Source organism: Mitsuaria chitosanitabida ATCC BAA-476 = NBRC 102408 (genome assembly GCF_001598255.1).
GTDB classification, from domain to species: Bacteria; Pseudomonadota; Gammaproteobacteria; order Burkholderiales; family Burkholderiaceae_C; genus Roseateles; species Roseateles chitosanitabidus.
The window spans coordinates 112,782-169,450 of sequence record NZ_BCYP01000018.1 but is presented as its reverse complement, the minus strand read 5'-3'; the positions used below and the strand labels follow the sequence as shown (position 1 = coordinate 169,450).

Here is a 56,669-nt window from a genome sequence, read left to right as displayed (position 1 = left end):
AAGCTGAACAGCATCAGCAGGTCGTCCTCGCCGAAGAGCGCGGCGTCGATGAACAGCTGGCCGGGGGCCTTGGCCGGCGGCGCGTTGTTGTCGAGGACGGGGGCTTCCTTGTGCAGGATGGGCAGCGCGAACGGCGTCTCGGTGAAGCCGTTGATGATCTTGCCGACGATGTAGGCGCCCTTGTTCCGGAAGAACAGCGAGGACAGCACCTGCACCTGGAAGTTGGTGCGCCAGCGGAAAGAACCCAGCTCCGCGCCGATGGCTTCCAGCACCTTGTCCACGTCGCGCTGCAGGTCCTCGAACTCCAGCGCCAGCTGGAAGTTCCAGACGATGCGCATCAGCGTGTCGCGCAGCGTGTCCTGCGAGGGGTAGTAGCAGCGGTAGGTGGGCTGGGCGGCGGGCTCGTCGTTCTCGATGAACTCGGTCGAGATGGCCGGCCGCACGAAGATGAAATCGTTGTGGAAGTAGCTGTGGTGCAGGATGCGCGTCGTGACCGAATTGAAGAAGGTCTCGGCGAGCTCCGGCCGCAGGTGCCGGGTCAGCAGCCCGATGTAGTGCAGCTTGACCTGCTGCCAGACCTCGGTCGGCAGTTCGCTGGTCTTGTAGCGCTGCTCCAGCAGCGCGACCGCCTCGTCCACGCGCAGGTCGTAGAACTCGATGCGCTCGCGCTGGGCGCGCTGCTGGCCGTGCCAGTCGGCGCGCTCGAAGCGCTGCTTGGCGGTGGCCGAGGCGGCGCGGAACAGGCGGTAATGCTTGTCGAAACCCTCCAGCATGGCCTGCGCGATCTCGAACGCGCGGGGATCGTTGAGCTCGTGGGGGAACATCGCGGCCGCCGTTCCGGTGCGGGGGCTCAGCCGCCCTTGGCCGCCTCGTAGCGGCGGTGCAGCGCCTCCAGGGCGCGGCGGTAGGCGGGGCCCACGTCGTCATGACCGGAGGCGGTGACGCTCAGGTCCTTCAGCAGGCCGTTGTGCAGGCCGTAGACCCAGCCGTGCACGGCGACCGACTGGCCGCGCGCCCAGGCGTCCTGGACCACCGTCGTCTGGCAGGCGTTGCGGGCCTGCTCCAGCACGTTGAGCTCGCACAGCGCGTTGACGCGCTGGTCCGCCGGGAGCTGGTCCAGCCAGTCCTGATGGTGGTTGCGCACGTCCTGGACGTGGCGCAGCCAGTTGTCGACCAGCCCGACCCGCGAGTCCTCCAGCGCGGCGCGCACGCCGCCGCAGTTGCTGTGGCCCACGATGATGATGTGGCGCACCTGCAGCTGGTCCACCGCGAACTGCATGACGGACAGGCAGTTCAGGTCGGAATGGACGACGACGTTGGCGACGTTGCGGTGGACGAAGAGCTCACCCGGGAGCAGGTCCACCAGCTCGTTGGCGGGAACCCGGCTGTCGGCGCAGCCGATCCACAGGTATTGCGGGGTCTGCTGCTTCAGCAGGCGCGAGAAGAAACCGGGGGACTCTTGCTCAGTCTCCGCGGCCCAGCGCTTGTTGTTGTCCAGCAGGTCTTGCAGTTCGTTCGTGCTCATGGGGTGGCATTGTCGCGGCTGACGGGCGACACGTGCAGGTCGCCGGTCTTTCCCAGGGACGAAAGGATCACATCGTCTCGGCGAAGAGCTCCCGGCCGATCAGCATGCGGCGGATTTCCGACGTGCCCGCGCCGATTTCGTAGAGCTTCGCGTCACGCCACAGGCGACCCAGCGGGTACTCGTTGATGTAGCCGTTGCCGCCGAAGATCTGGATGCCTTCGCCGGCCATCCAGGTGGCCTTCTCGGCGCACCACAGGATCACCGAGGCGCAGTCCTTGCGCACCTGGCGCACGTGCGCGCCGTCCATCGCGTCCAGGTTCTTGCCCACCGTGTAGCAGAAGGCCCGGGCGGCCTGCAGCACCGTGTACATGTCGGCGACCTTGCCCTGGATCAGCTGGAATTCGCCGATGGACTGGCCGAACTGCTTGCGGTCGTGGATGTAGGGGACGACGTTGTCCATCACCGACTGCATGATCCCGATCGGACCGGCGGCCAGCACGGCGCGCTCGTAGTCCAGGCCCGACATCAGCACCTTCGTGCCGCCGCCGACGGTGCCGAGAATGTTCTCGGCCGGGACCTCGACGTCCTGGAACACCAGCTCGCCGGTGTGGCTGCCGCGCATGCCCAGCTTGTCCAGCTTCTGCGCGATCGAGAAGCCCTTCATGCCCTTCTCGATCAGGAAGGCGGTCATGCCGCGGGCGCCGAGCTCGGGTTCGGTCTTGGCGTAGACGACCAGCGTGTCCGCGTCGGGACCGTTGGTGATCCACATCTTGTTGCCGTTGAGGACGTAGTAGCCGCCCTTGTCCTCGGCCCGCAGCTTCATCGAGACCACGTCCGAGCCGGCGCCCGGCTCGCTCATGGCCAGCGCGCCGACGTGCTCGCCGCTGATCAGCTTGGGCAGGTACTTCTGCTTCTGCGCGGCGGAGCCGTTGCGCTTGATCTGGTTGACGCACAGGTTGCTGTGGGCGCCGTAGCTCAGGCCCACGGAGGCGCTGGCGCGGCTGATCTCTTCCATGGCCACCATGTGGGCCAGGTAGCCCATGTTGGCGCCGCCGTACTCCTCGGGCACGGTGATGCCCAGCACGCCCAGGTCGCCCATCTTGCGCCACAGGTCCATGGGGAACTGGTCGCTGCGGTCGATCTCCGCGGCTCGGGGGGCGATCTCGGCTTGGGCGAACTCGCGCACCGCGTCACGCAGCGCGTCGATGTCCTCGCCGAGGTGGAAGTTCAGACCGGGCAGGCTCATGGGATGTCTCCTCGACCACCTCCTCGGCGCGTCTGCGCGCGCCGTCGGGATGATTCGTCTTACGTTTACGTAAACGTCAACTACAGGTCGCGGACTATACCGCGTCAACTGCCGGGGCGGGCCCTTGCAGAAGTACGTAAGCACAGTCCCGCAAGCGCGGGACGCCCGGTGGGGCGTCCTTTGGATTGCGGATGACCGGCTCGGGCCGGACTCCTATGGTCCCGACCCGATGGCCGCGCCCGCGCGCCACGAGGAGGAAGCCATGCCCCCTGGCAGCGATGTCCCGCCCGCCCCGTCGATCGTCTGGCGGCTGTTCCTGTTTCTTCTTCAGTTCATCCCCGTGGTGGGCAAGCCGACGGTGGATCTGCTGACCAAGGACGCGGACCTGCGTTCGCGTCTTGGCGCCATCGTGGCGACGGTGGTGTTCCTGGCCGTGATCTATCCCTTCGCCCTGCTGCTGGCGGTGACGACGGCGATGCAGTCCGACTGGATGCCGGAGCGGCTGCGCCAGCGCGTGGCGCTCGAGGTGCGGCACGCCTTCGGCACGGACGAGCTGGCGCGCTCGCTGAACAAGAGCCTGGACTACTACCAGGTGGTGCAGTTCCATGGCGACATCGAGAAGTCCACCAACGTCCACATCAGCGTCAAGCCGTACCAGGAGATCTCGATCCAGCCGCTCGCGGTGCGGCTGTCGGCCGCCGATCCCCGCTCCTGCGACTACCCCGACCCGGAGATCCTTCGCAAGCACGACGTGCTGGAGGTGCTGGCCAACAACGTGGTGGTGCGGGGGATGCGGCAGCGCGACGACCCGCAATCGCGGCAGAAGGTCACCGCGGAACAGTGGGGAAAGATCGTCGCCGCGGGCCAGCAGGAGGAGGACGTCGAGCTGAGCATCGGGCTCGCGAACCGGATCGCCGACAAGGGCAATCCGCTGCACGCGCTGCACGACTGCGAGGGGCTGGTGGCCGACGTGGTCCTGGGGGTCGTGGTGCTGAAGGATTCGACGACTCCGATGCCGGCACCGGGCGCCACCACGACGGTGGCGGCGGCGGGAGCGCAGCCATGAGGCGCGCGACGCCCGGGGGCGCGCGGTCGATGCGCCTGCTCGCGGTGATCGGATGGGCGATGCTGGGCGGTGGCGCGCATGCGCAGGTCGTGCAGCACCGCGACGCGCCGACCCTGCCCGTCGAGCTGTTCGAGTTCCCCGGCAACCGCGTCAAGGTCTGGGTGGAGGCGACCGGCTCCCTCAAGACCACCGACATGCGGCCCGACGAAGGGGTGTCGATCCAGGACGCGCTCAAGCAGCTGCCCGCGATCGCGGATCTGGGCCGCAGGGAGCTGCTGCTGGTGAGCGGGGGCCGGGCGGGCAGCCGCACCGATCTGCCGGACGGTCTGCTGAAGTCCAACGGCCGGCTGTCGTCGTCCACCAACCTGACGAAGCTCCGCGGCAGCCCGGCGGAGGACTGCGCGTTGCGCCGGGCCGACCGCTATCGGCTGTCGGGCCTGCTGTGCGTGCGCAAGGACAGCGGGGCGGTCTCCATCGGGAAGGTGACGGCCGACATCGCCGGTCTGGCCGCCTGCGAGCACGCCATCCAGTCCGGCCCGCTGCTGGTGGAGGAAGGCAAGCCCGCGGTCTGCGATCGCGACCCCAGCGAGGTCCGCTCCACCTACAGCGTCTTCTGCACCCGGGCGGACGGCACGCTGGCCGTGGCGGTCGCGCGCAAGCCCGTGGCCATCGACGAGCTGGCGAAATGGCTGGCCGAGCCCCGCCCCGCAGGCGCCGACTGCCAGTCCGCGATGGCCCTGAACGTCGGCAAGGCCAGCGGCGCCGTGTACACGGGGCCCAAGTCCTTCCAGGTCGTCGCCAGAAAGCCGCGCTACAGCGGTCCGGGCACGGTGTCCGTGCCCTCCTTCGTCGTGATCCAGCCCTTGGGCAACTGAATCAGAGGAAGCGCTCGAGCAGCTTCCTCGAGTGCCGGTCCAGCCCGAAGCGGTCCGGCACCAGGAAGTGCAGGCCGTGGCTGCTCTGGATCAGCAGCCGGCCGTCGCCGATCCGCCGGATGTCCTCCTCGCTCTTGAGGATGAAGCTGGTAGGACCGCGGTCGGTCTCGACCGTCCATTGCGAGGGCGTGGAGAAGGTCGACACCGACAGCAGCTTGAGCACCGCGGGCGTCATCTCGCGATGGGCGAGTTCCTCGCCCAGCAGCGCGCGCTGCGCCTCCGGCAGATCGGTGATGCGGTCGATCCAGGCGATCTCGTGCCCGTCCGTGCCGACGATGGAGATGCCTTCGTCCGGCGCGCTCAGCGGATGCGCGCGGACCGCGCTGACGTTCTCATGGGTCAGGCCTTGCGCGTCGACCAGCACCAGCCGGCCGAAGGCGTTGCGCGCGAGGGAATGGATGTTGCTCATGCGGAAACCTCGGCGCGATCAGGCCTGCGTGGCCGTGTGGACATTGACGTTGGGCGCGACCACGACGACGCTGTCCTGCTCCTCGGCATCGACGCGGCGGGCCTGCGCCTCCCACAAGCGCCAGTAGGCGCCCTGCTTGGCGATCAGCTCGTCGTGCGGGCCGACCTCGACCACCTCGCCGCGGTCCATCACCACCAGGCGGTCGGCCTTGCGGAGCGTGGACAGGCGGTGGGCGATCGCGATGGTCGTGCGGCCGCGCACCAGGTTGTCCAGCGCCTTCTGGATCTCCTTCTCGGTCTCGGTGTCCACCGCCGAGGTGGCCTCGTCCATGATCAGGATGCGCGGGTCGATCAGCAGCGCGCGGGCGATCGAGATCCGCTGGCGCTCGCCGCCGGACAGGCCCTGGCCGCGCTCGCCCACCAGCGAGTCATAGCCCTGCGGCAGCCGCAGGATGAATTCATGCGCGTGCGCGGCGCGGGCCGCGGCGACGATTTCCTCGCGCGTCGCCTCGGGCTTGCCGTAGGCGATGTTCTCCGCGATCGTCCCGAAGAACAGGAAGGGCTCCTGCAGCACCAGGCCGATGTGGCGGCGGTAGTCCGACAGCTTGAAGCGGCGCAGGTCCACGCCGTCCAGCTTGATCGAACCCTCGGTCACGTCGTAGAAGCGGCAGATCAGGTTGACCATCGTGCTCTTGCCCGAGCCGCTGTGGCCGACCAGGCCGATCATCTCGCCCGGCTTGATCTCCAGGTTCAGATCGCGGATCACCGTCCGGTTCCCGTAACGGAAGCCGATGTCCTGCAGCGACAGGCCGCCCTCGACCTTGGCCAGCGTCACCGGCTGCGCCGGTTCCGGCACATTGGAGTGGTGGTCCAGGATGTCGAAGATGCGCTTGGCGCCGGAGGCGGCCTTCTGCGTCACCGACACGATGCGGCTCATCGAATCCAGCCGGCCGTAGAAGCGGCCGATGTAGGCGAGGAAGGCGGTCAGCGTACCGACCGTGATCTGCGAGTGCGCGATCAGCCAGATGCCGAAGGCCCAGACGACCAGCAGGCCGATCTCGGTCAGCAGCGAGACGCTGGGCGTGAACAGGCTCCAGGTCTTGTTCAGGCGGTCATTGACGACCAGGTTGTGCTTGTTGGCGGTGCGGAAGCGCTCGGCCTCGCGGCGCTCCTGGGCGAAGGCCTTCACCACGCGGATGCCGGGGATGGTGTCGGCCAGCACCGAGGTGACCTCGCCCCAGACGCGGTCGATCTTCTCGAAGCCGGTGCGCAGCTTGTCGCGCACCAGGTGGATCAGCCAGGCGATGAAGGGCAGCGGCACCAGCGTCGCCAGCGCCAGCCAGGCGTTGTTGGAGAACAGGATCACCGTGATCATCAGCAGCATCAGGCAATCGGTGATGAAGTCCAGCGCGTGCAGCGACAGGAAGACGCTGATGCGGTCGGTCTCCGAGCCGATGCGGCTCATCAGGTCGCCGGTGCGCTTGGAGCCGAAGTACTCCAGCGACAGGCCCAGCAGGTGATCGAAGGTCGCGGTGCGCAGGTCCGCGGCGATGCGTTCCGAGACCAGCGCCAGGATGTAGGTCTTGGCCCAGCCCAGGATCCAGGACACCAGCGCCGCGCCCAGCAGGCCGCTCAGGTAGAGCACCACCAGGCCGGTGTCGATCTGCTGCCCCTGCTGGAAGGGGATCAGCACCTTGTCCATCAGCGGCATGGTCAGGTAGGGCGAGACCAGGGTCGCGCCGGTCGCGCCCAGCATCAGCAGGAAGCCCAGCAACAACTGACCCTTGTAGGGCCCGGCGAAGCGCCACAGGCGCAGCAGCACCCAGGTCGACGGGGGGGTGTGCAGCTCGCGGGCGCAGCTCGGGCACTCCTCGCTGTCCTCGGGCAGCACGGCCTGGCAGCTGGGGCACAGCTCGGGCTCGGCCTCCTGGTCGTGCGCCGCCTCGTCGCGGCGGTTGAAGGCGTCCTGGAAGCGCTGCGCCTGCAGGTTGGCCTTCATCGTGAAGCGCCACTGGGCCAGCCGGCCCGAGGCGTTCACCAGTTCCAGCAGGCCCAGGCCGGCGTGGTCGGAGAGCGCCAGGCGCAGGTCCGGGGACAGGGGCCATTCCTGGAATTCCGCGTCATCCGCGGTCCGGGCACCGGCGTTGCCGGCAGGTCCCCAGGCCAGGAGGCGCTGGTCGGTGAGTTGCAGAGCGCCCGCGCGGAAGCGCAACTGGGTGTCAAGGTCAACCTCCAGCGTCGCCCGGACGTTCTCGCCACGCCGATGGCGTGATTCGAAGGCCTCGGCGGCCGACCCGGCCGGAACTGGCGAAACAGGATGTTGATGCTGCATGCGTGATTCTTCTGGCGATGTTTCGCCGGATTTTCTCTTAAGCGCACAATTGTGCTTCGCTTCAAACTCCGGTAGCCGCCCCCGGCCGGTCCCCACTACGTCCCCTCCCCCCATGAGCCGACACGACGACATCAAGCTCCTGCGCATCAACTACCTGCGCGGCCCCAACATGTGGACCTACCGGCCGGTGCTGGAAACCTGGCTCGACCTGGGAGGTCTGGAGGAACACCCGTCCAACCTGCTGCCCGGCTTCACCGACCGCCTGTGCGCCCGGCTCCCGGCGCTGGTGGAGCACCACTGCGGCGTCGGCGAGCGCGGCGGCTTCCTGCAGCGCCTGACCGAGGGCACCTGGATGGGCCATGTGCTGGAGCACATCGTCATCGAGCTGCTCAACCTGGCGGGCATGCCCACCGGCTTCGGCCAGACGCGCTCGACCTCGCAGCACGGCGTGTACCGGATGGTGTTCCGGGCCCGTGACGAGCAGGTCGCCCGCTGCGCGCTGGAACAGGGCCATGCGTTGCTGATGGCCACCATCAACGGCGACGACTTCAACGTCGACGCCGCCGTCGAGGCGATCCGCGACAAGCTGGACGACTGCTACCTCGGCCCGTCGACCGCCGCCATCGTCGCCGCGGCCACCGACCGCCGCATCCCCCACATCCGCCTGAACGACGGCAACCTGGTGCAGCTGGGCTACGGCGCGCGCCAGCGCCGCATCTGGACGGCCGAGACCGACATGACCAGCGCGATCGCCGAGGGCATCGCGCGCGACAAGGACCTGACCAAGGACCTGCTGAAGGCCGTGGGCGTCCCGGTCCCCGCCGGCCAGGCCGTGAAGACCGCCGCCGAGGCCTGGGACGTCGCCCAGGACCTGGGCCTGCCGGTCGTGGTCAAGCCCTCCGACGGCAACCATGGTCGCGGCGTCACGCTGGACCTGCGCCAGCAGGCCGACATCGAGGCCGCCTTCCACCTGGCCGACAAGGAAGGCTCGGAAGTCCTGGTCGAGAGCTACATCCCCGGCATGGAGCACCGCCTGCTGGTGGTCGGCGGCCAGGTCGTGGCGGCCGCGCGCGGCGAGGAAGCCTGGATCACCGGCGACGGGGTCCACAGCGTGGTGCAGTTGGTCGACCTGCAGATCAACACCGATCCGCGCCGCGGCACGACCGAGGACTTCCCGCTCAACCGCATCGACATCCGCGACGACCCGGTCGTGCTGCTGGACCTGCAACGCCAGGGCCTGTCCGGTGAGGGCGTCCCCGAGGCGGGCCGCCGCGTGCTGATCCAGCGCAACGGCAACGTCGCCATCGACTGCACCGCGCAGATCCATCCGGAAGTGGCGCACGCGGTCTCGCTGGCGGTGCGCACCGTCGGCCTGGACATCGCCGGCGTGGACCTGGTGTGCAGCGACATCGCCCGCCCCTTGTCCGAGACCGGCGGCGCGATCGTCGAGGTCAACGCGGGCCCGGGCCTGCTGATGCACCTGAAGCCCGCCGAGGGCATGCCCCAGCCGGTGGGTCAGGCCATCATCGACCACCTCTTCGCCGAGGACGAGAACGGCCGCATCCCCATCGTGGGCGTGTCGGGCTCGCGCGGCACGGCGCAGATCGCGCGCCTGGTCGGCTGGCTGCTGCACCTGAACGGCCGCCACGTCGGCCTGGCCTGCGGCGACGGCCTCTTCCTGGGCACCCGCCGCGTGGAGCGCAAGCCCAGCGCGACCTGGGCCGCCAGCCACCGCCTGCTGATGAACCGCGCGGTCGACGCGATCGTGGTCGAGAACGGCGCCGGCGTGATCCTGGGCGACGGCCTGGCCTACGACCGCTGCCAGGTCGGCCTGGTGACCGACTCCGGCCGCGTGCCGGAGCTCGACGCGCACGACATCCAGACCGAGGACCAGCTCTTCAAGGTGTTGCGCACCCAGGTCGACGTCGTGCTGTCGGACGGCGCGGCCGTGCTGAACGCCGACGACGCCAAGCTGGTCGAGATGGCCCCGCTGTCCGACGGCGAGGTCATCTTCTACGCGGTCGAGGCCGCCAACGCCGCGCTGAGCGAGCACCGCGGCAAGGAAGGCCGCGGCGTCTTCCTGCGTGGCGGCGCGGCCGTGCTGGCGCAAGGCAGCGCCGAGACCTCGGGCGCCAACGTCGAGTCGCTGCGCAAGCGCTTCCAGGCCGCGGGCCAGGAGATCTCCAGCGAGTCCGTGCTCGCCGCCGTGGCCACGGCCTGGGCGATGGGCATCTCCCCGGAGCTGATCTCGGCCGGCCTGGACACCTTCGTGCCGGAGCTGCCGCAGTGAGCTCGCGCTGAGCGAGCCGCCGCCCTCTCTTCGTCCCCGTCATCACAAGAACATTCGAATCGGAAGACCTCAGATGGAAGTCTCTCGCACCCGGGCCCTGCGCGGCCCCAACATGTGGAGCCGCCACACCGCCATCGAGGCGGTGGTGCATTGCGGCGAGGCTGAACGCGCGCTCGCCGACATGGCCGGCTTCGAGGCCCGCCTGCGCGAGCGCTTCCCCGGCATCGGCCCGCTGAGGCCGGCCAGCAGCCAGAAGACGCCGATCTCGCTGGCGCATGTGCTGGAGCAGGCCGCGCTGGCGCTGCAGGCGCAGGCCGGCTGCCCGGTGACCTTCAGCCACACGCATGCGACGTCCGAGGAAGGCACGTTCCAGGTCGTCGTCGAGTACAGCGAAGAGGACGTCGGCCGGGCTGCCTTCGACAAGGCGGTCGAGCTGATCGCCGCCGCGCAGAGCGGCGCCTCGTTCGACGCCGATGCCGCCGTCAAGGCGCTGCGCGAGACCGACGAGGACATCCGCCTCGGCCCCTCGACTGGATCCATCGTCGACGCCGCTTGCAAGCGCGGCATCCCCTTCCGCCGCCTGACGCAGGGCTCGCTCGTCCAGCTGGGCTGGGGCGTAAAGCAGCGCCGCATCTGGGCCGCCGAGGTGGACGCCACCAGCGCGGTGTCGGAATCGATCGCGCAGGACAAGGACCTGTCCAAGCGCCTGCTGCAGTCGGCCGGCGTGCCGGTGCCCATCGGCGCCCCGGTCGAGTCCGTCGAGGAAGCCTGGACACTGGCGCAGGAGATCGGCCTTCCGGTGGTGGTCAAGCCGCTGGACGGCAACCAGGGCAAGGGCGTGACGGTCAACGTCGCCAGCCGCGAGCACATGGAGATGGCCTACAAGGCCGCCGAGGACATCGGCACCGTGATGGTCGAGAAGTTCCTGCCCGGCAGCGACTACCGCCTGCTGGTGGTCGGCGACAAGCTGGTCGCGGCCGCGCGCCGTGACCCGCCCAACGTCATCGGCGACGGCGCGCACACGGTGCGCCAGCTGGTCAACAAGGTCAACGAGGACCCGCGCCGCGGCGACGGTCACGCGACCTCGCTGACCAAGATCCGCCTGGACGACATCGCCATCGCGCGCCTGGACCTGCAAGGCCTGACCCCCGAGTCGGTGCCCGAGAAGGGTCGCCGCGTGATCCTGCGCAACAACGCCAACCTGTCGACCGGCGGCACCGCCACGGACGTCACCGACGACGTGCATCCGGAAGTCGCGGCCCGCGCGATCGCGGCGGCCACGGTGGTGGGGCTGCATGTCTGCGGCGTCGACGTGGTGGCCGAGAGCGTGCTGCGTCCGCTGGAAGAGCAGAGCGGCGGCATCGTCGAGGTCAACGCCGCGCCCGGTCTGCGCATGCACCTGAGCCCGTCCTACGGCAAGGGCCGCGACGTGGGCGAGGCCATCATCTCCAGCCTCTACGGCCATGGCCACGGCGCGCATGGCGGCCGCGGCGGCGACGACGGCCGCATCCCCATCGTGGCGGTGACCGGCACCAACGGCAAGACGACGACCTCGCGCCTGGTGGCGCACATGTTCGCGACGCAGGGCCTGCGCGTGGGCATGACCAACACCGACGGCGTCTACGTCGACGGCCGCCAGACCGACAGCGGCGACTGCTCGGGCCCCAAGAGCGCCCGCAACGTGCTGATGCACCCGGACGTCGAGGCGGCGGTCTTCGAGACCGCCCGCGGCGGCGTGCTGCGCGAGGGTCTGGGCTTCGACCGCTGCCAGGTGGCGGTGGTGACCAACCTGGGCGAGGGCGACCACCTGGGCATGAACTTCCTCAACACCGTCGAGGAACTGGCCCTGGTCAAGCGCGTGATCGTGCAGAACGTGGCGCCGAACGGCTACGCGGTGCTGAACGCCGCCGATCCGGTGGTGGCCAAGATGGCCGAGGTCTGCCCCGGCCAGGTGATCTTCTTCGCCAGCGACCGTCATCACCCGCTGATGGCCACGCATCGCGCGCAGGGCAAGCGCTGCGTCTACGTGGACGGCGACGCGCTGGTCGCGGCGCAGGGCGCGTGGCGCGAGTCGATCCCGCTGCGCGACATCCCCTTCACCCGCGGCGGCGCGATCCCGTTCCAGAACGAGAACGCGATGGCGGCGGTGGCCGCGGCCTGGGGCGTCGGTCTGGACTGGGACACCATCCGCCGCGGTCTGGCCAGCTTCATGAGCGACTCGGACAGCGTGCCGGGCCGCTTCAACGTGATGGACTATCGCGGTGCGACGGTCATCGCCGACTACGGCCACAACGGCGACGCGATGCGCGCGCTGGTGCAGGCGGTTCAGGCGCTGCCGGCCAACAAGCGCTCGGTGGTGATCTCCGGCGCCGGCGACCGGCGCGACGAGGACATCCGCGTGCAGACGCAGATCCTGGGCGAGGCCTTCGACGAGGCCATCCTGTTCCAGGACGCCTGCCAGCGCGGCCGCGAGGACGGCGAGGTCCTGGCGCTGCTGCAGCAGGGCCTCAAGGGCGCGACGCGGACCAAGCACATCGAGGAGATCCGCGGCGAGTTCGTCGCGATCGACCGTGCGCTGGAGCGTCTGCAGCCGGGCGACCTGTGCCTGGTCCTGGTCGACCAGGTCGAGGAGGCGCTGGCCCACCTGAACCAGCGCATCCAAGAAGCCTGATGTCGGCGGGCCTCAACGGCGGACCGCCCACGCGCGCCGGCGGCGACGCCGGCCCGCAGTCCCAGCCCCCCGAGCGCACCGTGCGCAGCTTCTTCCGCCAGTGGCGGCATTGGCCGGCGCACTGGTGGAACGGACTGACCGTCGCCGTCGGGGTGCTGCTGGTGCAGGTGGTGGTATCGCACCTGGCCCCGGCGGGCTACGAGCACATCGCGTCGCAACTGGCGATGGCCTGCGCCATCTGCGCCAGCCTGGCGGATCTGCCCGGCGTGGTCACACGCAATCGCAACCGTGTCATCACCGGCGGCGTCATGGCGCTGCTGGCGGTGGGCGCGGTCGCGGTGCTGCATCCCTATCGACCCGTGATGGGCCTGCTGGTGGCGGCGCTGGCCTTCGGCGGCGCCATGCTGCTGAGCTGGGGGCTGCGCGCGGGGCCGGTGTCCTTCGCGCCTATCCTCGCGCTGGTGTTCGCGCTGGCATGGCCGCCGCAGCCGCTGTTCGTCGTGATGGCGAGCGGCACCGCCGGCGTGCTCCTCTATCTGCTGTGGAGCCTGCTGAGCAGCGCCGTGCTGCAGCAGCGCTACCGGCGCCTGTCGCTCGCCGAGGCGCTGCGCGGCCTGGCGCAGTTGCTCGGCGCGCGCGCCGAGCTGTTGGGAACGGGCGGCGCCGCGCACGCGATGAAGGACTGGCTGGGCAACGAGGCCCAGCTGGCGGAGATGCTGCAGACCGCGCGCGATCAGCTGTTCCCGCATGCGGAGCAGGATCCGCGCAGCGCCGCGGTGCTGCTGCATGTCGTGGAGCTGCGGGACCTGATGCTCGCCAGCCGGCTGGATCTGGAGCTGCTGGGCGAGGACCCGGTCGGGCAGCGCATGCGGGCGGCCCTGGTCGGCCGGTTGAAGGCGCTGGCGGCGTTGCTCGAGGAGTACCGCAACGCGGTGCTGGACGAGCGGGCGCCGTCGTCGCACGGGGTGCCGGTGATCGAGTGGGAGGCGCTCTCGCCGCAGGATCCACGCCGCCGCCTGCAGCTGGTGCTGCAGGATCGGCTGTCGCATCTGGACGGGGAAGTGCTGGCCATCGGCCGCGCGCTCGACGGCTCTCACCCGCTGCCGGCGATGGCGCTCGATCCCCGGCAGCTTCAGCACTTCGTGACCCCGGAAGGCTGGCCGATGGGGCTGCTCAAGGCGCAGCTGCACCTGGACTCGCCGGTGCTGCGGCACGCGCTGCGCAGCGCGTTGGCGCTGTCGGCGGCCTATTACATCGCCCTCACGCTCCCGTGGGCCTCGCATCCGCACTGGCTGGTGCTGTCGGTGGCGGTGGTGCTGCGCGGCACCCTGGACCAGACCCTGGAGCGCCGCAACATGCGGGTGCTGGGGACGGCGATCGGCTGCGGGCTGATGGTCGCGATCGCGCAGATCCACAACCTGACGGTGACGCTCATCGTGCTGCAGATCGCCGTGGGCATCGCGCACGCCTTCGTCACGCGCCGCTATCTGATCACCGCGATCGCGGCGACCGTGATGGCCCTGCTGCAGTCGCATCTGGCGGATCCGTCGCATGCGATGGCCATCTCCGAGCGGCTGGCCGACACGGTGTTCGGCGCGGCGCTGGCCTGGGCCTTCAGCTATGTGCTGCCGGCGTGGGAGCGGCGGAACCTGCCGCGCGCCTTGAAGCGCGCGCGCGGCGCCTTGCAGCAGTACGCGATGCAGGCGATGACGGCGGCGATGACACCGGCCGGGGCGCTCGCGCAGCGCATGGCGCGCCGGCAGGCCTATGACGCGCTGGCGGCGCTGTCCGCCGCGATCCAGCGCAGCGCCGCCGAGCCGCGCCGCGTACGGCCGCCGCTGCAGGAGCTGCTGACCATGCTCGACCACGGTTATCGCCTGATGGCGCACCTGTCGATGATGCGGCAGAGCTTGCTGCGCCGTTCGCAGGATCTGGTCGGCGACACCATCGAGGAACTGCCGGAAGCGGCGAAGCGGCTTCAGCGCGCGCTCGCGGGCAAGGAGCCCGTGCCGCACGCGGTGCAGGCGCTGCAGGACTGGAGCCTGCTGCCCGAGGTGGGTCCCTTGGAGGATCTGCGGCCCTGGATGCGTCGACGCATGCAGGTCAGCCTGGACGATGCGGCGCGCGCCGGCCAAGCCGCCGAGGCCGCGCTCGAGGCCATGTCCGCGCCGCCCGACACGGATCCGACCGCGTCACGCTTGAGCTGATCCGTGAGACGCCACGAAGCCCCTCGCCCATGAAGTGGGAGAGGGGTTGGGGGTGAGGGCCGTGGCACACCAGAGCCTGGCTGTTCACCGGCCTGCGATTGACGCTCCGCGGCCTGCGACGGCCCTCACCCCCCGCCCTCTCCCGCGTTGCGGGCGAGGGAGCCGCGAGCGCCCTGGCGGCTCAACGCGGCACTCTGCTCAGGAGAGCTTGACCTCGATCTTCCGCGGCTGCGCATGAGCGGCCTTGGCGATCCGCACGCGCAGCACGCCCTGCGTCAGCTCAGCCGACACGGAATTCGCGTCGAGCTCCTTGCTCAACGTGAACACCCGGCGGTAGTGCTGCCGCGACACCTCGACATGACCGGCCTTCAGACCCTCGGGCAGGTCCAACTGCATGTCGGCCTCGACGATCAGCCGATCGCCATCGACGCGCAGATGCAGTTGCTCGCGCGGCACGCCGGGCAGGTCGGCGAACAAGGTGATGCCTTGCGCGTCCTCGACGATGTCGACGGCGGGCTGGATGGCGAAGTCATCGCGCCGGCGGGCGGTCTGGGCGGCGGTGTCCGGAGAAGAGGAATGAACGGCGGAGTTGCTCATGATGTGATCTCGTCGCGAATGGGGCTGGTCGTTGCGTGTCGTGCCGGCTGGTACCGAAGGGTGCCGACTCAATGGATGTCGATGCGGCGCGGCTGGGGCGTCGGCTTGCGCTTCACGGTGACGCGCAGCACGCCGTCGCGATAGGACGCCGAGACCTGTTCCGGATCGATGTCGTCGGGCAGGTTGACCGCGCGGCGGAACTTGCCGGCGAAGCGTTCGCGCTGATGAACGATGCGCTTCTCGGCGGGCGGGGCGGCGGCCGTTTCGGCCTCGCCCTCCACCCGGGCCTCGACCTTGGGGATCAGCGCCGACACGCGCTCGCCGGAGAGGCTCAGCACGCCGCGATCCAGATCGACGGCGATGCTCGCCGGATCGAGCCCGGGGGCGAAGGCGTAGACCTCGACGGCCTCGTCGGACAGGCCGACATTCAGCGCCGGGAAGCCGCCGCGCGCGGTGGTGCCGCGCTGGGCCTCGAGCAGGCCGCTCACTTCCCGCTGGACGCGGTCGAACTCGTTGAACAGGTCACGGGCAAACAGACGGTGGTACATGCGGGGCTCCTTGGCATCCTGCTTTGAGAGTGAATCCGGCGGTTGCGTGTCCGCCATGACTCCCAAACTGGGATCCCCTTGCCGCGCTTCAAGATCTTGAAATCGCGTGTGCGGCGCCCCAATATGCCGCGCCTGCCCGCATGGACAGGACCTTCCCGCCATCCTGCAGGCGCCCTCCCCGTGCGTCGACCGAAGCCGTCGGCAACCACGCTCGCCGGGTATTGCCCCCTCGCCCGCGGGGCGGGAGAGGGTGGGAGCGTTGCAGTGCGCCGGACCCCGAAGACCCTCTCCCCTGCCCTCTCCCGCAAGCGGGCGAGGGAGTCATTCGTGTCCTCTCATAGAAGCGGGCGAGGGAGTCATTCGTGTCCTTTCATAGAAGCGGGCGTGGGGGTCATTCGTGTCCTCTCATCGAAGCGGGCGAGGGAGTGAACGGCGTCCGGAATTCGCCCCGCCCCCATCTACTTGAGCCGCAGCACGTCCTGCTCCGTCACCTCGGAGGCCTCGTTCCCCCAGCTCTGGCGGATCAGGGTCGCCACGGCCGCCATCTCGGCCTCCGTGAGCACCTGCCGCAGCGGCGGCATGCCGAACGGACGCGGATGCGAGGCCGTCGACGGCGCGTAGCCGCCGTTGGCCAGCACCTGGACGACGTTCTCAGGGGCGGCCAGCGTCACCGCCCGATTGCCGGCCAGCGGCGGGTAGGCCGGCTGGCCGTCGATCGACCGACCCTGCCCGCGATCGCCGTGGCAATCGACGCAGTAGCGCGCATAGACCTGCCGGCCGAGGTCCAGTTGCGCCGGTGACGCCGGCTTGAACAACGGCGTGGTCGAGCCCTCGCGCGGCAGTCCGCGCAGGTAGACGGCCATGGCCTTCGCGTCCTCGTCGGAGAGGTGCTGCAGGCTTTCCGCGACGACATCGGCCATCGGCCCCACCGCCGTCGCGCGCGGCGACCAGCCGGCCTTCAGCCAGGCGGCGACCTCGTCCTCGCGCCAGTCCTGCACGCCGGCCGCCTTGGGATCCGCGAGGGACGGCGCGATCCATCCCTGCACGCCGACCCACCCGCCTCTCAGCCCGGCCGCGTCCTCGAGCGCGCCCAGCCGGTTGCGCGGCGCATGGCATTCGGCGCAATGCCCCAGCGCCTGCACCAGGTAGCGGCCTCGTGCCAGCGGCACCTGGCGGTCGTCGCGTGTCTCCATCGACTCCGAGCGCACCGGCTCGTCGCCGGGCGTGAAGTACATCAGGCGCCACACGGCCAACGCCGACTGCCAGCGATACGGCCAGCCGAGCTGATGCGCCGGCGCGGCCTGCTTCACCGCCGGCTGCGCGCGCAGCCACGCGAAGATCGCATCCGCGTCCTCGCGCGTCATCGCGGTGTAGCTGGTGTAGGGGAAGGCGGGATAGAGCAGGCGCCCGTCGCGGCTGCGGCCGTGGTGCATCGCGCGCCAGAAGTCGTCGGCGGACCAACGGCCCAGGCCGGTCTCCGGATCGGGCGTGAGGTTGCTGCTGAACAGCGTGCCGAAGGGCGTCGGCAGCGGCAGGCCGCCGGCCATCGGCGCGCCGCCGCGGGGGCTGTGGCAGCCCGCGCAGTTGCCCACCCGTGCGAGGTAGGCGCCTTTGGCGACCAGCGCGGCCTGGGTCTCCGCCGAACCTGCTGGCGATGTCGATGCCGATGCCGATGCCGAGCCCGAGCCCGAGGCGGAGGCGGAGGCGGAGGCGGATGATGCCGGCGGCGATGCCGGGATCGATGTGGCGCTCACCGCCAAGGGCCGCGAGGCGAGCCACGCTTCGCGGCTCCATGCGCCGCCGACGACCAGCGCCGCCATCAGCGGCACGGCGATCACGAGGCCGATCAGCACGCGCTTCAAGGTCCGCATCGAGCCGGTCTCGCGCGATCCGCTCCCGCGCTCCGCGCTCGCCCCGCGGGACTCGTCAGGCCGCACGTCGATGTTCCCGCCGCTCATGGCGCGAGCCCTCCACAGGTCACGGGCAGTGGCGCGGTGGCAGGCGGCTCCGGATGCGCGCCGGCGGGCCGCATCGCCAGCCAGGAGGCGACGGCCGCGATGTCGTCGGGCGACAGCGCCTTGGCCACGTCGGCCATGCAGTCAGGCGCATGCGCGCGCCGATGACCGGTGCGCCAGGCCCCGAGCTGCCCGACCAGGTAATCGCGCGGCAGGCCCAGCAGACCGGGAATCGCGGGCTGCCGCCCCGCCATCGCCGGCCCGTGGCAGGCGGTGCAGGCAGGCACGCGCGTCCCGGGGTCGCCGACAGTGACGAGTTGCTCGGCGCGCTGCCGTTGTGCCTCGCTCAACGGCTGCGGGACGGGTGCGGGATAAGGCACGTCGAGCGCGGCGAAGTAGCCGGCGATCTCGCGCAGATAGTCGTCGCTCATGTTGCGCAACAAGCCGGCCATCAGCGCGTGATGGCGCCGCCCGTCGCGAAAGCTCTGCAGCTGGTTGAAGAGATAGCCCGCCGGCTTGCCCGCCAACCGCGGGAAGTAGCCCTGCGGCGTCGCGCGGCCTTGCGGGCCGTGGCACAGCGTGCAGGCCTGGATGCGCTCGCCGGTGTCGTTGGTCAGCGGACGCAGCGGACGTGTGGGGGCGCCGGCGACCACCGCGCTCGATATGCCGGAGGTGCTTGATGCTCCCGATGCGCTCGGTGCGCCGGAAGATCCGAAAGCGGCGGGAACGCTAGAAGCGCCGACGACATCGACGCCCGCAGCCGGGCCGGCAACGGCCGGCGGCGCGGCGGCGCCTTGCGCGATGGCGGAGGACAGTCCCAGGCCCAGCACTGCGGCGATGAGGACACGCGGAATCGAACGCGGGATCTTCATCGGGCCATCATCGCCGAAGCGATGGGCGAGCCGGGCCGGGCTCACCCTGCCCTCCCCCGCCGGACGTGCGATCCCCGAGCGTTCGCGCGGCGCCTTCAGTGCGGTTCGCGCCGCTGCTCGACGCCGGGCCAGGCGAGCACGGCGAAGCCGTCGCGTCCTTCCCGCTTGGCCTGGTACAGCGCCCGGTCCGCCAGCGCGATCAGCTCCGACGGCGGCACCTCGCCGACGGTGACCGTGGCGACGCCCACGCTGGCCGTCACCTCCAGCCCGCCCGGCCGCGCCACCCGCACCGACTCGACGATCTTGGCCGCCACCTGCGCGGCCTCCTCGGGCTTGTTGAGCCCTTCCAGCACCGCCACGAACTCGTCGCCCGCGATGCGGGCCACGATGTCGCTGGACCGGACCGCCCGCCGCAGGCATTGCGCGAACTCGCGCAGCACCGCGTCGCCGCTGCCATGCCCATGCGTGTCGTTGATCGCCTTGAAGCGGTCGACGTCAAGGAACAGCAGCGCCATCGCGCCGCCGTGATGCGCATGGCGCCGCTGCCGCGCCAGCGCGCGCGTCAAGGCCTGGTCGAGCTCGCGCCGGTTCGGCAGCCCGGTGAGCGCGTCCGAGCTCGCCAGCCGCGCGAGCTGCGCCTCGGCCTGCTTCATCGCGGTGATGTCCATCGCGAGCGTGAACGCGCCCAGCACCACGCCGTCCGGCCCGCGGTCGGGCACGTAGATCGTGCGCAGATGCCGCAGCTTGCCCATCAGCACCGAGGCCACCTCGAACTCCACCCGCTCCCCCTGCATCGCCAGCTCGAACTGCGCGCGACGCTGCTCGTAGAGCGTCTCGCCGAAGCCGTCGCGCAGGTGCAACCCGATGACCAGGTCCGGATCCAGCCCGAACCAGTTGCGCAGCGTCTCGTTGGCGTAGCGCAGCCGCATCTCGCGGTCGACGTAGGTGATGAAGACCGGCAGGTTGTCCGTGATCGCCTTCATGCGGCGCTCGCTCGCGGCGACCTGCGCCTCGGCCCGCTTGCGCTCGGTGATGTCCAGCGAGACCGCGTAGAAACCGGTCACCTGGTCGCCGGTCAGGTCCGGGACGAAGCGCCGATGGAAGTGCAGCGTCTCGCCGTCGACGGTCTGCGGCGCGTCGAACTCCACCGCCTCGCCGGCCAGCACCCGCGCGATGAAGGGCTGGAGCAGCGCGGCGTGCTGCGCGCCGCTGACCTGCTCGATGTTCTTGCCCAGCAGCGTGGCGGGATCGGCGTGATGGACCCGCCCGACCTCGGCGTTGGCGAAGCGCAGCGCGCCGGCCCGGTCGTGCTGGGTGATCTGCGCCGGCACGTTGTCGGCGATGCCGCGCAGCCGCCGCTGCGCCTGCGACAGCGCCCGCGTGCGCGTGAACACCTGCGTCGTGGCCACGATGGTGAAGAGGGCCAGCATCGCCAGCGCGGCCAGCAGGAGCAGCTCCGTGCGGCTCGTGTTGACGGCCAGCCGGTCGCTGATGACCGCCCGCTCGGCGCGCAGCGAGGACGTGAGCTCGCCCAGCAGGTCGCGCAGCTCGTTCATGTGGTGCTGCCCCTGGTCGCTGAGCACCAGCTCGAGCGCCTCGTCGTGCTGCCCGGACTCGTGCAGCCGCACGGTCTGCGAGAGCTCGGCCATCTTGAGCCGCACCAGCTCGCGCACCCGCTCGAGCTTGGCCGCGTGGGCGGGGTCCTTGTCGCGCTCGACGAGCTCCTCCACCCGCCGGTCCAGGTCGCGCACGGCGTCGCGATAGGGCTGCAGGTAGCTGGTCTTCTGCGTCAGCAGGTAGCCGCGCTGGCCAGTCTCCGCATTGAGCAGGTTCTCCAGCAGCAAGGTCATCGACGGGAGGACCAGGTTGATCTGGTCGAAGCGGCGCAGGTCGGCCAGCGTGTCGCGCGCCCGGATCGCCAGCAGCGTCACCAGCAGCGCCATCGCCGCCAGCGCCAGGATCAGCAACGCCACGCCGCGACCCAGGCTGCTGCGATGGAACGGCACGGGCGGCGGACGCATGCGTCGTCTCGGGCGGGGCGGTCGATCTGTGGGCGGATGGTGACCGGCCGGGGCGTACGCCGCACGGGTCGGTCCGGTGGATTATGGGCGCCCCCCGTCGCTGTCCGTCAACCCGGCATCGGCACGGGGGGAACCCTCATGCGGACATGCGACAGTCCGGGCATGAACGCCCCCGCCCCTCCCCGTCCGGCGCCCCCGCCGGCCGGCCGCCACCGCCATCCGCTGCTGCGCGCGCCCGATCCCGACGGTCACGCCAAGGTCAGCTTCGCCGAGCTGTTCTTCGACCTGGTCTTCGTCTTCGCCGTCACGCAGCTGTCGCACACGCTGATCGGGCACTTCTCGCTGCACGGCGTGCTGGAGACCGGCTTCCTCATGCTGGCCGTGTGGTGGGTCTGGATCTTCACCTCCTGGGTCACCAACTGGCTGGACCCGGAGCGCGTGCCGGTCCGCGTGGGCCTGTTCGCGATCATGCTGCTGGGACTGCTGATGTCGGCCTCGCTCCCGCAGGCCTTCGGCGACCGGGCGCTGATGTTCGCCGGCTCCTTCGCCGCCATCCAGGTGGGCCGGACGCTGTTCTTCCTCTGGGCCGTGCGCGGCGCCGACGAGACCCTGACCCTCAACTTCCAGCGCATCGGCGTGTGGCTGACGGTGTCGGCGGTGCTGTGGATCGCCGGCGCGCTGGACCCGACGCTGCGCGTGCCGCTGTGGGTCGCGGCGCTGGCCATCGAGTACGTGGGCCCCTCGGCCGGCTTCCACGTGCCGGGCCTGGGCAAGTCCACGACCACGGACTGGAATGTCTCGGGGGGCCACCTGGCGGAGCGCTGCGCGCTGTTCGTGATCATCGCGCTGGGCGAGTCCTTGCTGGTCACCGGCGCGACCTTCGCCGCGGAGCCGCTGACGCCGATCGGTCTGCTGGCCTTCCTGGTCTCGTTCGCGGGCAGCCTGGCGATGTGGTGGCTGTACTTCGACACGACCAATGAATTCGCCTCGGGCCGCATCGCCCACAGCGACGATCCGGGGCAGCTCGCGCGGCTGGCCTACACCTACATGCATCTGCCCATCGTGGCCGGCATCATCGTCAACGCGGCCGCGGACGAGTTCGTGCTCGCGCATCCGGAGGGCCACACCGACCTGAGGACGGCGGTCTGCCTGCTGGGCGGCGTCGGGCTCTACGCGGTCGGCGTGGGCCTGTTCAAGCGCGCGGTGATGGGCCGCTGGCCGTGGTCGCACTTCGTCGCCGCGGGGGTGCTGGGCATCGCGGCGGTCTTCGTCTCCACCTGGCCACCGGTGCTGACCAGCGCCTTCGCCTGCGCCGTCGTGGTGGCGCTGGCCTGGTGGGAGCGGCGCTCCCGCGCGATGTGTCTCCCTGCCGACAGCGCGGTTGAAGCGGACGAACCTAGCATCGGGTCATGAGTCCCACCCTCGCCCCCACCGCCACGGCGTCCGCGGCCCCGGCCACCGCGCCGACCGCCCGCTTCACGAGCGAGCCGCATCCGGCGGACGCCCTCTTCCCGTCGAGCGCGAGGCGCCTCTTCGTCGAGGTCGAGCCTGGCGTGCGCATCCACGCGCGCGTCTGCGGCGAGGGCCCGCCGCTGCTGCTGATCCACGGCCACCCGCAGACGCTCGCGATCTGGCACCGCGTGCTGCCGGCGCTGGCGGCGCGCTTCAGCGTCGTGATGCCGGACCTGCGCGGCTACGGCGATTCCTCCAAGCCGCCCGGCGCGACGGACCACGGCAACTACAGCAAGCGCCGCATGGCGCAGGACCTGGTCACGGTGATGGCGGCACTGGGCCACACGCGCTTCCGCGTGCTGGCGCACGACCGCGGCGCGCGGGTCGCGCATCGCATGGCGGCCGATCATCCGCAGACGGTGGAGCGGCTGGCGCTGCTGGACATCGCGCCGACGCTGGCCATGTACGAGCAGACCTCCGAAGCCTTCGCGCGCGCCTACTGGCACTGGTTCTTCCTGATCCAGCCCTCGCCGCTGCCGGAGCGTCTGATCGAAGCGGATCCGCCGGCTTACGCGCTGGACGTGATGGGCCGTCGTCATGCCGGCCTGTCGGCCTTCGACCCGCGCGCCTTCATCGAGTACCAGCGCGCGCTGAGTCTGCCCGGCACCGCGCACGGCATGTGCGAGGACTACCGCGCCGCGGCCGGCATCGACCTCGACCACGACCGCGCGGATCGCGAGGCGGGCCGCTGGTTGCCGATGCCGCTGAGGGTGTACTGGGGCGCGAACGGGGTCGTGGCGAAGTGCTTCGACCCGCTGGCCGAATGGCGCCGCGTCGCGCTGGACGTCGACGGCGGGCCGCTGCCCAGCGGTCACTACATCCCGGAGGAAGCGCCGGACGCGCTGCTCGCGGCGGTGATGCCGTTCCTCACCGAGGGCCTTTGAGCGACACGCGCGCTGGCGCGGTTAGGCTAGCCGGCTTCTGCGTTTTCAGGATTCGGAGTTGGTCGATGGACAAGTTGGTGGCCCTCGGACAGCTGGTGGGGGGAGCCGTGCTGTGGATCGCCGCGGTGGTGGCCGGCTACTCGGCGCTCAAGCCGTTGATCGGCGCCGCGGACGGCGCGGGTGCCCCCGCGGGAGCGGGCGGCGCGTTCGTCATCGTGGCGCTGCTGGCCGGCGTCGGGACGTGGTTGATGCGGGCGGGATGGCGCAGGCTGCGGGTGAGGGTGAGGGGGCATTGCTGAGCCCGCTCACGGCTGCAACCTGCTCATCAGCCGACGATGCTGCTCGTTGAACTTCTCCGGATGCCGACGACGCAGAACGATCAGGTTCTCCAGCTTCCAGCGAATGGCAGGAAGCTCGCGCAGGTGGGCAAACGGCATCAAGGCCCAGTCTGGCTCTGCCATCACGAGCGACGTCAGGAACGAGCGATGTCGCGCCGTGAGCTGACCAGGGAGCTCCTCCAACAATTTGCGTTGGGCCGCCACGAGGTCTGCTTTCGGGACAGGTCTCCGCGTCATGCCTTGGAACTCGTTGCCATACGCGAGCTGAAGTGACCGAGCCGCCGGAAACAGGACTTCATGCACAGGGCGGTTGTGGCCGGCGAGGTACCCGACGAAGCAATCGACCACGATCGGGTTCCAGCCCATGCGCTCCCACATGCCCATGACGTCAAAGAGATCGCGGGGATGTTGCCGATCCATGGCCGCGACGAGCTTGCTGCCATAGAGTTCCTCCTCCGCCAGGCAGGGAATCGATGCCTCCCGATCGAATGCTTCCTGCGCCATGAGGGTCAGCGGCTGGCGCCGAACTGGGAGGAGCGTCCCGCGAAAGACGGCGTTCACCTCGACCTTCACGCGCGTCGTACGCCGCGCGGCCAGCAATCGCACCTCGTCACCATCGAGCCGTGTCGACCACTGGACCTGCAAGCCTCGCGCTTGCAGGTCTTGCGACAGGCGCGCCAGATCGGCCGCGATCGCCGCGAGGTCTGCCTCGCGATTCGCCGTTGGATCCAACCAGACAAGGTCGATGTCGACGGAGAGTCTGGGCATGTCCTGCACGAACAGATTGATGGCTGTTCCACCCTTCATCGCGAATCGGCCCGAGGCGAACACCGTCGGCAGGATGTCGAGCAACAGCCGGACGGTGTCGACATACCTCGCATTGAAGCTCATCGGAAATCCATTCTCTCCCCGGCCTTGGAGACGGCGATCCAGCGTGAGCCGCCCAGGCGGTCGCTGTGCTTGCGCGCGGTGGACGCCCATGGGAGGTCCAGGTCCGCGGCCAGGTGTGCGGCCGCACGAATCACCTTGACACGCTGTGTTCGTGCGAGCAGTTGATCCAGCACCTTCACCCGCAGGCCGCCAAGCCCCTCCATGAGGCGACGGGCATCGGTGAGGCTCTGCGTCTTTCCCAGGTCGCTCAGCATCTCGAGCAGGGCCCGCTCCGGCACGGAGACAGGAATGCGCGGATGGCCAGCCAGCAAGGGCTTCAGTCCCATCGAGTCATGGGCTGCCGAATCCAGGATTCGGGTCGTCTGATACCGGAGGGGAAACCGCTCGGCGACCCATGACGGTATCGCCCTCGCCCGATCGCCCCAAAGGCTGAGCACCTCATCGAATGCGAGGTCGTGCTCCAGTCCATGCCATGCAAGCGCCGTCTTGCCTCCCACATGAAAGCCGGCCACGTTGCGTGCCAGATAGGCCAGCGTTCCATCGCGGGTCGGCTCGTCGCCTCCGATGGCGTACACACCGCGCCCCAGGTGGTCCAGCCAACCGCTGCGCGCCCATGCCGACGCCCGGTGCGCAGGGACGCCCTCGCGATGCAGGATCCGCATGTCCAAGGGCTCTCCGCGGGGGTGCCCACGAAGCAGATCCTTGAATGATTTCCTGTCCGTAGTTGTCGCCATTCGTCAACTGTAGACATCATTTCATTCAACTTCAATGCCGCGGCATCGAGCGGCCTCGCCCACCAACCATGCTCGGTTGACCTCATGTCCATGTCGTTCCCCTGGTCTGGTTGCCTGCCATGAACCTTAGGGAAATGGGGCGCTCGGTGCCATGACCCACACCCATGCGCATCGGCGATTCGCAGACTGATGAACGTCAGCGGACCGACTGGAATCCGCAGGCCAAGAAAAAAGGCGTGCATCTCTGCACGCCAAAGGGGCACCGGTAAAGATCCCGGTCTTGAGGTCGAGAGACGCTCAGGCTTGCGGCGCGTCCCAGCCGCCGCCCAGGGCGCGGATCAGGCCCACCGTCGCCTGGTACTGCGCGGCCTGCACCTGCAGCGCCGCGCGGCGGTTGCGCAGCTCGCTGCGGCGCGCGTCCAGCAGATCCAGCTGGCTCACCAGGCCGTTGCGGTAGCGCGAGTCGGACAGCGCCGTCGCCCGCGAGGCCGATTGCACCGCCAGCGCCTGCACCTCCGATTGCTGCGACAAGGTCCGCAGACCGCTCAGCGAATCCTCGACCTCGCGCAGCGCCTGCAACAGCTGCTGGCGATACGAGGACATCGCCAGATCAAGACCCGCCGTCGCCGATTCCACGCCGGCCTTGCGGCGGCCGCCGTCGAAGATCGGCAGCGACAGCAGCGCATCCACCGACCACGCGCGCGCCGACCACTTGAAGACGTCGCTCAGCTCCGGCGAGGCATAGCCGCCGTTCGCGGTCAGCGACAGGCTCGGGAACCACGCGGCCTGCGCCACGCCCACCCGCGCCTGCGCCGCCAGCAGACTGCGCTGAGCCGCGGCCACGTCAGGACGGCGCGCCAGCATCGCGCTCGGCAGACCCGCGGGGATCGCGGGCAATGAGGACAGGGCCTGGTCCTCCGGCACCGAGAAGCTCGAGGCCGGCTCGCCCAGCAGCACGGCCAGCGCGTTCACCAGTTCGGCGCGGCGGCGGTCCAGGCTGATCGCGTCGGCCTCGGTCGAGGCGACTTCCGTCTGCACGCGCGCCAGATCCAGCTCCGCCACATCGCCCGCCTGATAGCGGCGCTGCGTGAGGGCGAGGGTCTCGCGATAGGCGCTCACCGTGTCGCGCACCAGGCGGCGTTCGAGGTCGGTGAAGCGCAACGCCAGATAGGTCTGCGCGACATCGGCCTGCACGATCAGCCGCGTGCTCTGCAGCAGCGATTCTCGCGACTGCGCGTCCAGCGAGGCGGCCCGGCTCGCCTGCGACAGGCGACCCGACACGTCCACTTCCCAGCTCGCCGCAACGCCCGCGTTGTAGAGCGTCGTGGCCGCGGGCCCCTGACCCGCCACCGTGCCGCGCGCGGCGCCGGCGTTCACGCCGACCTGCGGCATGCGGTCCGCGTCGGCGCTGCGCAGCAGCGCGCGCGCTTGCGCCAGTCGCGCGGCCGCGCCTTGCAGGTCGGTGTTGCCGACCAGCGAGCGACGGACCAGATCGTTCAACGTGGCGTCGCCGAAGGCGAGCCACCAATCGCCGCGCGGCTCCGCGTCGGCCGGCGGCACCACTGCCCAGCGCGCCTCGCCGACCGTCGCGGTCGACTTGAAGGCGGTGGGCGTCGGCGGCACCCGCGACTCGTCGATCGGCGGCGGTGTCGCGCAGCCGGCCAGCACCAGGGCGGCCAGCAGCGTCGTCATCATCAGTTTCGTTTTCATGGCTTGGACTCCTTGGAGCCTCGTCGGCTCCGCCGGCCCCGACGCCCGCTTCATGGCGGACGTCGGGAGCCCGGGATCAGATTCGCTCGTGCTTGCTCGTGGGCTCTCGCTCACTCGAGCTCATGGCGCGGCGCGGCCGGATGCGGGCGGGCGTTGCCGCCGGGACCCGCGTGGTCGCCGAAGTCGTGACCGGCGCCCTGCTCCGGCTGCACGAAGGCCTCGACGTCATGCGGCACCTCGCCGTGCTGCTTGAGCGGCTTGTTGCCCGACAGGCGACGCACGACGACGTAGAACACCGGCGTCAGGAACAGGCCGAAGGCCGTCACGCCGATCATCCCGGCGAACACCGCCACGCCCATCGCGTTGCGCATCTCGGCGCCGGCGCCGTGCGCCAGCACCAGGGGCAGCACGCCCATCACGAAGGCCATCGAGGTCATCAGGATCGGACGCAGCCGCAGGCGCGAGGCCTCGATCGCCGCTTGCAGCGGGCTTCTGCCGGAGAACTCCAGCTCCCGGGCGAACTCCACGATCAGGATCGCGTTCTTCGCCGACAAGCCCACCAGCACGATCAAGCCGATCTGCGTGAAGACGTTGTTGTCCCCATGGCTCAGCCACACGCCGGTGATCGCCGCCAGCAGACCCATCGGGACGATCAGGATGATCGCCACCGGCAGCGCCAGGCTCTCGTACTGCGCGGCCAGCACCAGGAACACCAGCAGGATGGCCAGCGGGAAGACCCACACGCCCGAATTGCCGGCCAGGATCTCCTGGTAGGTCAGCTCGGTCCACTCGTAGCTGATGCCCGGGGGCAGCGTCTCGGCGGCGATGCGGGCGACCGCCTCCTGCGCCTGGCCGGTCGAGTAACCGGGGGCCGCGCCGCCGTTGATGTCGGCGGACAGGAAGCCGTTGTAGCGCATCGCGCGTTCCGGGCCGAAGCTCGGCTCGATCTTCATCAGCGCCGACAGCGGCACCATCTCGCCCGAGGCCGAACGCACCTTCAGCAGACCGACGTCCTCGGCGCGGGCGCGGTAGGCGGCATCTGCCTGCACCCGGACCGTGTAGGTGCGGCCGAACTTGTTGAAGTCGTTGACGTAGAGCGAGCCCAGGTAGATCTGCATCGTGTCGAACACGTCCGTCACCGCCACGCCCAACTGGCGCGCCTTGGTGCGGTCCAGGTTCGCGTACAGCTGCGGCACGTTGACCTGGTAGCTGCTGAACAGACCTGCCAGCTCCGGCGCCTTCTGGGCCTTGGCCATGAAGGCCTTGACCGCGCCGTCGAGCGCCTCGTAGCCCAGGCCGCCGCGGTCTTCCAGCTGGAACTTGAAGCCGCCGGTCGTACCCAGGCCCTGCACCGGCGGGGGCGGGAACATCACGACGAAGGCGTCCTGGATCTGGCCGAACTGCGCGTTCAGGTTGGCCGCGATCTCACCCGCCGAGAGGCCCTTGCCGGTGCGCTCGTCGAAGGGCTTGAGCGGCGTGAAGACGATGCCCGAGTTGGAGCTGTTGGTGAAGCCGTTGATCGACAGACCCGGGAAGGACACCGCGTGATCGACGCCGGGCGTCTTCATCGCGATCTCGCTCATGCGGCGGATCACGTCTTCGGTGCGGTCCAGCGTGGCGCCGTCGGGCAGCTGCGCGAAGCCGATCAGGTACTGCTTGTCCTGCGCCGGCACAAAGCCGCTCGGCACCGCCTTGAACAGGCCCACCGTCAGACCCAGCAGACCGGCGTAGACCACCAGCATGATGATCTTGCGCGAGATCGCCTTGGTCACGCCGCCGCTGTAGGCCTTGGCGCCGCGGTTGAACAGCTTGTTGAAGCCGCCGAAGAAGCGGCCCAGCACCTTGTCCATCGCGCGGGTCAGCCAGTCCTTGGGCGCGTCGTGGCCCTTGAGCAGCATCGCGGCCAGCGCGGGCGACAGCGTCAGCGAGTTGACCGCCGAGATCACCGTCGACATCGCGATCGTCAGCGCGAACTGCTTGTAGAACTGCCCCGTCAGACCGGTGATGAAGGCCAGCGGCACGAACACCGCCACAAGCACCAGCGCGATCGCGATGATGGGACCGGACACCTCGCGCATCGCGCGGTAGGTCGCGTCGCGCGGGCTCAGGCCCGCCTCGATGTTGCGCTCCACGTTCTCGACGACCACGATCGCGTCGTCGACCACGATGCCGATGGCCAGCACCAGGCCGAACAGCGACAGCGCGTTGATCGAGAAGCCGAACAGATGCATCACCGCGAAGGTGCCGATGATGGAGATCGGGACGGCCAGCAGCGGAATGATGGACGCGCGCCAGGTCTGCAGGAACAGGATCACGACCAGCACGACCAGCGCCACGGCCTCGAGCAGGGTGTGGATCACCGACTCGATGGAGGCGCGCACGAACTGCGTCGGGTCATAGACGATCGAATAGTCGACGCCCTCGGGCATGGACTTCTTGAGCTCCGCCATCGTGGCGCGCACGTTGTTGGAGATCTCGATCGCGTTGGAGCCCGGAGCCTGGAAGATCGGGATCGCCACCGCGGACTTGTTGTCCAGCAGCGAGCGCAACGCGTACTCGGCGGCGCCCAGCTCGATGCGGCCCAGGTCGCGCAGACGCGTGACCTGACCGTTCGCGCCGGTCTTGACGATGATGTCGCCGAATTCCTGCTCGTTGTTCAGGCGGCCCTGCGCGTTGATCGGCAGCTGCAGGTCGATGCCCTGCAGGCCGGGGGACGCGCCGACCACGCCGGCCGCGGCCTGCACGTTCTGCTCACGGATGGCTTGCACCACGTCCGCGGCGGACAGACCGTGCTCGGCGACCTTCTGCGGGTCCAGCCAGACGCGCATCGAGTAGTCGCCCGAGCCGAACAACTGCACCTGGCCCACGCCGCCGATCCGCGCCAGGCGGTCCTTGACGTTGAGCACCGCGTAGTTGCGCAGGTAGGTCATGTCGTAGCGGTCGTTGGGCGACAGCAAGTGCACGACCATGGTCAGGTCGGGGCTGCTCTTGACCGTGGTCAGGCCGAGTCGGCGCACCTCTTCGGGCAGGCGCGGCTCGGCTTGCGAGACGCGGTTCTGCACCAGCTGCTGGGCCTTGTCCGGGTCCGTGCCCAGCTTGAAGGTGACCGTCAGCGTCATGAGACCGTCGGTGGTCGCCTGGCTGCCCATGTAGAGCATGCCTTCGACGCCGTTGATCGATTCCTCGAGCGGCGTGGCGACGGCTTCGGCGATGACCTTGGGGTTGGCGCCGGGGTACTGCGCGCGGACCACCACCTGCGGCGGCACGACCTCGGGGTATTCCGAGATCGGCAGCACGCGCACCGCGAGCAGGCCCGCGACGAAGATCAGCACCGACAGCACGCCCGCGAAGATCGGGCGGTCGATGAAGAATTTGGAGAGATTCATGTCAGTCTTTCGATTCGACTGGAGATACAGGCAAAGGTCCCCCGCGAGGCGGCCCGAATCGCCGCCCCGAGGGCTGTCCCGCGTGACCGCCGACCGAGGGTGACCCGGTCAGCGGGCGCGTCGGATCAGGACTTGTCCGCCTTCGCTGCGCCTTCCTTGGCCTGGATTTCCGCCTTGGCGTTCATCGGCACGACGGTGGGCGCGACCAGCGCGCCCGGGCGCACGCGCTGCAGGCCGTTGACGACCACGCGCTCATTCGCCTTCAGGCCCGCGGTGACGACGCGCAGGCCGTCCACATTGGCGCCGAGCTGGACCTCGCGGTAGCTCAGCGTGTTGTCCGCGCCGACCACCATCACGAAACGCTTGCTCTGGTCGGTGCCGACCGCGCGCTCGTTGACGAGCACCGCCGGACGCGACTTGGACTGGCCCAGGCGGATGCGGGCGAACTGGCCCGGGATCAGCGCGCCGTCCTTGTTGTCCAGCACCGCGCGCACCCGCACCGTGCCGCTCTTGGCGTCGACCTGGTTGTCGATCAGCTGCAGGCGGCCGTTGAACGGCGTGTCCGTCGTGGCGGCCGTGCCGATCTGCACGGGGATCTTGTCGAGCTGGTTGCGGGCGCCGTCGGGCAGCTCGGACAGCGCGCGGGCGACGGTGCGCTCGTCGGCGTCGAAGCTGGCATAAATCGGGCTGACCGAGACCAGCGTCGTCAGCACCGGCGCGCCGGGACCGGCGGCCACCAGGTTGCCCTGCGTGACCTCGACCTTGCCGACGCGGCCCGACACCGGCGCGCGCACCTGCGTGTAGCCCAGGTTCAGCTTGGCCGACTGCAGCGCGGCTTGCGCGGCGCGCAGGTTCGCGGCGGCTTCGTTGGACGCGTTGCTGCGCTCGTCGAGCTCGCGCTGCGCGATGGCGTGCTCGCTCCACAGGCGGGTGGAGCGGTCCAGCTCGCTCTTGGTGTAGGTCACGCGGGCCTGCGCGGCCAGCACCTGCGCCTCAGCGCGATCGACCTCGGCCTGGTACGGGGCCGGGTCGATGGTGATCAGCAGATCGCCGGCCTTGACCAGCGCGCCTTCACGGAAATGCGCGGACAGCACGGCACCCGAGACGCGGGCGCGGACGTCGACCCGCTCGACCGCCTCGAGGCGGCCGGAGAACTCTTCCCAGGCCGCGACGTCCTGGCTCGCGACCGTGGCGACGGACACGGGAATGGCCTGCGGCGCGCCGGCGGGCTGGTTGGCCTCGGCCTGTTGGCTGTGCAGGCCGACGACCGCGGCCGCGACGACCGCGGCGACGGCGGTCAACGAGGTGGCGAAGACTTTCTTGTTCATGGTGGTGCTCCGTGGACGGGGATAAACGTAGGGAGTGACGGGAAAACCGGGGACGACGGGGACGCCGCGACCGGCCCCCGGTTCGATGCCGGTGGGCCAGGGAAGCAGTCGGGGAACGCGGGGCTGAGACCGCCGGGGCTCAGGCTGGTTGTGGACGGGGCCCGCCGGCGGGCGGGAACAGGGACAGGAACTCCGCCAGACGCTCGCGCAGCGCGCGGGCCCATGGCAGTTGCAGCGCGGCCAGTGCCGGCAGCTTCATGAGACTCAGCGGCCATCCGCTGGGTCCCGGGATCAGGGACTGGTGCACGTCGACGCCGGCCCGCTTCATCGCGCGGGCGTAGGCCAGGGCCTCGTCGCGCATCGGGTCGTCGTCACTGCTGAGGACCAGCGCGGGGACCAGGCCCGCGAGCCGGCTGGTGTTGGCGGGCGCGGCGTACGGGTGGTCGCCCGTCTCGCATTGACCGAGGTAGGCGCGCCAGCCGTGCATCCAGCGACACTCGCCGTAGCCGGCCTCGGCCTGGCGCAGCGAAGCGGTCGCCAGGCAGGGATTGAGCATCGGCCCGATGAGGATCTGTCCGTCGAGCTTGCGGTGGCCCTGGTCGCGCGCCATCAGCGCCAGCGCCGCGGCCAGGTTGCCGCCGGCCTCCTCGCCCGCGACGATCACCGGCGCATGCTTGCCCGACAGCCGTGCCCGCGCCTTGTGCAAGCCCTGCAGCAGCACGTCCAGCGCCTTGAGCGCGGTCGGGAAGACCTGGTCCAGGCCCGTCGGGTAGTCGACATCGACGACCACGGCACCCGCGTCGGCCAGCAGGCGCGAGACCAGCTCGCCGCTGTCCAGGTTGCCCTCGGTGAACGCGCCGCCATGCAGATGCATGACGACCGGCGCGTCCTTGCGGCGTGCGGCCCCCTTGTAGACGCGCACCGGCAGCACGCCGTCACCGGCGGGCAGGAGGTCGTCTTGGCAGGAGGTCAGCAGCAGCGCGTCCATGGCGGCACCAAAGGCCTGCTCGGCGAAGGGGCAGGCGTTCATGTTGCAATGCAGCGAAATTTAGACGCCGGACGCCATCCGATAAACAGGCCGCGACGCGAATCACCGTTTCGCGGAAGAAACAATCGATCGGGCACGATGGCGACCTCGCGCGCGCGCAGACGCGCCGAGTCATGGAAGCGGCCGGGGGGCCGCGCGGACAGCGACCGATCGAGATCGGCGACCCACAGGGCCGTCGCGATCGGGGTTTCAGGCGGATCGACGATCCGACGCTTCAGAGGTCAGGGGTTCTCAGATGGACAAGCTCAATGCCATGCAAGCTTTCGCGCGCGTCGTGGAAGCGGGGACGTTCACGCGGGCGGCGGAATCGCTGGACCTGCCCAAGACGGCGGTGACGCGATTGATTCAATCGCTGGAGGACCACCTCAAGGTCAAGCTGCTGAACCGCACGACGCGGCGCGTCAGCGTCACGCCGGACGGCGCCGCCTATTACGAGCGGGTGACGCGGCTGCTCTCGGACATCGAGGAGCTGGAGGGCTCGGTCTCGCATGCGCGCGCCGCGCCCAAGGGCCGCATCCGCGTGGACGTGGCCTCGAGTGTGGCGCGCCTGCTGCTGATTCCGGCACTTCCGGAGTTCTATGCAAGACATCCGGACATTCAGATCGACCTGGGCGTGTCGGACCGGCCGGTGGACCTGATCGGCGACAACGTCGACTGCGTCGTGCGCGGCGGCGAGATCACCGATCAATCGCTGGTGGCGCGCCGCATCGGCGACTGGGGCTACGGCTGCTGCGCCTCGCCCGAGTACATCCAGCGTCACGGGATGCCGCAGCATCCGCTGGACCTGGAGTCGGACCAGCATCACGTGGTCAGCTATTTCTCGACCCGCACGGGCAAGCGCTTCCCCTTCGACTACAGCAAGAACGGCCAGCGCTACGAGATCTACGGCAGCTACAAGGTGTCGGTGAACGACGGCAACGCCTACATGACGGCGGGACTGACGGGGCTGGGCGTGATCCAGGCGCCCTACTTCATGATCAAGCCCCACATCGACGCGGGCGAGCTGGTGCCCTTCCTCTGCGACTGGGAGTCGGACCCGCTGCCGCTGTACGTGGTGTACCCGCCCAACCGGCACCTGAGCACCAAGCTGCGGGTCTTCGTGGACTGGGTGGCGGAGCTCTTCGACCGCCACGGCCAGTGGCAGAAGCAGCTGGTCGCCAGCTGCGAGGCCAAGCGCTCCGAGACCGACGAGGCCTACATCCCGCTGGAGCCCAACGCGGCCAAGCAGGCGGTGCTGAGCGCGGCCTGAGCCGCCCGGGCCGCGTGCTCAGGCCCGGGTTCGAATTCAGAGCGCGAGTTGCGGCCCCGCACGCCCGTTCGGCGTGGGCCGCTCGCAATGCGCGATCTCGGCCGGACGACCGAGCAGCAGCTTCGCCAGGGCCTCGGCATACGGCGCCTCGAAGCCGGCATCGTGCGAGCCGCCCGCCATGCAGTAGAGCGTCGCCCCGGCCTGCCTCAGGAACTGCGTCTCCGCCGCGCTGAGCCGGCCGACGGCCTCATCGCTGGACGCCCAGACGTAGACCAGCTGATCGAGACGCCGGCCCGCGAGTCGCTGCGTCATGCGCGGCTCGCCGATCGCCGCCAGCAGCTGGAGCTGCGACAGCACCACGGTGCGGGTCAAGGGCGGCTCGCCTGGCGCGCGGCCGTCATCGCCCTCCAAGGTGTCGCGCGTCGGCTGGCGCTTGGCCAGCTGCGGCGATCCGCCGCCGGGGAAGGTCCATTGGCTGCCGGTCCGCATGCCGCGCCAGACCTCGTCCGGGATGTCCAGACGTCCGTTCATGACCACGGTGCGGGCGACGAGCGCGGCCAGTTCCGGGTGCTCCGCCCAGGCCCGCATCAGCAGGAAGGAGCCGAAGGAATGCGTGAGCACATGCACCCGCTTGCCCTGCGCGTGGAAGTGGCGGATCAACCGGTCGATCACGGCGACGGACAGCGCGTTCTCACGTTGCGCGCGCGCCGGCGAGAGGTCCGCATTCGCGACGATCGCGGGGTTGAGCGTGCTGGCCTGGTGGACGAAGACCAGATGCGTGTGCGCCAGCGCGAAGCCCAAGCCATCGAGCTTGTCCTCGGGCAACAGCGTGTCGATCGGGCCGCCTTGCAGGAACAGCACGACGTCGGTCGAGGCGGTGTTGCCGCCGTCGCGATACAGCGCCGTCACGTCGGCCGGCATCGCGGTGACGGTGCCGTCATCGGGCGGCTGCTCGCTTGACGCGACCTTGACGGCGGAGGACGGCGAATCGCTCCCTCCGCCCCCGCAGGCGGCGAGTGAGAGCATCAGCGAGACGAGCAGCGATGGGACGATCCATCGAGGCAGGTGCAGAACGGACATTCGGGATCCCCTTGGACGAAAGCGCTCAGGCTAGGGATCGCGGCTGCGGCCGTCACTGACCTACTCCAGTAAGAATGGCGCGGCACTGACGCCGCGGCCATAATCGCCGCGACTCCTGACGCCGCCAAGCTTTCGGAAGCGCTTGCGCCTCCGGCCGCGGGGCATCCCCGCGGCGCTCTCGTTGGACAGCCATCCGGCGCCGGTTCGGCACCGCGCTCGCGCGCGGAGATGAACCCGCGAGACCGGTGAGTTGGCGGCCGAGGGGGTCACCTCTTGCCCCGTCGCCGAGCTCCCTGCAGCGCGCCTCGCCGCGGGCCTCGACGACCGACCCGCCGCCCGCTCCGCCGACCCCGCCGATGTCCCACGCCACGCCGCTGACCTACACCCGCTGGATCGCGCTGGCGCTCGCGCGCGCGCTCCAGACGGACGACGAGACGCCCGGCGGCCGCGGCGCCCGGGCGCTGCAGGCGCGCGCGGAGCAATGCCTGGGCGTCGAGGCGCGCCTCTGGTTGCGGCCGCTGTGCGTCGTGCTGGCGCGCTGGCCGGATCCCGTGTGGCGCGCGCATTCGGTGCGTTCGCTGGCGGACGAGCTCCAGGACACGAGCGCCTTCCTCGACGGTTTCGACGCGGCACTGCACCCGCGTCCGCGCGTGCATCGCGTGCTGCTGCGCCCCTCTCGACGGCGACCGCTGCCGTTCGCGCTCGAACACCTGAGCCTGCCCGACTGGCAGACCGAGGCGGAACTCGCGGCCTGGCTGGGACTGTCGGGGGAAGAACTGGATCACTTCGCCGGTCCGTCGCAGCGCTACCGCGAGACGGTCGCCACGCCGCGTCGGCCACACATCGCAGCCACCCGCCACTACCGCTGCCTGCTGATCCCCAAGCGCCGCGGCGGCCTGCGCCTGATCGAGGCCCCGATGCCGCGCCTGCGCGCGCTGCAGCGGCGGCTGCTCGACGGGCTGCTGCACGCCCTGCCCTGCCACGAGGCGGCCCATGGCTTCGTGCCGGGCCGCGATGTCGCGAGCCACACCGCCTGCCACGCGGGCCAGGACTTCGTGATCCGTTTCGATCTCCAGGACTTCTTCGCCAGCGTGGGCCGCGCCCGCGTGGCGGCGATCTTCCGCACGCTGGGTTACTCGGACGGCGTGGTGGAGCGCCTCGCCACGCTCTGCACCACGCGCACGCCGGCGATGGTGCGCGAGCGGCTGCGGGAGGACGGCGCGCTGGACCTCGACGGCGCGAGGCGGCTGGCCGCGCCGCATCTGTCGCAAGGCGCGCCGACCTCGCCGGAGCTGGCCAACCTCAGCCTCTTCGGCCTGGACTTGCGGCTGGCGGGATTGGCCGAGCGCTTCGGGGCGAGCTACTCGCGCTACGCGGACGATCTGGTGATCTCCGGCCCGGCCACGCTGCGCCGCGACCAGGGGCGGCTGCGCGCCTGGGTCCGGGCCGTCATCGAGGACGAGGGCTTCCGGCTGCGCCCCGACAAGACGCGCGCGATGCCGGCCGGCGGCCGTCAGCAGGTGACGGGCGTGGTCGTGAACCAGCGCCCCAACCTCGCCCGCGAGGACTACGACCGGCTCAGGGCCGAGCTGCACCGCCTGGCCGGGATGCCGCGCGTGGACGCGGCGCTGCGCGATCCGTTGCGGGGCCGGCTCGCGTGGGCGCGCCAGTTTCTGGCAGCGACGCGGGTGGCGAAGCTGGATCGGATGTTCGACGCGATCGTCTTCGGCGAGGCGTGACCGCCGGGTCGCCACCACCCCCTCGCGGCATCGTCCTGGCGTGACCGCGATCCGCGATCCGCGAAAGCGGTCGGGCTCGCGCTTCAGGCCGGCCGCTTGGGCACGCTCAGTCGGACGCGCAGTCCTGGCCCGGTCACCGCGTCCAGCAGCTCCAGGCGGCCGTGATGCCGTTGCGCGATGTCCAGCGCGATCGCCAGACCCAGGCCGCTGCCGGTGACCTTCATCTCGTTGCCGCGCTCGAAGCGGCGCAGCGCGCGCTCGCGCTCCTCGGGCGGGATGCCGGGGCCGTTGTCCACGACCTCCAGCCAGGCCCAGTCGCCCGCGCAGCCGGTGCTGACGGTGATGCTGGCGTTCTCGCCGGCGTAATTGACGCTGTTGTGCAGCAGGTTCTCCAGCAGCTCCCGCAGCAGGAAGCCCTGCCCGAGGACGGGGGCGCTCTCCAGCTCGAAGCCCAGGTCCACGCCCGACTCCAGCGCGCGTGGCACCCAGTCCTCGGCCACCTGGGCGGCGATGTCGCGCAGGTCCAGCGGCTGCTCCCCGCCGGAGGTCTCGGCCTCGGCGCGGGCGATGGAGAGCATCTGCGTCGCCAGGCGCGCGCTGCGGTCCACCGAGCGCTGCAGGCGCTTGAGCAGTGGCTCCACCTGCGGGTCGTGCGGCTCCAGCAGGGCCAGGTCGATCTCGGTGCGCAGCGAGGTCAGCGGCGTGCGCAGCTGGTGCGCCGCGTTGGCCAGGAAGTCCTGCTGCGCCGAGGAGGCGCGCCGCAGGCGCTCGAACAGGCGGTTGAAGGCGGCGATCAGCGGCCGCAGCTCGCCGGGCACGTTGGCCTGCAGCGGCTCGAGGCGGGCCAGGTCGCGCTGCTCCAGCTCGGCGCTCAGGCGCGCCAGCGGACGCAGGCCGCGGTAGGTCGCCCACCAGCCGGCCGCGGCCAACAGCACGGCCATGCCGCCGATGATCAGCCCCACCACCAGCACCAGCTGCTGCTGCAGCGCGTCGCGCTTGTTCAGGGTCTCGGCCACCAGGATCTGGCAGACGCGGCCATTGCCGCAGGTGGCGCCCAGCGCGGCGGCGCGCAGGGTCTCGCCGTTCAACGCGGCGACGGTGAAGATCCACTCGTTGGGCTTGCGCTTGGGCAGCTGGATGCGCGCCAGCTGCTGGTCGCCGTGCAGGACATTGCCCGCCGGGTCCAGCACCAGGTAATAGATGCGGTCGGTGCGGTCGAAGCGCAGCGCCCGGTCCGTCGGGCCGGAGACGTCCACGAAGACCTGCCCGTCGCGCTCGCGCAGCAGGCTGGCCACCGCCAGCGCGGTGTCGCCCAGCGCCTGGTCCAGCCAGCTGATGGCCGTGTCGTGCATGACCTGGTACAGCACCAGGCCGGCCACCGGCACCGCCACCAGCACGGGCAGCATCAGCCAGATCAGCAGGCGCTGCTTGAGGCTGTAGGTGGCGCGGCGGAGCTGGGAGGCAGTCATGCGGGCGAGCCTAACCGAAGGGCACGAGGGGGCCGGCGCGCGGGAAAACCCGCGGCGCGGCGGTCGTCGGGGGACGGGGATGCGGACGGGAGCGAGCCCCGGAACGGGCGCTCGCCGGGGTCAGGCCTTGGCGGGCGGCGCCTCTTCGAGCAGGTAGCCCAGGCCGCGCACGGTGCGCAGCTGCAGGCCGGCCGGCTCGATCTTGGCGCGCAGGCGCGAGACGCAGACCTCGATGGCGTTGTCGCTGACGCCCTGCTCCCAGCCGTTGCTGGCCGAGGCGATCTGTTCCTTGGCCACCACCTTGCCGGCGCGCGCCAGCAGGAAGCCCAGCACGTCCCATTCGCGGGCGGACAGGGCCAGCGGGTCCTCGCCGACGAAGGCGCGGCGGGCCTCCAGGTCCATGCGCAGCGCGGCCAGCTGCAGCTCGTTGCCCGAGCGCGCCTGGCTGCGGCGCACCAGGGCGCGGGCCCGGGCGATCAGCTCGCTCAGCGCGAAGGGCTTGACCAGATAGTCGTCGGCGCCGCCTTCCAGGCCGCGCACGCGGTCCTCGACGGCGTCACGAGCTGTCAGGAGCAGCACCGGGACCTGGCTGCCCTGCGCGCGGACGCGGCGCAGGGTCTCGAAACCGTCGATGCCGGCCAGGCCGATGTCCAGGATCAGCAAGTCGTAACGATCCTCGCGCAGCGACAGCGGAACAGGCTCGCCACGGGCGCTGACGTCCACGACCCAGGACTGCGAGCGCAGCGCCCGGGCGGTGGACTCCGCCAGGAAATCATCGTCTTCGACCAGGAGGATTCGCATGGTGGACGATCCTAAAGCGTGTGCCTTGCGGCGGGCCATCGGGTCCCTTGCAGAAACCTGAGGGCAACGGCGTCGACAGGTTTCTGACAGCTTTGCGTCAAGTCCGCAACAGCGACCGCCGCCAACATGCCGGACATGTCGAATCCGATCCATACCCTGTCGCCAACGCCGTCGGCTTCCGGGACCCACCAGACGGCGCTCGATCCGCGTCCCGCCGTGCTGCTGCTGCACGGCCTGTGCGCCAATCCGCTGGAGATGATGCCGCTGGCGCGCTCGCTGCGCGACGCCGGCTACGTGGTCGAGGCCCCCGCCCTGGACGGCTACGGCGTGTCGGCCACCGACGGCGTGCGCCGCCCGGTGCCCCGCTTCGAGGAATGGGTCGACATGGCCGCCGCGCATTTCGACGCGCTGGCCGCCCGGCACGCCCGGGTCGCCATCGGCGGCCTGTCGATGGGCTCGGTGCTGACCCTGGCCCTGGCGCTCAAGCGCCCGGCCGCGGCGCTGATGCTGCTGTCCACCAGCCTGCACTTCGACGGCTGGAACGTCTCCCCCTGGCGCCGCCTGCTGCCGCTGGCCTATGTGCCGCCGCTGCGCCAGTGGCTGGCCTTCCGCGAGGCCCCGCCCTACGGCATCAAGAACGAGCGCCTGCGCGAGTGGGTCGCCCAGGCGATGAACTCCAGCCACGTCTCGGCCGCCGGCGCCGACCGCCTGCCGGCCGCCTCGCTGCACCAGGCCTCGCGCCTGATCCGCCACGTGCGCGCCCGCCTGCATGAGATCGACGCCCCGACCGTCGTGCTGCACGCCAGCGAGGACGACGTCAGCGGACCGCGCTCGGTACTGGAACTGCAGCGCCGCCTGGGCACCACGCCCGAAGTGCACTGGTTCCACCACAGCTATCACATGCTGACCCTGGACAACGAGCGCGGCGCCGTCACGCAGACCGCCCGCCAATTCCTGCTGCGTCAGGTTCCCGTCGCGGACCTGGCCGAGCGTCTCCAACCTTTGACCGCGACCGAGGATTTCCGCCATGAGCAACACGCTTGAACAACTGCGTCGCCTTGCCTGCCACGAGCTGGGCATGACCGATGACGCGCTGAAGAACGACGTCGCCTTCTCCGAACTGGGTCTGGACTCGCTGATGCTGGTCGACTTCATGTTCGCGGTCGAGGACCACTTCCATGTCCAGATCGACCACGACACCGCGATGAAGCAGCCGACGATCGCCGGCCTGGCCTCGATCGTGGACGGCCTGCTGGCCGAGAAGGACGGCGCGGCCAAGGCCGACACGGCCGCCGCGGCGGCCTGAGGCGGGATCGCCGATGAGCGCGGACGCCCGTTCGGAAGCGATATGGATCACCGGCATCGGCGCGTGCAGCGCGCTCGGCCCGGACGCGGATGCGCTCGCGGACGCGCTGGAGCAGGGCCGCTCCGGCATCGCGCTGCAGCCGGGCGAGCCGACGCGGGGCGTGCCGCCCTTCGCGGCCGCCGCGGTGACGCTGGCCCTGGGCCAGGAGATGCCGCCCGCGCAGCGCAACCTGCACGACCGGCACAGCCTGATGGCGCTGCATGCGGCGCGCGAGGCCTGGACCCATGCGGGCCTGCCCGACACGGCGGCGACGCCGGAGCGCGCGGCCGTGGCCTGGGGCACCGGTCTGGGCGGTTCCAACTCGCTGCAGCAGTCCTACACGGAGCACCTCGTCAAGGAGGTGCCGCGCATCCACCCGTACACGGTGGTGCGGGTGATGGCCAACTCGGCCGCGTCGCACCTGGCGATGAAGTACGGGCTCAAGGCGGCGATGCTGACGATCTCCAACGCGTGCGCCTCCTCGGCGCAGGCGATCGGCGAGGCGCTGATGCTGATGCGCCAGGGCCGCGCGGACGTGGTGCTGGTGGGCGGCTCGGAAGCGATGCTGAACCCGGGCTCGGTGGCCGCGTGGCAGTCGATGGGCGTGATGGCGGCGGCGGACGCGGACGACGCGTCGCGCAGCTGCCGGCCCTTCGACGATGCGCGCAAGGGCCTGGTGCTGGGCGAGGGCGCGGCGGCGCTGGTGCTGGAGACGGCGTCCCACGCCCGCGCACGCGGCGCCACGGCGCTTGCCGTGCTGGCCGGCTACGGACATAGCGTCGACGCGGTGCACCTGTCGCGGCCCGACGCCGACGGCCAGGAACGCGCGCTGCGCGCCGCGCTGAAGGACGCCGGGATCGAACCGGCGCAAGTGGGCTACGTGAACGCGCACGGGACGGCGACCGATGTCGGCGACACCGTGGAGTGCGAATCGCTGATGCGGGTCTTCGGCCAGCGCGGCGTGCCGGTGAGCGCGACCAAGGCGCTGCACGGTCACCTGATCGGGGCCGGTGGCGCGCTGGAACTGGTGGCCTGCGTGCAGGCGCTGCGCCGCGGCAAGCTGCCGGCGAGCGCCAACATCCGCAGCAGCGTGCTGGAGGAAGTGGCCGACGTGATCCGCGAGACCCGCGACTTCGACCGCTCGAAGGCCATCGTCAGCAACTCCTTCGCCTTCGGCGGGAGCAACGTGTCGCTGGTACTACAGGCACCTTGAGAAATCTCAAGCGCGCCACCAAACCCTTCTCGCTGGAAAAGATCACTCGTAGCTTCTAAACTACAGTGAACGGGTGATCACCGTCCAGGCCACCCGCACGTTCGAGAAGTGGCTTCGCCGTCTCAAGGACCTTGAGGCGGCGAACCGGATCAACGCGCGCATCGCGAGACTCAGCTACGGCCTCATCGGTGACGACAAGGCTGTTGGTGGCGGCGTTCGCGAGCTACGAATTCACCACGGTCCGGGGTATCGCCTCTACTACGTCAGACGTGCCGAGACATTGATCCTGCTGCTGTGCGGCGGGGACAAGTCCTCACAGGACTCGGACATACGTACCGCGATTCAACTCGCGAAAGGGGAGTTTCAAGATGGCTGAGAAGGTACGCACCTATGACCCGGCGGAGATGTTGACCTCCGACGAGTCGATCGCGATCTTCATGGCGGATGCCTTCGAAACCAATGATGCCGGCTACATCGCCTTCGCATTGGGAATGGTCGCGCGTGCCAAGGGCATGACGCAGGTTGCCGAGCAGACGGGGCTTTCCCGTGAACACCTTTACCGCTCGTTCAGCGAGAAGGGGAATCCGACGCTCCGCACGTTGCTGACGGTCCTGAATGCACTCGGCATCGAGCTCACCGCAAGACCTGCCACCGCTCACTGAGCGCCCTTCTCCCTTTTCAGCTCGAAGCGTTCCAGCAGGGTCGCCAGCTCCGCGGCGGAGCGCAGGCCCAGCTTGGTGAACGCGCGGGCGCGGTGGACCTCCACCGTGCGGATCGCGATGCCGAGCTCGTCGGCGACCTGCTTGTTGAGCTTGCCCGCCGCGACCAGCAGCGCGACCTCGCGCTCCCGGTCCGTCAGCGTCGCGAGCTTGCCCGAGGCGTCCGCATGCGCGCGCGCCTCGCGCTGCCGATGCACGTCCAGCGCCAGCGCGCGCTGCACCTTGTTCACCAATGCCTGGTCGTTGAACGGCTTCTCGACGAAATCGATCGCGCCCTTCTGCATCGCGTCCACCGCCATGGGGATGTCGCCATGGCCGGTCAGGAAGATCACCGGCATCGGGATGCCGCGCGCGATCAGCTCGTCATGCACCTGCAGGCCCGACAGCGGCTCCATCCGCACGTCCAGCACGATGCAGCCGTGCGGCTCGAACTCCTGCTCGATCGCCTGGAGCAGCGCGGGGCCGCTCGCGTGCGTCTCCACCCGCAAGCCGTGCGAGCGCATCAGGAAGGCCAGCGCGTCCAGCACCGCCGCCTCGTCGTCCACCAGATGGACCGTCGCCTGGGGGTCGCTCATCGTTCGCTCTCCTTGTTCCCGCTGAGGCGCGGCATCGGCGCCTCCGTCGTCAGCGTGGTCGACGTGGTCGTCGTCGTTGCCGGGACCTCCGGACAGGGCGTCGGCCGGGGCGCGCACAGCGGCAGCGTGAAGCTCATCCTCGCGCCGCCCAGCGCGCCGACGCCGGCTTCCATGCCGCCGTGGTGCGCCTCCACCACCGACCGGCAGATCGCCAGCCCCATCCCCATGCCTTCGGCCTTGGTCGAATAGAAGGCGGTCGTCAGCTGATCGATGCCGCGCCCCTGCAGGCCCGGGCCGTTGTCGTCGACGTCCACGCGCACGAAGCGCTCGCCCACGCGCAGCCCCGCGATCCGCAGCCGCGCGTCGGCGCGGCCATGCAGCTCGTCCAGCGCGTTGCGGATCAGGTTGATCAGCACCTGCTCGATCAGCACCGCGTCGGCCTGCACCTCGGGCAGGTCCGGCGGCATCACGACCTCCACCGGCACGCCGCGCAGATCCCGCTTGAGCAGCGCCAGCACCCGCCCCACCAGCTCCGGCACCGCGCAGCGCTCGGGCTGCGGCGCGCGCCGCGTCAGGAAGGCGCGGATGCGCTGCACGATGCGGCCCGCCTCCATCGCCTGCTCGCCCAGGCGCTTGAGCGCGCCCATCACGATCTCGTCCGCCTGCCCGCTGCGCTCCAGCGAGCGGATCGCCCCGGCGTTGTAGCCGGCGATCGCGGCCAGCGGCTGGTTGAGCTGATGCGCCAGCGCCGAGGCCACCTCGCCCAGCGTGCTCAGGCGCGCCTGATGGGCGAGCGCCTCGGTGCGGCGGCGTTCGCGCTCCTCGGCCTGCTTGCGCGCGCTGATGTCGACGATGGACCCCATCCAGCCGATCTGGTTGCCCGAGGCGTCCACCAGCGGGGACTCCAGGATCATCACGTCCAGCGTGTGCCCGTCGGCATGCATCCAGCGCGCCTCGTAGCCGTCGCGCGGCGCGCCGCCGGCCATGTTGCGGCGGTGCCGGCGCAGGCTGTCCTCCATCTCGTCGGGCAGCCAGTACGGCATCGGCGGCAGGCGACCGAGCAACTCGTCGGCGCTGTAGCCCACCAGGTCGCAGAAGGCGCGGTTCACGTGGGTGAGCCGGCCGTCCAGGTCGCGGCCGCGCAGGCCCACGGTGAGGGAGTCCTCCACCGCGCGGCGCCAGGCGGCCTCGGTGCGGGCCTCGTTCTCGGCGCGGCGCACCTCGCGCATCTGCCGGCGCAGCATGCCGCTGGCCAGCGCCGACAGCAGGATGAACACGCCCATCAGCGCCGCCGCCAGCGTGTGCCACCAGGGCGTGTGGCGGTTGCGGGTGTTGAGCTCGAGCCAGGTCTCGCGCATCGCCGGATCGACGCTGACCTTGTAGCTCTGCGTGCCGGGCAGCTGCTGCGGCTCGCCGTTCTGCGCCAGGCGCTGGCCCAGCGCGTCGACCAGGCGCACGTCGTACTTCTGCGCCAGCCACCAGGGCAAGGTCTGCCGCAGCAGCGCGCTCGGCGCGAAGCGCACCACCAGCCGGCCGCCCTGCGGCCGCGGGGCGCTCCAGTGCGCGGTGAGGCCGCCCTCGTCCAGGCTCACGCCGGTGCGTTCCCGCGGGGGCGCCGTCGTGTGCGGCGACTGCTGCGGCACATGGGCCAGCACGCGGTTGTTGGCGTCCAGCACGGTCACGCTGACCCACAGCCGGCGCAGCCCGTCGGTCACCGTCTGGTGGCGCAGCAGGGTGTTGTCGTCCACGTTGCCCGGCAGCTGCTGCGCGAGGCGGTCCACCGCCGCGTGCTCGGCGTTGAGCCAGTCGGAGATGCGCGCCTCCAGCGAGAGCGAGTCGGCGATCAGCGTCAGCCGCTCCTCCTCCATGTCGGCCTGGTCGGTCAGGCGCAGCCACACCCCCACCGACGCGGCGAAGGCCAGCGCCAGCACCAGGGGCAGGGCCCAGCTGGCGCGCTTGAGCAGGTGGAGAAATCGGTGGAGCACCGGACGGGGAACGGCCATGGCCGGCAGTCTAGGCGCTGCGCCCCTCGCACGCCTGTGCGCGGGCGCGGGCGTTTCGCTTTTCCCCAATGTGGAAGTCCACAACTGGCCGCGCCAGGGGCCGATTTCCACAATCCGTCCCCATCCAGGATGCCCCGAATCCCGGCGCATCCAAGAACACCAGGAGACCTCCATGTCCGTCCGCTTCCCCCGCCGCCTGCTGCTGTCCGCCGCGCTGGCCGTTGCCGGCCTGACCGCCGCCGGCGCGTCGTTCGCCCAGGCGCCGATCGTGATCAAGCTGAGCCACGTCGTCGCCCCCGACACCCCCAAGGGCAAGGGCGCGCAGCGCTTCAAGGAGCTGGCGGAAGAGCGCAGCAAGGGCCGCCTGAAGGTCGAGGTCTACCCCAACAGCCAGCTCTACAAGGACAAGGAAGAGCTGGAGGCCCTGCAACTGGGCTCGGTGCAGATGCTGGCCCCGTCGCTGGCCAAGTTCGGCCCGCTGGGCGTGAAGGAGTTCGAGGTCTTCGACCTGCCCTTCCTGTTCAAGGACGACGCGTCCTTCCGCAACACGACCAACACCCTGGGCATGGAGCTGTTCAAGAAGCTCGAGCCCAAGGGCATCAAGGGCCTGGCCTTCTGGGACAACGGCTTCCACATCATGAGCGCCAACAAGCCGCTGCACCACGTGGCGGACTTCAAGGGCCTGAAGATGCGCATCCAGTCCTCCAAGGTGCTGGACGCGCAGATGCGCGCGCTGGGCGCGATCCCGCAGGTGATGGCCTTCTCCGAGCTGTACCAGGCCCTGCAGTCGGGCGTGGTGGACGGGACCGAGGGCGTGCCCTCCAACTTCTACACCCAGAAGACCTACGAGGTGCAGAAGCACACCACCATCAGCAACCACGGCCACCTGGCCTACACGCTGATCATCAACAAGAAGTTCTATGACGGCCTGCCCGCCGACCTGAAGGCCGTGGTGGACAGCAGCGTCAAGGACGCCACCACCTACGCCAACGCGATCGCGCAGACCGAGAACCAGCAGGCGCTGGAGAAGATCAAGGCCAGCGGCAAGACCACCATCTACACGCTGACCCCGGCGGAAGTGAACGAGTGGAAGCTGGCGCTGATGCCGGTCCACAAGGAGATGGAAGGCCGTGTCGGCAAGGGCACCGTCGAGGCCGCCTACAAGGCCGCCGGCTTCGTCCCGCCGACCAAGTAAGCCCCGCGCTGTTTTCCTGAGCCGTCGCCAGTCCTCCCGGCGACCTTCCATGCCGCGCTGTCCTCCGGCGGCGCGGCATTTCTTTCGTCCGGCCGCTGGGCCGGACTCTTCCCCGAGGAGATCGCCATGTCCCTGAGATGGCTCGATCGATTGGAGGAAAGCCTGATCGCTTTCCTCATGGGCGCCGCGACGCTGGTGATCGCGATGGCCGTCCTGCACCGCTTCCTGGCGGGCGTGCCGCATCTGCAGGACCTGATCATCCGCATCGACGTGAGCTGGGCGCAGGAGCTGTGCATCTACATGTTCGTGTGGATGGCCAAGTTCGGCGCCGCCTACGGCGTGCGGGCCGGCACCCACGTGGGCGTGGACGTGCTGGTGCGCAAGCTCAAGCCCGAGCATGCCAAGTACCTGGTGATCTTCAGCCTGCTCGCGGGCGCGCTGTTCACCGCCACCATCGGCACGCTGGGCGCCACCTTCGTCTGGGAGAACGGCGCCCACTACGCCTTCACGCATGCCTTCGGCATCGACAACCCCGACCTCTTCGAGGGCCCGACCTCGCCGGACCTGGAGATCCCGACCTGGATCGCCTACTCCTGCGTGCCGCTGGGTTCCTACCTGATGTGCTTCCGCTTCCTGCAGGTGTGCTGGCACTTCATCCGCACCGGTGAGGCGCCGCACGCCGACCACGGCCACGTCGAGGGCATCGAGGACGACGCCGCGGCGATCGGCTCGGCCAAGACGGCCGAGGAAGCCGCGAAGACGTCGAAGGGAGATCGCGCATGAACACCCTGATCATCTTCTCTCTGCTGGTGGTGCTGATGCTCACCGGCATGCCGATCTCGATCTCGCTGGGCCTGACGGTCCTGACCTACCTCTTCACGATGACGAACGTGCCGATCGAATCGGTCGCGCTCAAGCTGTTCACCGGCATCGAGAAGTTCGAGATCATGGCCGTCCCGTTCTTCATCCTGGCGGGCAACTTCCTCACCCACGGGGGGGTGGCCAGACGGATCATCCACTTCGCCACGACCATGATCGGCCACTGGTACGGCGGCCTGGGCCTGGCCGGCGTGCTGGCCTGCGCGATGTTCGCGGCGATCTCGGGCTCGTCGGTGGCCACGGTGGTGGCGGTCGGCTCGATCATCCTGCCGGCCATGACCAAGCAGGGCTATCCGAAGCAGTTCGGGGCCGGCGTGATCACGACCTCGGGCGCGCTGGGCATCCTGTTCCCGCCGTCGATCAACCTGGTGATGTTCTCGATCGCGACAGCCGGCATGTCCGCCACCGGACCGAACGGCGAAGTCGTGGGCACGGCCTCGGTCGGCCAGCTGTTCATGGCCGGCGTGGTGCCGGGCGTGTGCCTGTCGCTGCTGCTGGGTCTCACGACCTGGTACCGCGCCAAGAAGTACGACTACCCGCGCATGGTCAAGGCCACCTGGGGCGAGCGCTTCAAGGCCTTCCGCGACAGCTTCTGGGGCCTGATGCTGATCGTCGTCGTCATCGGCGGCATCTACAGCGGCAAGTTCACGCCGACGGAAGCGGCCGCCGTGGCCGCGGTCTACGCCTTCATCATCTCGGTGTTCGTCTACAAGGACATGAGCCTGAAGGACGTGCCCAAAGTGCTGCTGAAGGCGGCGGCGATGAGCTCGATGCTGCTGTACATCATCACGAACGCGGTGCTGTTCAGCTTCCTGATGGCCTCGGAGCAGATCCCGCAGACGATGGCGGCGTGGATGTCGGCGCAGGGCTTCGGCCTGATCGTCTTCCTGCTGCTGGTCAACCTGATCCTGCTGGGCGCGGGCAACTTCATGGACCCGGCCGCGATCGTGCTGATCATGGCGCCCATCCTGTTCCCGGTCGCCGCCAAGCTGGGCGTGGACCCGGTGCACCTGGGCATCCTGATGGCCGTGAACATGGAAGTGGGCCTGTGCCATCCGCCGGTGGGCTTGAACCTGTACGTGGCCTCCGGGATCACGAAGATGGGGATCACCGAGCTCACGGTCGCCGTGTGGCCCTGGCTGCTGACGATGCTGGGCTTCCTGCTGGTCGTCACCTACTGGCCGGCGCTGTCGCTGGCGCTGCCGAGGCTGCTGGGACTGGTGGCCTGACCCGGCCCCGCCCTGCCCTCGCGATCCGCGTCCGCGCGGATCGCCCATGAGGCCCCGAAGGCCCCGCGCGCTCACCCGCCGGGGCCTTCGTGCTTCCGGCTTGACGCTTCCCGCCCAGGCCTCGCGCGTCGATCCGGCCCCAGGGCAATAATCGCCGGCATCCCCCTTGCCGGAGATCGCGTCGATGCCGAGGATCCCGTCGCTCCCGCCCATCCGGCCGCAGGCTGGGTCCCCACGTCGCTCACCACTCTCACCGAGTCCGTCGTGCCCGACACGCGGGCCGATGCCGCGAGCGCCGCGGCGCATGCCCCTCGCGCTGATCCTGCCCGCGCTCCTGCTCGCCGCCTGCGGCGACAAGCCGCCGGACGCCTGGTCCGGCTATGCGGAGGGCGATCCGGTCTACGTCGCGTCGCCGGTCGCGGGCCAGCTGATGGCGCTGGAGGTCCAGCGCGGCGACACGGTCCAGGCCGGCGCGGCGCTGTTCAGCGTCGACGTCGTCCCCACCCGCGCGGCCCGGGCGCAGGCCGAGGCGCAGCTCGCCGCCGCCAGCGCCTCGCAGGCCGACGCCAGCAAGGGCCGCCGCCCCGACGAGATCGCCGTGAGCCGCGCCCAACTGGGCCAGGCCCGCGCGCAATCGGCGCTTGCCGACGCGGACCTGATCCGGCAGCAGAAGCTGATCGATCAGGGCTTCATCTCCCCCGCCCAGCTGGACGACGCCCGCAGCGCGGCGGCGCAGGCCCGGCAGCGGGTGCATGAGCTCGAATCGGCGCTGCGCGTCGCCGAGCTCCCGGCCCGCAGCGACGCGCAGGCCGCGGCGCGCGCGACCACCGAGGCGGCCTCCGCCGCGCTCGACCAGCAGCGTTGGCGCGAGTCGCAGACGCGCCAGAACGCACCCGCCGCCGGCCTGGTCAACGACACCTTCTATCGCGTCGGCGAGTACGTGAACGCCGGCCAGCCGGTGGTCTCGCTGCTGCCGCCCTCGCAGCGCAAGGCGCGCTTCTACGTGCCGGAAGCGGAGCTGGCCTCGCTGCGCCAGGGCCAGGCCGTCCAGCTGCGCTGCGACGGCTGCGGCGCGCCGATCGCGGCGACGGTGAGCTACATCTCGCCGCAGCCGGAGTACACGCCCCCGGTCATCTACTCCAACAGCCAGCGCAGCCGGCTGGTCTTCCTGGTCGAGGCAAGACCCGACCCCGCGCAGGCGACGCGCCTGCATCCCGGGCAGCCGCTGGAGGTGCGGCGGGCGGAAGCGGTGTCCGGCTCATGAGCGACGACGGCGAGCTCGCCATCGACGTGCGCGGCCTGACCAAGCGCTACGGTCCGCGGACCGTCGTCGACCACGTCGACCTGCGGCTGGGACGCGGCCGCATCTGCGGCTTCCTCGGCCCCAACGGCAGCGGCAAGACGACGACCATCCGCATGCTCTGCGGCCTGCTCACGCCCGACGAGGGCGAAGGCACCTGCCTGGGCCTCGACATGCGCAAGCGGGCCGGCGAGATCAAGCGGCAGGTCGGCTACATGACGCAGCGTTTCGGGCTTTACGAGGACCTGTCGATCCGTCAGAACCTGGACTTCGTCGCGCGGCTGTTCGAGCTCGACGAGCGGCCCCGACGCGTGGACGAGGCGCTGGACCGGCTCGGGCTCAAGACACGCAAGGATCAGTTGGCGGGCTCGCTCTCGGGCGGCTGGAAGCAGCGTCTGGCGCTGGCCGCGTGCCTGCTGCACGAGCCCCGCCTGCTGCTGCTCGACGAGCCCACCGCCGGCGTCGATCCCAAGGCGCGGCGCGACTTCTGGGACGAGATCCATCGCCTGGCCGCGGACGGCATCACGGTGCTGGTCTCCACGCATTACATGGACGAGGCGGAGCGCTGCCACGAGCTCGCCTACATCGCCTACGGCAAGCTGCTGGCGCGCGGCACGCAGCGCGAGATCATCGACCAGGCGGGGCTCGCGGTGCGGGCGCTGCATGCGGACGATCCGCAGCGGCTGACCGAGCTGTCGATCGCGCTCAACGGCCGGCCCGGCGTGCTCAGCGTCGCGGCCTTCGGCAACAGCCTGCATGTGGCCGGGCAGGACGACGCCGCGCTGGAACGCGCCATCGCCGAGTTCCAGTCCCGGCCCGGCCTGCGCTGGGAGCGCACCGAGGCCAACCTCGAGGACGTCTTCATCAGCCTGATCAGCCGCAGCCCCGACAACTTCGAGGACGCGCCGGCCACCACCGGGGCCGCGCCGAGCGGTGACTCTTCGCGCGCCGGTGCTGCCGAGACCGGGACCGCGGACGAGACGTCGACATCGAGTGCGCGTGCGAGTGCGCGTGCGAGTGCGAGTGCGAGTGCGAGTGCGAGTGCGAGTGCGAGTTCGAGTTCGAGTTCGAGTTCGAGTGCGAGTTCGAGTTCGAGTTCGACGGGGCGAGCGAGCCAGGGGGATCGGCGATGAGCGCCGCCTCCCGCTTCAGCCTGGCGCGTGTGCTGGCGATCTTCATCAAGGAGGTGCAGCAGATGCTGCGCGACCGGCCGACCTTCGCGATGGCGGTGGGTGTACCCATCCTGCAGCTGATGCTGTTCGGTTACGCGATCAACACCGACCCCAAGGGCCTGCCGACGGCGGTGGTCACGCAAGACACCGGCGCGATGGCGCGCAGCCTGGTCGCCGCCCTGGAACAGAGCGGCTACTTCAAGATCGTCGCGCGGCCCGCCTCGGAGCGCGACGGCGACGCGCTGGTGGAGGACGGCGAGGTGCAGTTCCTGCTGGTGATCCCGCCGGACTTCACGCGCCGCGTGGTGCGCGGCGAGCAGCCGCCGGTGCTGGTGAGCGTCGACGCGACCGATCCCTCGGCATCGAGCAACGCCTTGGCGGCGCTGGCGCAGCTGGGCGCGCAGGCGCTGCGGCGGGACCTGGTCGGACCGCTGGCGCCGTCGGCGGCGCTGGCGGGCGCGGCGGCCGCGCAGGCCGACGCGAGCGGCGCGCCCGTCGCGGCCAACGCCGGCTCGTCCGCCGCGCCCTTCGAATGGCGCATCCATCGGCGCTACAACCCGGAGGGCCTGTCCCGCTACAACATCGTCCCGGGCCTGATCGGCACGATCCTGACGATGACCATGGTGATGCTCACCGGCCTGGCGATGACCCGCGAGCGGGAGCGCGGCACGATGGAGAACCTGCTGGCGACGCCGGTGCGGCCCCTGGAGGTGATGATCGGAAAGATCCTCCCGTACATCGTGCTGGGCTACGTGCAGCTGGGTGTGATCCTGGTCGCGGCGGCGCTGCTGTTCCAGATCCCGATGGCGGGGAGCTTCCTGCTGCTGCTGGCGATGATCGGCGTGTTCATGCTCGCCAACCTGGCGGTGGGGTTCACCTTCTCGACGCTGGCGAAGAACCAGCTGCAGGCGCTGCAGATGACCTTCTTCTTTTTCCTGCCGTCGATGCTGCTCTCGGGCTTCATGTTCCCGTTCCGCGGGATGCCCGGCTGGGCGCAGACGATCGGGGAGGCGCTGCCGCTGACGCACTTCCTGCGCATCGTGCGGGGGATCATGCTCAAGGGGAATGCGATGTCCCAGCTCCTGCCGGAGCTGTGGCCCATGCTGGCCTTCCTGCTGGTCGCGGGTACCGTCGCGCTCATGAGGTATCGGCAGACGCTGGATTGAAACGGGCGAGGGAACGCCGCGCCTGCCGCGAGCACACCTGAGCGCTGCCGGCCCCCTCTCCCGCTGCGCGGGAGAGAGCTGGGGTGAGGGCCGTGCCACACCAGAGCCTCCCCCGCCGCCTCGGTTCCCCCATGACCACGGGGGAAAGCCCTGACCCTGCCTTCAGCCGCGCTTCAGCCCTGGCGCGCATCTTGACTGCCGGTCCGCAAGAGGTTGGAGGCCACGATGGAACACCCGGCACAGCCAGGCGTCGCGCAAGAGCGATCGCCTTCGCGAGCGTGGCTGTCGGTGTGGGCCCGCGCGGCCGCCCTCGCCGCCGCGATGCCCTGCGCCTTCGCTCAACCCGGCCCCGACGTCGCCCAGGCCGTGACCGCCCAGGTCGCCGCGCTCAGCGTGCAGCCGGCGCGGCAGACGGCGGCACTGTCCGCCTCGTCGCCACTCCCCTCGGCATCCCCTGCCCCTGCGGTCGCCGATGCGAATCCCGCCGGCGACACCCTCGGCCTCGACGGTCGCCCCGCGACGCCTCCCCCGGCTCGCGCCACGCCGCTCTCGCTCAAGGCCTCGGTCGCCGCCCTCCGCGCCCGGATGCAGCCCTGGCGCTCCAGCTCGAGCGACAACGCCCCCGACGCCCTCGCCCTGCGGACCGGCCCCAACATCCAGGTCATCGAACTCCCGCGCGAGGGGGCCCAGATCGGCCCGCCGCCCAAGCGCGCGCATCACGCGCTGAGCATCGGGATGGAAGGACCCAAGCAGATGCTCCGCGGCCTCGGTCTCGACGCCACGGAATGCGCGGGACGCTTCCGGATGCCGTCCAAGCTCAATCGCAAGGGCGATGGGTCGACGTCGGTCGACATCTCGGCCCAGCTCGGGATGGCCTGCAAGTTCTGAACGCTCGTCACGGCGCGGGACCGAGCACGACAGGCATGGCCTGCGCCGGCGCCCCGGAACCCGCGAGGTGCCGCCAACTCGCACCGCTCACCTTCGGCTCGCTCTGCTCAAACAGACGGCGGCAAGTCAGTCATGGATGCACGCTCCGCGTGCCCTCGCGAATTCCGGGGCGCCGGCGCAGGCCACGCCTGTCCGATACGCCGTCCATTCGCGGCGTCAGGCGTAGAGGGTCGCTCGGCCTTCTCGGACGAAGCCGGCCAGACGCAGTCCGCAGGACTGCGCCGTGCGGATCGCCAGGTGGGTCGGCGCGGAAACCGCCGCGAGCATCGGCATGCCCGCGATCGCGGCCTTCTGCACCATCTCGAAGCTGGCGCGGCTGGTGACGGCGGCGAAGCCCGCCGACGCATCGATGCCGGCACGCGCCATGGCGCCGATCAGCTTGTCCAGGGCGTTGTGGCGCCCCACGTCCTCGCGCACCAGGGTGACGCCGCCATCCGGCCCGCACCAGGCGGCGGCGTGAATGCCGCCGGTGCGCTGCTGCAGCGGCTGCGCCTCGGCCAGCTCGCGCATGGCGCGCGACAGCGCCGGCACGAGCACCTCGTCCGAGGTCAGGCCCGCCGGCAGCGGCGGAACCGGCCGATCAGGGACGCGGAAAACCTGGTCCAGGTTGTCCGTGCCGCAGAGGCCGCACCCGGTGCGGCCGGCCATGCTGCGGCGGCGCTCCTTCAGCAAGGCCTCGCAGCGCGCGGTGACGGTCAGCTGCAGCGAAATGCCGTTGGGCCGCGTGCGCAGTTCCACGTCGAGCAGATCGGCCGGCGTGGCCAGCAGGCCCTCGGTGAGCGAGAAGCCCAGCGCGAAGTCCTCCAGGTCCAGCGGCGTCGCCAGCATCACCGCGTGCGACAGGCCGTTGTACTCGAGCGCGATCGGCACTTCCTCGGCGACGAACTCCTCGTCCGTCGCGCGCGCGGCGCCGAGCCGCCGCGGCCGCACCGCGGTGAGCGCCGCTGGCAGGGGCGCGTCGCCCTCGTCGGGACGCAGGTCCTCGGGACCGGGCAGCGGGCAGCTCGTCATGGGGCGGGTCCTTCATCGCCGCGGCCGGCCGGCGTGATGTGCGCGATCCAGCGGCCGTCCTCGTCGACGTGCAGCCGGACCCAGCCGGGGCCCTGCTCCGCGCCGACTCGCGCGTCGCTCATCAGCGTGTAGAGCCGCAGCAGCACGCTCACCCGCATGCCGGTCCGCTTGGCCAGTCGCGGCAGCGAGACGCCGTTGCCGGCGTCCAGCTCCGCCAGGGTCTCCAGCGCGATCCGCGCCTGCGCCGCCACGTCGCCGTCGTCCATCGGGACGTCGTCGTCGAGGCCCGCGTCGGTCGCGACGACATGCGCCGCGACGCCCTCGCGCTCAGGCGCCGGATCCTGGACGTCGTCGCGGCTCATGCGGTCGACCTCGGTCCAGGCCTCAGGCGTTCGCGCCCGCGATGGAGCGCGCCTGGTCCTGCGGCAGCGGCGCGTCCTGCGGACGCAGGGTCAGCACCACCGGGATGGACTTGGACGTCGGCGTGCCCGCGCCGATGGACACGCTGCTCAGCGGCACCAGCGAATTCGTCTCCGGGAAGTAGCTGGCCAGGCAGCCGCGCGGGATGTCGTACTCGATCAGCACGAACTGCTCCGCGCGACGCGTGTCGCCGTCCGGATAGACGCTGGTGATGTCCACCCACTGGCCGGCCTTCATGCCGATCTGCTTGAGGTCGTCCTTGTGGATGAAGACCACGCGGCGATGGCCCCAGACACCGCGGTAGCGGTCGTCCATGCCGTAGATCGTGGTGTTGTACTGGTCGTGCGACCGCACCGTCGCCAGGTTGAACACCACCGTCTTGTGCTCCTGCGCGCGCGCCTGCGCCAGGTGGAAGGGGGTGTCGGTGGGCAGCGCGTGGGTGATGAAGTTGGCCTTGCCGGTGGGCGTGTTCCAGACCCGCTCCGACGCCGTGTTGCGCAGGCGGAAGCCGCCCGGCTGCTTGATCTTCTCGTTGAAGCCCTTGAAGTCGTCGAAGACCTCTTCGATCTTGTCGCGGATGCGCGCGTAGTCCTCGACCAGCCACAGCCACGGCGTCTTGGAGCGGCCCTTGAGCGTCGCCGCGGCCAGGCGCGCCACGATCATTGGCTCGGACAGCAGGTGCTCCGAGGCCGGCGCGTTCATGCCGCTGGAGATGTGCACCATGCTCATCGAGTCCTCCACCGTCACGCCCTGCGGACCGGTGGCCTGCATGTCGATCTCGGTGCGACCCAGGCAGGGCAGCACCAGCGCTTCCTTCCCATGGATGGTGTGGCTGCGGTTGAACTTGGTGGTCACGTGGACCGTCAGGTCGGTCGAGCGCAGCGCCTTCCAGGTCGCCACCGTGTCGGGCGTCGCCGCGGCGAAGTTGCCGCCCAGCGCGAAGAAGACCTTGCCCTTCCCATCCAGCATCGCCTGGATGGACTCGACCGTGCCGTAGCCGTTCTCGCGCGGCGGCTCGAAGCCGAAGACCTGGCCCAGACGGTCCAGCAAGGCCTTGGGCGGCTTCTCGTAGATGCCCATCGTGCGGTCGCCCTGCACGTTGGAGTGGCCGCGCACCGGGCAGGCGCCGGCGCCTTCGCGGCCCAGGTTGCCGCGCAGCATCAGCAGCGCCGCGATGTGCTGGATGGTCGCCACCGAATGCTGATGCTGGGTGATGCCCATGCCCCAGCAGATGATCACGCGCTTGGCCTGCGCGTACAGGTCGCCGGCCGCGTTGAGCTGCTCGCGCGACAGACCGGACTCGGCTTGCAGCGCGTCCCAGGACTCGGCACGGATGCTGGCCTCGAAGTCCTCGAAGCCGCTCGTGTGCTCGGCGATGAAGCCCAGGTCCAGCACGCGCTCGCCGCCCGCGGCGACGGCCGCGTCGTCCAGCTCGAAGACGCGCTTGCACAGCGCCTTCATGACGGCCATGTCGCCGCCGATGCGCAGCTGGAAGTAGTTGGTCGAGATCGGCGTGCTGCCCAGCGTCGCCATCTCCAGCTTGTCCTGCGGATCGGCGAAGCGCTCCAGGCCGCGCTCGCGCAGCGGGTTGAAGCTGACGATCTTGCAGCCGCGCTTGGAGGCCTCGCGCAGCTCGCCCAGCATGCGCGGGTGGTTCGTGCCGGGGTTCTGGCCGAAGATGAAGATCGCGTCCGCCTGCTCGAAGTCGTGCAGCGTCACCGTGCCCTTGCCGATGCCGATGGTCGGCTTCAGGCCCTGGCCGGACGGCTCGTGGCACATGTTCGAGCAGTCGGGGAAGTTGTTGGTGCCGAACTCGCGCACGAACAGCTGGTAGAGGAAGGCGGCCTCGTTGCTCGCGCGGCCCGAGGTGTAGAACATCGCCTCGTTGGGATCCTTCAGCGCGTTCAGGCGCGCGGCGATCAGCTCGAAGGCGTCGTCCCAGGCGATGGGCACGTAGCGGTCGCTGGCGGGTTCATAGACCAGCGGCTCGGTGATGCGGCCCAGGTTCTCGAGGTCGAAATCGGACCAGCCGGCCAGCTCGGTCACGGTGTGGCCGCCCAGCACGTCGGCGGTGGCGCGGTGCGAGGTGGCTTCCGCGGCGATGGCCTTGGCGCCGTTCTCGCAGAACTCGAAGGTCGAGCGGTGATCCCGGTCCGGCCAGGCGCAGCCGGGGCAGTCGAAGCCGTCCGGCTGGTTCGCCGACAGCAGCGTCTTGGCGCCCTTCACCGCGATGCCCTGCTGCTGCAGATGCTTCGCGACGCTCTTCAGCGCGCCCCAACCGCCCGCCGGGCCCTTGTAGAAATGGATCTTCTGCTCGCTCATGGTTTACCCCCGGATTCAACGGGCATGGCCCGTTGAATCCCCCCCCCGTGGGGGTGGCGGGCCGGCTTGGGGCGGCCCGGCGCTCGGCCCGCCCCTCGCTTAGAAGAAGGAATGGCAGACCGAGGCCTGCCATCGAAGGTCACAGTATCGGCGCTGACTGGCAACGCCGTACCGCGAAGGTCTTCATCAGTTGAAGAACTTGGCCACGCTCAGCAGCGTCTTGTAGATGCCCCAGGCCAGCGGCAGGCCCACGGCCAGCCAGGCCAGGACGACCAGCGCCACCGGGGTCGCCTTGCCGGCGCCCGGACCGCTGCCCACCTCGGAGGCCGC

The 56,669-nt window shown here is 70.2% G+C and carries 46 protein-coding genes and 1 pseudogene (2 of these 47 cut by a window edge); 22 read left to right on the top strand and 25 right to left on the bottom strand.

From position 1 onward, the window contains the following. From aceK to MCHT01_RS11605, 3 genes are all read right to left on the bottom strand, one after another. On the bottom strand, positions 1-824 hold the 5' end (the start) of the coding sequence (gene aceK, locus MCHT01_RS11615; RefSeq protein ID WP_067065493.1) for a bifunctional isocitrate dehydrogenase kinase/phosphatase. It extends 1,021 nt beyond the left edge of the window; the window shows 824 of its 1,845 coding nt (coding positions 1-824); it begins with the start codon at positions 822-824; the stop codon falls past the left edge of the window. A 26-nt stretch (positions 825-850) separates the two neighbouring features. Next, positions 851-1,525, bottom strand: a complete 675-nt coding sequence (can, locus tag MCHT01_RS11610) for a carbonate dehydratase (protein ID WP_067065492.1) — start codon at positions 1,523-1,525, stop codon at positions 851-853. Between the two features lie 67 nt (positions 1,526-1,592). Continuing rightward, a complete protein-coding gene (locus MCHT01_RS11605) occupies positions 1,593-2,771 on the bottom strand; it encodes an isovaleryl-CoA dehydrogenase (protein ID WP_067065491.1) in 1,179 nt (392 codons plus the stop codon). Positions 2,772-3,033: 262 nt separating this feature from the next. On the opposite strand from MCHT01_RS11605, the gene MCHT01_RS11600 reads away from it, so the two are divergent. Beyond that, positions 3,034-3,837 (top strand): hypothetical protein, encoded by an 804-nt coding sequence (locus MCHT01_RS11600; RefSeq protein WP_148661500.1) that lies wholly within the window; start codon positions 3,034-3,036, stop codon positions 3,835-3,837. Next, positions 3,834-4,712: a phosphodiester glycosidase family protein gene (locus MCHT01_RS11595; protein ID WP_084452428.1), complete on the top strand. Its 879-nt coding sequence runs from the start codon at positions 3,834-3,836 to the stop codon at positions 4,710-4,712. Before MCHT01_RS11600 ends, MCHT01_RS11595 begins: the two co-directional genes overlap by 4 nt. Position 4,713: 1 nt before the next feature. On the opposite strand, the gene MCHT01_RS11590 is transcribed toward MCHT01_RS11595, so the two are convergent. Both MCHT01_RS11590 and MCHT01_RS11585 read right to left on the bottom strand, forming a co-directional pair. Then, positions 4,714-5,181, bottom strand: a complete 468-nt coding sequence (locus MCHT01_RS11590) for a cyanophycin metabolism-associated DUF1854 family protein (protein ID WP_067065488.1) — start codon at positions 5,179-5,181, stop codon at positions 4,714-4,716. An 18-nt stretch (positions 5,182-5,199) separates the two neighbouring features. Further along, a complete protein-coding gene (locus tag MCHT01_RS11585) occupies positions 5,200-7,512 on the bottom strand; it encodes a cyanophycin metabolism-associated ABC transporter (protein ID WP_067065487.1) in 2,313 nt (770 codons plus the stop codon). A gap of 112 nt (positions 7,513-7,624) precedes the next feature. Between MCHT01_RS11585 and MCHT01_RS11580 the strand changes: the two genes are divergently transcribed. The 3 genes from MCHT01_RS11580 (at position 7,625) to MCHT01_RS11570 (ending at position 14,680) form a co-directional block, all read left to right on the top strand. Continuing rightward, positions 7,625-9,802 (top strand): cyanophycin synthetase, encoded by a 2,178-nt coding sequence (locus MCHT01_RS11580; RefSeq protein WP_067065486.1) that lies wholly within the window; start codon positions 7,625-7,627, stop codon positions 9,800-9,802. 73 nt (positions 9,803-9,875) lie between these two features. Next, complete coding sequence (cphA, locus tag MCHT01_RS11575) at positions 9,876-12,473, top strand: cyanophycin synthetase (RefSeq protein WP_067065485.1); 2,598 nt, start codon at positions 9,876-9,878, stop codon at positions 12,471-12,473. After that, positions 12,473-14,680, top strand: coding sequence for an FUSC family protein (locus MCHT01_RS11570; RefSeq protein WP_067065484.1), 2,208 nt, complete (start codon positions 12,473-12,475; stop codon positions 14,678-14,680). The genes cphA and MCHT01_RS11570 overlap by 1 nt, the downstream gene beginning before the upstream one ends. A gap of 198 nt (positions 14,681-14,878) precedes the next feature. On the opposite strand, the gene MCHT01_RS11565 is transcribed toward MCHT01_RS11570, so the two are convergent. The 5 genes from MCHT01_RS11565 to MCHT01_RS11545 form a co-directional block, all read right to left on the bottom strand. Continuing rightward, positions 14,879-15,277, bottom strand: a complete 399-nt coding sequence (locus MCHT01_RS11565) for an Hsp20/alpha crystallin family protein (protein WP_067065483.1) — start codon at positions 15,275-15,277, stop codon at positions 14,879-14,881. A gap of 68 nt (positions 15,278-15,345) precedes the next feature. Beyond that, positions 15,346-15,825, bottom strand: coding sequence for an Hsp20/alpha crystallin family protein (locus MCHT01_RS11560; RefSeq protein WP_067065482.1), 480 nt, complete (start codon positions 15,823-15,825; stop codon positions 15,346-15,348). A gap of 458 nt (positions 15,826-16,283) precedes the next feature. Further along, complete coding sequence (locus MCHT01_RS11555) at positions 16,284-17,696, bottom strand: c-type cytochrome (protein ID WP_245643238.1); 1,413 nt, start codon at positions 17,694-17,696, stop codon at positions 16,284-16,286. Positions 17,697-17,779: 83 nt separating this feature from the next. Then, positions 17,780-18,697, bottom strand: a complete 918-nt coding sequence (locus MCHT01_RS11550) for a c-type cytochrome (protein WP_245643236.1) — start codon at positions 18,695-18,697, stop codon at positions 17,780-17,782. A gap of 50 nt (positions 18,698-18,747) precedes the next feature. Beyond that, entirely contained in the window at positions 18,748-20,673 is a 1,926-nt protein-coding gene (locus MCHT01_RS11545; protein ID WP_067065481.1) for a diguanylate cyclase domain-containing protein, read from the bottom strand. A gap of 162 nt (positions 20,674-20,835) precedes the next feature. Here MCHT01_RS11545 and MCHT01_RS11540 point away from each other — a divergent pair, with 162 nt between their 5' ends. The 3 genes from MCHT01_RS11540 (at position 20,836) to MCHT01_RS11530 (ending at position 23,368) form a co-directional block, all read left to right on the top strand. Then, positions 20,836-22,086 (top strand): low temperature requirement protein A, encoded by a 1,251-nt coding sequence (locus tag MCHT01_RS11540; protein WP_084452424.1) that lies wholly within the window; start codon positions 20,836-20,838, stop codon positions 22,084-22,086. Beyond that, positions 22,083-23,069 carry an alpha/beta fold hydrolase gene (locus tag MCHT01_RS11535; protein WP_084452422.1) on the top strand — a complete coding sequence of 329 codons (987 nt, stop codon included), beginning with the start codon at positions 22,083-22,085 and terminating at the stop codon, positions 23,067-23,069. Before MCHT01_RS11540 ends, MCHT01_RS11535 begins: the two co-directional genes overlap by 4 nt. Before the next feature lie 65 nt (positions 23,070-23,134). Next, positions 23,135-23,368: a hypothetical protein gene (locus tag MCHT01_RS11530; protein WP_067065480.1), complete on the top strand. Its 234-nt coding sequence runs from the start codon at positions 23,135-23,137 to the stop codon at positions 23,366-23,368. A gap of 6 nt (positions 23,369-23,374) precedes the next feature. Here the strand turns inward: MCHT01_RS11530 and MCHT01_RS11525 are convergent, their stop codons facing one another. From MCHT01_RS11525 to MCHT01_RS11500, 6 genes are all read right to left on the bottom strand, one after another. Then, on the bottom strand, positions 23,375-24,298 hold the full coding sequence (locus MCHT01_RS11525) for a nucleotidyl transferase AbiEii/AbiGii toxin family protein (protein ID WP_067065479.1): 924 nt from the start codon (positions 24,296-24,298) through the stop codon (positions 23,375-23,377). Next, a complete protein-coding gene (locus tag MCHT01_RS11520; protein WP_084452420.1) occupies positions 24,295-25,032 on the bottom strand; it encodes a type IV toxin-antitoxin system AbiEi family antitoxin domain-containing protein in 738 nt (245 codons plus the stop codon). The genes MCHT01_RS11525 and MCHT01_RS11520 overlap by 4 nt, the downstream gene beginning before the upstream one ends. Before the next feature lie 297 nt (positions 25,033-25,329). Continuing rightward, entirely contained in the window at positions 25,330-26,742 is a 1,413-nt protein-coding gene (locus MCHT01_RS11515) for an efflux transporter outer membrane subunit (protein WP_067065478.1), read from the bottom strand. 110 nt (positions 26,743-26,852) lie between these two features. Beyond that, positions 26,853-30,128, bottom strand: coding sequence for an efflux RND transporter permease subunit (locus MCHT01_RS11510; RefSeq protein WP_067065477.1), 3,276 nt, complete (start codon positions 30,126-30,128; stop codon positions 26,853-26,855). Positions 30,129-30,253: 125 nt separating this feature from the next. Next, positions 30,254-31,456 carry an efflux RND transporter periplasmic adaptor subunit gene (locus MCHT01_RS11505; protein WP_067065476.1) on the bottom strand — a complete coding sequence of 401 codons (1,203 nt, stop codon included), beginning with the start codon at positions 31,454-31,456 and terminating at the stop codon, positions 30,254-30,256. Positions 31,457-31,595: 139 nt separating this feature from the next. Next, positions 31,596-32,486, bottom strand: a complete 891-nt coding sequence (locus tag MCHT01_RS11500) for an alpha/beta hydrolase fold domain-containing protein (RefSeq protein WP_067065475.1) — start codon at positions 32,484-32,486, stop codon at positions 31,596-31,598. A 253-nt stretch (positions 32,487-32,739) separates the two neighbouring features. Between MCHT01_RS11500 and MCHT01_RS11495 the strand changes: the two genes are divergently transcribed. Then, a complete protein-coding gene (locus tag MCHT01_RS11495) occupies positions 32,740-33,753 on the top strand; it encodes a LysR family transcriptional regulator (RefSeq protein ID WP_084452419.1) in 1,014 nt (337 codons plus the stop codon). 36 nt (positions 33,754-33,789) lie between these two features. Here MCHT01_RS11495 and MCHT01_RS11490 read toward each other — a convergent pair whose 3' ends face one another. Further along, positions 33,790-34,833 carry an alpha/beta fold hydrolase gene (locus tag MCHT01_RS11490; RefSeq protein ID WP_067065474.1) on the bottom strand — a complete coding sequence of 348 codons (1,044 nt, stop codon included), beginning with the start codon at positions 34,831-34,833 and terminating at the stop codon, positions 33,790-33,792. Positions 34,834-35,189: 356 nt separating this feature from the next. Between MCHT01_RS11490 and MCHT01_RS11485 the strand changes: the two genes are divergently transcribed. Beyond that, complete coding sequence (locus tag MCHT01_RS11485) at positions 35,190-36,572, top strand: reverse transcriptase family protein (protein WP_084452417.1); 1,383 nt, start codon at positions 35,190-35,192, stop codon at positions 36,570-36,572. A gap of 83 nt (positions 36,573-36,655) precedes the next feature. Here MCHT01_RS11485 and MCHT01_RS11480 read toward each other — a convergent pair whose 3' ends face one another. Together MCHT01_RS11480 and MCHT01_RS11475 are read right to left on the bottom strand one after the other, a co-directional pair. Then, positions 36,656-38,041: a sensor histidine kinase gene (locus tag MCHT01_RS11480; protein WP_067065473.1), complete on the bottom strand. Its 1,386-nt coding sequence runs from the start codon at positions 38,039-38,041 to the stop codon at positions 36,656-36,658. Between the two features lie 120 nt (positions 38,042-38,161). After that, on the bottom strand, positions 38,162-38,842 hold the full coding sequence (locus MCHT01_RS11475; protein WP_067065472.1) for a response regulator: 681 nt from the start codon (positions 38,840-38,842) through the stop codon (positions 38,162-38,164). A gap of 135 nt (positions 38,843-38,977) precedes the next feature. On the opposite strand from MCHT01_RS11475, the gene MCHT01_RS11470 reads away from it, so the two are divergent. The 5 genes from MCHT01_RS11470 (at position 38,978) to MCHT01_RS11450 (ending at position 42,062) form a co-directional block, all read left to right on the top strand. Then, complete coding sequence (locus MCHT01_RS11470; RefSeq protein WP_169806126.1) at positions 38,978-39,886, top strand: alpha/beta hydrolase; 909 nt, start codon at positions 38,978-38,980, stop codon at positions 39,884-39,886. Continuing rightward, positions 39,870-40,148 carry an acyl carrier protein gene (locus tag MCHT01_RS11465; RefSeq protein WP_067065470.1) on the top strand — a complete coding sequence of 93 codons (279 nt, stop codon included), beginning with the start codon at positions 39,870-39,872 and terminating at the stop codon, positions 40,146-40,148. The genes MCHT01_RS11470 and MCHT01_RS11465 overlap by 17 nt, the downstream gene beginning before the upstream one ends. A gap of 13 nt (positions 40,149-40,161) precedes the next feature. Continuing rightward, on the top strand, positions 40,162-41,400 hold the full coding sequence (locus MCHT01_RS11460) for a beta-ketoacyl-[acyl-carrier-protein] synthase family protein (RefSeq protein ID WP_067065469.1): 1,239 nt from the start codon (positions 40,162-40,164) through the stop codon (positions 41,398-41,400). A 73-nt stretch (positions 41,401-41,473) separates the two neighbouring features. Beyond that, positions 41,474-41,776: a type II toxin-antitoxin system RelE/ParE family toxin gene (locus MCHT01_RS11455; RefSeq protein ID WP_067065468.1), complete on the top strand. Its 303-nt coding sequence runs from the start codon at positions 41,474-41,476 to the stop codon at positions 41,774-41,776. After that, positions 41,769-42,062: an addiction module antidote protein gene (locus MCHT01_RS11450; protein ID WP_067065467.1), complete on the top strand. Its 294-nt coding sequence runs from the start codon at positions 41,769-41,771 to the stop codon at positions 42,060-42,062. The genes MCHT01_RS11455 and MCHT01_RS11450 overlap by 8 nt, the downstream gene beginning before the upstream one ends. On the opposite strand, the gene MCHT01_RS11445 is transcribed toward MCHT01_RS11450, so the two are convergent. After that, positions 42,056-42,694 (bottom strand): response regulator transcription factor, encoded by a 639-nt coding sequence (locus MCHT01_RS11445; RefSeq protein WP_067065466.1) that lies wholly within the window; start codon positions 42,692-42,694, stop codon positions 42,056-42,058. The genes MCHT01_RS11450 and MCHT01_RS11445 overlap by 7 nt on opposite strands. Further along, a complete protein-coding gene (locus MCHT01_RS11440; protein WP_067065465.1) occupies positions 42,691-44,697 on the bottom strand; it encodes a PAS domain S-box protein in 2,007 nt (668 codons plus the stop codon). The genes MCHT01_RS11445 and MCHT01_RS11440 overlap by 4 nt, the downstream gene beginning before the upstream one ends. Before the next feature lie 172 nt (positions 44,698-44,869). On the opposite strand from MCHT01_RS11440, the gene MCHT01_RS11435 reads away from it, so the two are divergent. The 7 genes and pseudogenes from MCHT01_RS11435 to MCHT01_RS11405 all read left to right on the top strand — a co-directional run bounded on the left by MCHT01_RS11435 (position 44,870) and on the right by MCHT01_RS11405 (position 52,526). Continuing rightward, entirely contained in the window at positions 44,870-45,892 is a 1,023-nt protein-coding gene (locus MCHT01_RS11435) for a TRAP transporter substrate-binding protein (protein ID WP_067065464.1), read from the top strand. Positions 45,893-46,024: 132 nt separating this feature from the next. Beyond that, positions 46,025-46,675 (top strand): TRAP transporter small permease, encoded by a 651-nt coding sequence (locus MCHT01_RS11430; RefSeq protein ID WP_084452543.1) that lies wholly within the window; start codon positions 46,025-46,027, stop codon positions 46,673-46,675. After that, positions 46,672-48,000: a TRAP transporter large permease gene (locus MCHT01_RS11425; RefSeq protein ID WP_067065462.1), complete on the top strand. Its 1,329-nt coding sequence runs from the start codon at positions 46,672-46,674 to the stop codon at positions 47,998-48,000. The genes MCHT01_RS11430 and MCHT01_RS11425 overlap by 4 nt, the downstream gene beginning before the upstream one ends. Before the next feature lie 304 nt (positions 48,001-48,304). Beyond that, a complete protein-coding gene (locus tag MCHT01_RS11420) occupies positions 48,305-49,264 on the top strand; it encodes an HlyD family secretion protein (protein ID WP_245643232.1) in 960 nt (319 codons plus the stop codon). Continuing rightward, positions 49,261-50,199: pseudogene (locus tag MCHT01_RS11415) on the top strand (ABC transporter ATP-binding protein); the annotation flags it as partial. The gene MCHT01_RS11420 and the pseudogene MCHT01_RS11415, both read left to right, overlap by 4 nt. Before the next feature lie 230 nt (positions 50,200-50,429). Beyond that, positions 50,430-51,638 carry an ABC transporter permease gene (locus MCHT01_RS11410; protein ID WP_067065460.1) on the top strand — a complete coding sequence of 403 codons (1,209 nt, stop codon included), beginning with the start codon at positions 50,430-50,432 and terminating at the stop codon, positions 51,636-51,638. A 321-nt stretch (positions 51,639-51,959) separates the two neighbouring features. Continuing rightward, the gene (locus tag MCHT01_RS11405) at positions 51,960-52,526 is read left to right on the top strand and encodes a hypothetical protein (protein ID WP_218017892.1); all 567 of its coding nucleotides are present in this window, start codon (positions 51,960-51,962) and stop codon (positions 52,524-52,526) included. A gap of 216 nt (positions 52,527-52,742) precedes the next feature. Here the strand turns inward: MCHT01_RS11405 and fdhD are convergent, their stop codons facing one another. The 4 genes from fdhD to MCHT01_RS11385 all read right to left on the bottom strand — a co-directional run. Then, positions 52,743-53,597 (bottom strand): formate dehydrogenase accessory sulfurtransferase FdhD, encoded by an 855-nt coding sequence (fdhD, locus tag MCHT01_RS25645; protein WP_148661498.1) that lies wholly within the window; start codon positions 53,595-53,597, stop codon positions 52,743-52,745. Continuing rightward, positions 53,594-53,959, bottom strand: coding sequence for a hypothetical protein (locus MCHT01_RS27385; protein WP_245643230.1), 366 nt, complete (start codon positions 53,957-53,959; stop codon positions 53,594-53,596). The genes fdhD and MCHT01_RS27385 overlap by 4 nt, the downstream gene beginning before the upstream one ends. 22 nt (positions 53,960-53,981) lie before the next feature. Then, on the bottom strand, positions 53,982-56,339 hold the full coding sequence (locus MCHT01_RS11390; protein ID WP_067065458.1) for an FdhF/YdeP family oxidoreductase: 2,358 nt from the start codon (positions 56,337-56,339) through the stop codon (positions 53,982-53,984). A gap of 186 nt (positions 56,340-56,525) precedes the next feature. Continuing rightward, positions 56,526-56,669, bottom strand: partial view of an OFA family MFS transporter gene (locus MCHT01_RS11385; RefSeq protein ID WP_067065457.1) — the 3' end only. It continues 1,527 nt past the right edge of the window; only the last 144 of its 1,671 coding nucleotides appear in the window; its start codon lies off the right edge, out of view; its stop codon occupies positions 56,526-56,528.

Bases quoted from the DNA above. Each gene is read 5' to 3' on its own strand.
- MCHT01_RS11500 (WP_067065475.1), bottom strand. From the start codon at position 32,486: ATGAACGCCTGCCCCTTCGCCGAGCAGGCCTTTGGTGCCGCCATGGAC.
- MCHT01_RS11590 (WP_067065488.1), bottom strand. From the start codon at position 5,181: ATGAGCAACATCCATTCCCTCGCGCGCAACGCCTTCGGCCGGCTGGTG.
- MCHT01_RS11440 (WP_067065465.1), bottom strand. From the start codon at position 44,697: ATGGCCGTTCCCCGTCCGGTGCTCCACCGATTTCTCCACCTGCTCAAG.
- MCHT01_RS11410 (WP_067065460.1), top strand. From the start codon at position 50,430: ATGAGCGCCGCCTCCCGCTTCAGCCTGGCGCGTGTGCTGGCGATCTTC.
- MCHT01_RS11570 (WP_067065484.1), top strand. From the start codon at position 12,473: ATGTCGGCGGGCCTCAACGGCGGACCGCCCACGCGCGCCGGCGGCGAC.
- MCHT01_RS11600 (WP_148661500.1), top strand. From the start codon at position 3,034: ATGCCCCCTGGCAGCGATGTCCCGCCCGCCCCGTCGATCGTCTGGCGG.
- MCHT01_RS11490 (WP_067065474.1), bottom strand. From the start codon at position 34,833: ATGTCCGTTCTGCACCTGCCTCGATGGATCGTCCCATCGCTGCTCGTC.
- MCHT01_RS11525 (WP_067065479.1), bottom strand. From the start codon at position 24,298: ATGAGCTTCAATGCGAGGTATGTCGACACCGTCCGGCTGTTGCTCGAC.
- MCHT01_RS11535 (WP_084452422.1), top strand. From the start codon at position 22,083: ATGAGTCCCACCCTCGCCCCCACCGCCACGGCGTCCGCGGCCCCGGCC.
- MCHT01_RS11585 (WP_067065487.1), bottom strand. From the start codon at position 7,512: ATGCAGCATCAACATCCTGTTTCGCCAGTTCCGGCCGGGTCGGCCGCC.
- MCHT01_RS11495 (WP_084452419.1), top strand. From the start codon at position 32,740: ATGGACAAGCTCAATGCCATGCAAGCTTTCGCGCGCGTCGTGGAAGCG.
- MCHT01_RS11435 (WP_067065464.1), top strand. From the start codon at position 44,870: ATGTCCGTCCGCTTCCCCCGCCGCCTGCTGCTGTCCGCCGCGCTGGCC.
- MCHT01_RS11520 (WP_084452420.1), bottom strand. From the start codon at position 25,032: ATGGCGACAACTACGGACAGGAAATCATTCAAGGATCTGCTTCGTGGG.
- MCHT01_RS11515 (WP_067065478.1), bottom strand. From the start codon at position 26,742: ATGAAAACGAAACTGATGATGACGACGCTGCTGGCCGCCCTGGTGCTG.
- MCHT01_RS11530 (WP_067065480.1), top strand. From the start codon at position 23,135: ATGGACAAGTTGGTGGCCCTCGGACAGCTGGTGGGGGGAGCCGTGCTG.
- MCHT01_RS11480 (WP_067065473.1), bottom strand. From the start codon at position 38,041: ATGACTGCCTCCCAGCTCCGCCGCGCCACCTACAGCCTCAAGCAGCGC.
- MCHT01_RS11405 (WP_218017892.1), top strand. From the start codon at position 51,960: ATGCCCTGCGCCTTCGCTCAACCCGGCCCCGACGTCGCCCAGGCCGTG.
- MCHT01_RS11580 (WP_067065486.1), top strand. From the start codon at position 7,625: ATGAGCCGACACGACGACATCAAGCTCCTGCGCATCAACTACCTGCGC.
- MCHT01_RS27385 (WP_245643230.1), bottom strand. From the start codon at position 53,959: ATGAGCCGCGACGACGTCCAGGATCCGGCGCCTGAGCGCGAGGGCGTC.
- MCHT01_RS11505 (WP_067065476.1), bottom strand. From the start codon at position 31,456: ATGAACAAGAAAGTCTTCGCCACCTCGTTGACCGCCGTCGCCGCGGTC.
- MCHT01_RS11450 (WP_067065467.1), top strand. From the start codon at position 41,769: ATGGCTGAGAAGGTACGCACCTATGACCCGGCGGAGATGTTGACCTCC.
- MCHT01_RS11425 (WP_067065462.1), top strand. From the start codon at position 46,672: ATGAACACCCTGATCATCTTCTCTCTGCTGGTGGTGCTGATGCTCACC.
- cphA (WP_067065485.1), top strand. From the start codon at position 9,876: ATGGAAGTCTCTCGCACCCGGGCCCTGCGCGGCCCCAACATGTGGAGC.
- MCHT01_RS11485 (WP_084452417.1), top strand. From the start codon at position 35,190: ATGTCCCACGCCACGCCGCTGACCTACACCCGCTGGATCGCGCTGGCG.
- MCHT01_RS11460 (WP_067065469.1), top strand. From the start codon at position 40,162: ATGAGCGCGGACGCCCGTTCGGAAGCGATATGGATCACCGGCATCGGC.
- MCHT01_RS11545 (WP_067065481.1), bottom strand. From the start codon at position 20,673: ATGCGTCCGCCGCCCGTGCCGTTCCATCGCAGCAGCCTGGGTCGCGGC.
- MCHT01_RS11595 (WP_084452428.1), top strand. From the start codon at position 3,834: ATGAGGCGCGCGACGCCCGGGGGCGCGCGGTCGATGCGCCTGCTCGCG.
- MCHT01_RS11420 (WP_245643232.1), top strand. From the start codon at position 48,305: ATGCCCCTCGCGCTGATCCTGCCCGCGCTCCTGCTCGCCGCCTGCGGC.
- MCHT01_RS11445 (WP_067065466.1), bottom strand. From the start codon at position 42,694: ATGAGCGACCCCCAGGCGACGGTCCATCTGGTGGACGACGAGGCGGCG.
- MCHT01_RS11510 (WP_067065477.1), bottom strand. From the start codon at position 30,128: ATGAATCTCTCCAAATTCTTCATCGACCGCCCGATCTTCGCGGGCGTG.
- fdhD (WP_148661498.1), bottom strand. From the start codon at position 53,597: ATGACGAGCTGCCCGCTGCCCGGTCCCGAGGACCTGCGTCCCGACGAG.
- MCHT01_RS11390 (WP_067065458.1), bottom strand. From the start codon at position 56,339: ATGAGCGAGCAGAAGATCCATTTCTACAAGGGCCCGGCGGGCGGTTGG.
- MCHT01_RS11475 (WP_067065472.1), bottom strand. From the start codon at position 38,842: ATGCGAATCCTCCTGGTCGAAGACGATGATTTCCTGGCGGAGTCCACC.
- MCHT01_RS11555 (WP_245643238.1), bottom strand. From the start codon at position 17,696: ATGCGGACCTTGAAGCGCGTGCTGATCGGCCTCGTGATCGCCGTGCCG.
- MCHT01_RS11465 (WP_067065470.1), top strand. From the start codon at position 39,870: ATGAGCAACACGCTTGAACAACTGCGTCGCCTTGCCTGCCACGAGCTG.
- MCHT01_RS11560 (WP_067065482.1), bottom strand. From the start codon at position 15,825: ATGTACCACCGTCTGTTTGCCCGTGACCTGTTCAACGAGTTCGACCGC.
- MCHT01_RS11605 (WP_067065491.1), bottom strand. From the start codon at position 2,771: ATGAGCCTGCCCGGTCTGAACTTCCACCTCGGCGAGGACATCGACGCG.
- MCHT01_RS11470 (WP_169806126.1), top strand. From the start codon at position 38,978: ATGTCGAATCCGATCCATACCCTGTCGCCAACGCCGTCGGCTTCCGGG.
- can (WP_067065492.1), bottom strand. From the start codon at position 1,525: ATGAGCACGAACGAACTGCAAGACCTGCTGGACAACAACAAGCGCTGG.
- MCHT01_RS11540 (WP_084452424.1), top strand. From the start codon at position 20,836: ATGAACGCCCCCGCCCCTCCCCGTCCGGCGCCCCCGCCGGCCGGCCGC.
- MCHT01_RS11565 (WP_067065483.1), bottom strand. From the start codon at position 15,277: ATGAGCAACTCCGCCGTTCATTCCTCTTCTCCGGACACCGCCGCCCAG.